The 57671-nt window shown below is 61.7% G+C and carries 45 protein-coding genes (1 of these 45 running past the window's edge); 19 read left to right on the top strand and 26 right to left on the bottom strand.

Annotation, left to right across the window (positions count from 1 at the left end; translation table 11 throughout):
* The 6 genes from purF to Q0K00_RS01760 all read right to left on the bottom strand — a co-directional run.
* Positions 1-1183, bottom strand: partial view of an amidophosphoribosyltransferase gene (purF, locus tag Q0K00_RS01785; protein WP_297226913.1) — the 5' portion only. Its footprint begins 224 nt before the window's first position; only the first 1183 of its 1407 coding nucleotides appear in the window; its start codon is at positions 1181-1183; its stop codon lies beyond the left edge, outside the window.
* A 72-nt stretch (positions 1184-1255) separates the two neighbouring features.
* Positions 1256-2137, bottom strand: coding sequence for a tetratricopeptide repeat protein (locus Q0K00_RS01780; RefSeq protein WP_297226911.1), 882 nt, complete (start codon positions 2135-2137; stop codon positions 1256-1258).
* Positions 2137-4716: a DNA gyrase subunit A gene (gene gyrA / locus Q0K00_RS01775; RefSeq protein WP_297226910.1), complete on the bottom strand. Its 2580-nt coding sequence runs from the start codon at positions 4714-4716 to the stop codon at positions 2137-2139. The genes Q0K00_RS01780 and gyrA overlap by 1 nt, the downstream gene beginning before the upstream one ends.
* Before the next feature lie 40 nt (positions 4717-4756).
* Entirely contained in the window at positions 4757-7156 is a 2400-nt protein-coding gene (gyrB, locus tag Q0K00_RS01770) for a DNA topoisomerase (ATP-hydrolyzing) subunit B (RefSeq protein ID WP_297226908.1), read from the bottom strand.
* Positions 7156-8310 (bottom strand): DNA polymerase III subunit beta, encoded by a 1155-nt coding sequence (gene dnaN / locus Q0K00_RS01765; protein ID WP_297226906.1) that lies wholly within the window; start codon positions 8308-8310, stop codon positions 7156-7158. The genes gyrB and dnaN overlap by 1 nt, the downstream gene beginning before the upstream one ends.
* A gap of 148 nt (positions 8311-8458) precedes the next feature.
* The gene (locus tag Q0K00_RS01760) at positions 8459-9817 is read right to left on the bottom strand and encodes a DnaA/Hda family protein (protein WP_297226905.1); all 1359 of its coding nucleotides are present in this window, start codon (positions 9815-9817) and stop codon (positions 8459-8461) included.
* A gap of 224 nt (positions 9818-10041) precedes the next feature.
* Between Q0K00_RS01760 and Q0K00_RS01755 the strand changes: the two genes are divergently transcribed.
* The 3 genes from Q0K00_RS01755 (at position 10042) to Q0K00_RS01745 (ending at position 12615) form a co-directional block, all read left to right on the top strand.
* The gene (locus Q0K00_RS01755) at positions 10042-11535 is read left to right on the top strand and encodes a peptidoglycan DD-metalloendopeptidase family protein (RefSeq protein ID WP_297226902.1); all 1494 of its coding nucleotides are present in this window, start codon (positions 10042-10044) and stop codon (positions 11533-11535) included.
* 73 nt (positions 11536-11608) lie between these two features.
* Positions 11609-11833 carry a hypothetical protein gene (locus Q0K00_RS01750; RefSeq protein ID WP_297226900.1) on the top strand — a complete coding sequence of 75 codons (225 nt, stop codon included), beginning with the start codon at positions 11609-11611 and terminating at the stop codon, positions 11831-11833.
* Between the two features lie 269 nt (positions 11834-12102).
* Positions 12103-12615 carry an AAA family ATPase gene (locus tag Q0K00_RS01745; RefSeq protein ID WP_297226898.1) on the top strand — a complete coding sequence of 171 codons (513 nt, stop codon included), beginning with the start codon at positions 12103-12105 and terminating at the stop codon, positions 12613-12615.
* 1743 nt (positions 12616-14358) lie between these two features.
* Here Q0K00_RS01745 and larB read toward each other — a convergent pair.
* Positions 14359-15180 carry a nickel pincer cofactor biosynthesis protein LarB gene (gene larB, locus Q0K00_RS01740; RefSeq protein WP_297226896.1) on the bottom strand — a complete coding sequence of 274 codons (822 nt, stop codon included), beginning with the start codon at positions 15178-15180 and terminating at the stop codon, positions 14359-14361.
* Positions 15181-15274: 94 nt separating this feature from the next.
* Here larB and Q0K00_RS01735 point away from each other — a divergent pair, with 94 nt between their 5' ends.
* The 5 genes from Q0K00_RS01735 to glmS all read left to right on the top strand — a co-directional run bounded on the left by Q0K00_RS01735 (position 15275) and on the right by glmS (position 23507).
* Positions 15275-16780: a sigma-54 dependent transcriptional regulator gene (locus Q0K00_RS01735; protein ID WP_297226894.1), complete on the top strand. Its 1506-nt coding sequence runs from the start codon at positions 15275-15277 to the stop codon at positions 16778-16780.
* Between the two features lie 422 nt (positions 16781-17202).
* Positions 17203-18240: a class I SAM-dependent methyltransferase gene (locus Q0K00_RS01730; RefSeq protein ID WP_297226892.1), complete on the top strand. Its 1038-nt coding sequence runs from the start codon at positions 17203-17205 to the stop codon at positions 18238-18240.
* A 521-nt stretch (positions 18241-18761) separates the two neighbouring features.
* Positions 18762-19340, top strand: coding sequence for a hypothetical protein (locus tag Q0K00_RS01725; protein ID WP_297226890.1), 579 nt, complete (start codon positions 18762-18764; stop codon positions 19338-19340).
* A gap of 374 nt (positions 19341-19714) precedes the next feature.
* Positions 19715-21610, top strand: coding sequence for a SurA N-terminal domain-containing protein (locus Q0K00_RS01720; protein WP_297226889.1), 1896 nt, complete (start codon positions 19715-19717; stop codon positions 21608-21610).
* 79 nt (positions 21611-21689) lie between these two features.
* Positions 21690-23507, top strand: coding sequence for a glutamine--fructose-6-phosphate transaminase (isomerizing) (gene glmS, locus Q0K00_RS01715; protein ID WP_297226887.1), 1818 nt, complete (start codon positions 21690-21692; stop codon positions 23505-23507).
* A gap of 58 nt (positions 23508-23565) precedes the next feature.
* Here the strand turns inward: glmS and Q0K00_RS01710 are convergent, their stop codons facing one another.
* Together Q0K00_RS01710 and Q0K00_RS01705 are read right to left on the bottom strand one after the other, a co-directional pair.
* Positions 23566-24093: a hypothetical protein gene (locus Q0K00_RS01710; protein ID WP_297226885.1), complete on the bottom strand. Its 528-nt coding sequence runs from the start codon at positions 24091-24093 to the stop codon at positions 23566-23568.
* Positions 24094-24173: 80 nt separating this feature from the next.
* Complete coding sequence (locus Q0K00_RS01705) at positions 24174-24599, bottom strand: hypothetical protein (RefSeq protein ID WP_297226883.1); 426 nt, start codon at positions 24597-24599, stop codon at positions 24174-24176.
* 316 nt (positions 24600-24915) lie between these two features.
* Here Q0K00_RS01705 and Q0K00_RS01700 point away from each other — a divergent pair, with 316 nt between their 5' ends.
* On the top strand, positions 24916-25176 hold the full coding sequence (locus tag Q0K00_RS01700; RefSeq protein ID WP_297226882.1) for a hypothetical protein: 261 nt from the start codon (positions 24916-24918) through the stop codon (positions 25174-25176).
* An 858-nt stretch (positions 25177-26034) separates the two neighbouring features.
* Here Q0K00_RS01700 and Q0K00_RS01695 read toward each other — a convergent pair.
* The 8 genes from Q0K00_RS01695 to Q0K00_RS01660 form a co-directional block, all read right to left on the bottom strand.
* Positions 26035-29388: a UvrD-helicase domain-containing protein gene (locus Q0K00_RS01695; protein WP_297226880.1), complete on the bottom strand. Its 3354-nt coding sequence runs from the start codon at positions 29386-29388 to the stop codon at positions 26035-26037.
* 236 nt (positions 29389-29624) lie between these two features.
* Positions 29625-30044 (bottom strand): DVU_2496 family lipoprotein, encoded by a 420-nt coding sequence (locus Q0K00_RS01690; protein ID WP_297226878.1) that lies wholly within the window; start codon positions 30042-30044, stop codon positions 29625-29627.
* Positions 30045-30071: 27 nt separating this feature from the next.
* A complete protein-coding gene (locus Q0K00_RS01685) occupies positions 30072-30947 on the bottom strand; it encodes a zinc metalloprotease HtpX (protein ID WP_297226877.1) in 876 nt (291 codons plus the stop codon).
* A gap of 157 nt (positions 30948-31104) precedes the next feature.
* On the bottom strand, positions 31105-33003 hold the full coding sequence (gene asnB, locus Q0K00_RS01680) for an asparagine synthase (glutamine-hydrolyzing) (RefSeq protein WP_297226875.1): 1899 nt from the start codon (positions 33001-33003) through the stop codon (positions 31105-31107).
* The gene (locus Q0K00_RS01675) at positions 33003-34298 is read right to left on the bottom strand and encodes a glycosyltransferase family 4 protein (RefSeq protein ID WP_297226873.1); all 1296 of its coding nucleotides are present in this window, start codon (positions 34296-34298) and stop codon (positions 33003-33005) included. The genes asnB and Q0K00_RS01675 overlap by 1 nt, the downstream gene beginning before the upstream one ends.
* Positions 34295-35344, bottom strand: a complete 1050-nt coding sequence (locus tag Q0K00_RS01670) for a glycosyl transferase family 1 (RefSeq protein WP_297226871.1) — start codon at positions 35342-35344, stop codon at positions 34295-34297. Before Q0K00_RS01670 ends, Q0K00_RS01675 begins: the two co-directional genes overlap by 4 nt.
* A 6-nt stretch (positions 35345-35350) precedes the next feature.
* Positions 35351-36688 (bottom strand): glycosyltransferase family 4 protein, encoded by a 1338-nt coding sequence (locus Q0K00_RS01665; protein WP_297226869.1) that lies wholly within the window; start codon positions 36686-36688, stop codon positions 35351-35353.
* A gap of 216 nt (positions 36689-36904) precedes the next feature.
* Positions 36905-38200, bottom strand: coding sequence for an aminotransferase class I/II-fold pyridoxal phosphate-dependent enzyme (locus Q0K00_RS01660; protein ID WP_297226867.1), 1296 nt, complete (start codon positions 38198-38200; stop codon positions 36905-36907).
* Positions 38201-38425: 225 nt separating this feature from the next.
* Between Q0K00_RS01660 and Q0K00_RS01655 the strand changes: the two genes are divergently transcribed.
* The 4 genes from Q0K00_RS01655 to Q0K00_RS01640 all read left to right on the top strand — a co-directional run bounded on the left by Q0K00_RS01655 (position 38426) and on the right by Q0K00_RS01640 (position 45889).
* Entirely contained in the window at positions 38426-42058 is a 3633-nt protein-coding gene (locus Q0K00_RS01655) for an acyltransferase domain-containing protein (protein ID WP_297226865.1), read from the top strand.
* A gap of 78 nt (positions 42059-42136) precedes the next feature.
* Positions 42137-43579, top strand: a complete 1443-nt coding sequence (locus Q0K00_RS01650) for a TolC family protein (protein ID WP_297226863.1) — start codon at positions 42137-42139, stop codon at positions 43577-43579.
* 3 nt (positions 43580-43582) lie between these two features.
* The gene (locus Q0K00_RS01645) at positions 43583-44476 is read left to right on the top strand and encodes an efflux RND transporter periplasmic adaptor subunit (protein WP_297226861.1); all 894 of its coding nucleotides are present in this window, start codon (positions 43583-43585) and stop codon (positions 44474-44476) included.
* A 3-nt stretch (positions 44477-44479) separates the two neighbouring features.
* Positions 44480-45889 carry an oligosaccharide flippase family protein gene (locus Q0K00_RS01640; RefSeq protein WP_297226859.1) on the top strand — a complete coding sequence of 470 codons (1410 nt, stop codon included), beginning with the start codon at positions 44480-44482 and terminating at the stop codon, positions 45887-45889.
* Positions 45890-46511: 622 nt separating this feature from the next.
* On the opposite strand, the gene Q0K00_RS01635 is transcribed toward Q0K00_RS01640, so the two are convergent.
* The 8 genes from Q0K00_RS01635 to Q0K00_RS01600 form a co-directional block, all read right to left on the bottom strand.
* Positions 46512-47105: a nitroreductase family protein gene (locus Q0K00_RS01635; protein WP_297226857.1), complete on the bottom strand. Its 594-nt coding sequence runs from the start codon at positions 47103-47105 to the stop codon at positions 46512-46514.
* Positions 47106-47176: 71 nt separating this feature from the next.
* Positions 47177-47971: an adenosylcobinamide-GDP ribazoletransferase gene (locus Q0K00_RS01630; RefSeq protein WP_297226855.1), complete on the bottom strand. Its 795-nt coding sequence runs from the start codon at positions 47969-47971 to the stop codon at positions 47177-47179.
* Entirely contained in the window at positions 47964-48608 is a 645-nt protein-coding gene (locus Q0K00_RS01625) for a redox-sensing transcriptional repressor Rex (RefSeq protein ID WP_297226853.1), read from the bottom strand. Before Q0K00_RS01625 ends, Q0K00_RS01630 begins: the two co-directional genes overlap by 8 nt.
* Positions 48609-48827: 219 nt before the next feature.
* On the bottom strand, positions 48828-49151 hold the full coding sequence (atpE, locus tag Q0K00_RS01620) for an ATP synthase F0 subunit C (protein ID WP_297226851.1): 324 nt from the start codon (positions 49149-49151) through the stop codon (positions 48828-48830).
* Between the two features lie 63 nt (positions 49152-49214).
* Positions 49215-49919 (bottom strand): F0F1 ATP synthase subunit A, encoded by a 705-nt coding sequence (gene atpB / locus Q0K00_RS01615; RefSeq protein WP_297226849.1) that lies wholly within the window; start codon positions 49917-49919, stop codon positions 49215-49217.
* A 49-nt stretch (positions 49920-49968) separates the two neighbouring features.
* Complete coding sequence (locus tag Q0K00_RS01610; protein WP_297226847.1) at positions 49969-50406, bottom strand: hypothetical protein; 438 nt, start codon at positions 50404-50406, stop codon at positions 49969-49971.
* Positions 50393-50743 (bottom strand): AtpZ/AtpI family protein, encoded by a 351-nt coding sequence (locus Q0K00_RS01605; protein WP_297226845.1) that lies wholly within the window; start codon positions 50741-50743, stop codon positions 50393-50395. The genes Q0K00_RS01610 and Q0K00_RS01605 overlap by 14 nt, the downstream gene beginning before the upstream one ends.
* A 212-nt stretch (positions 50744-50955) precedes the next feature.
* Positions 50956-52500, bottom strand: coding sequence for an RsmD family RNA methyltransferase (locus Q0K00_RS01600; RefSeq protein WP_297226843.1), 1545 nt, complete (start codon positions 52498-52500; stop codon positions 50956-50958).
* A 187-nt stretch (positions 52501-52687) separates the two neighbouring features.
* Between Q0K00_RS01600 and rplU the strand changes: the two genes are divergently transcribed.
* From rplU to proB, 4 genes are all read left to right on the top strand, one after another.
* Entirely contained in the window at positions 52688-52996 is a 309-nt protein-coding gene (rplU, locus tag Q0K00_RS01595) for a 50S ribosomal protein L21 (protein WP_297226841.1), read from the top strand.
* Between the two features lie 32 nt (positions 52997-53028).
* Positions 53029-53301, top strand: coding sequence for a 50S ribosomal protein L27 (gene rpmA, locus Q0K00_RS01590; RefSeq protein WP_297226838.1), 273 nt, complete (start codon positions 53029-53031; stop codon positions 53299-53301).
* A gap of 121 nt (positions 53302-53422) precedes the next feature.
* On the top strand, positions 53423-54523 hold the full coding sequence (gene obgE / locus Q0K00_RS01585) for a GTPase ObgE (protein WP_297226836.1): 1101 nt from the start codon (positions 53423-53425) through the stop codon (positions 54521-54523).
* A gap of 41 nt (positions 54524-54564) precedes the next feature.
* Positions 54565-55764 (top strand): glutamate 5-kinase, encoded by a 1200-nt coding sequence (proB, locus tag Q0K00_RS01580; RefSeq protein ID WP_297226919.1) that lies wholly within the window; start codon positions 54565-54567, stop codon positions 55762-55764.
* A 233-nt stretch (positions 55765-55997) separates the two neighbouring features.
* Here proB and Q0K00_RS01575 read toward each other — a convergent pair whose 3' ends face one another.
* Entirely contained in the window at positions 55998-56402 is a 405-nt protein-coding gene (locus Q0K00_RS01575) for a diacylglycerol kinase (protein ID WP_297226834.1), read from the bottom strand.
* Positions 56403-56506: 104 nt separating this feature from the next.
* On the opposite strand from Q0K00_RS01575, the gene Q0K00_RS01570 reads away from it, so the two are divergent.
* Positions 56507-56740 (top strand): SlyX family protein, encoded by a 234-nt coding sequence (locus Q0K00_RS01570; RefSeq protein WP_297226832.1) that lies wholly within the window; start codon positions 56507-56509, stop codon positions 56738-56740.
* A gap of 253 nt (positions 56741-56993) precedes the next feature.
* Entirely contained in the window at positions 56994-57641 is a 648-nt protein-coding gene (locus tag Q0K00_RS01565; protein ID WP_297226830.1) for a PucR family transcriptional regulator ligand-binding domain-containing protein, read from the top strand.
* The last annotated feature ends 30 nt before the right edge of the window (positions 57642-57671 follow it).

Raw genomic sequence — 57671 nt, 5'->3', positions numbered from 1 at the left:
AGTCGATGCCGTAATAGCAGGGGAATTTCACCGGCGGGCAGCTGATGCGGATATGCACCTCCTTCGCCCCCAGTTCGCGCAATTTTTTCACGCGGGTACGCATGGTCGTGCCGCGCACGATGGAGTCGTCCACGATGCAGATCTTCTTGCCCTCGATCATGGAACGGACCGGATTGATCTTTACCCGCACGCCGAAGTTCCGCATACTCTGGGTAGGCTGGATGAATGTACGGCCCACGTAGTGATTGCGGATCATGGCATGTTCATAGGGAAGCTCGGCGCACTGGGCAAAGCCCACGGCCGAATAGACCCCGGAATCGGGGAACGGCATGATGAAATCCACATCCGGCGTGGACTCATGGGCCAGCTGCCAGCCCATCTGCTTGCGGCACTGGTAGACCTGCTCGCCAAAGACGAAGGAGTCCGGCCGGGCAAAGTACACCAGCTCGAAGATGCACTGGCGCGGCTTGTCCGGCAGCGGGCCGTGCAGCTGTTCGCTGCGTTCGCCCTGCTCGTCCACGATGTACATCTCGCCGGGCGCGATGCTGCGTTCGTATTCGGCTTCCATGAGATCGAAGGCGCAGGTCTCCGAGGCAAAGACCGGACTGTTGTCCAGCCGCCCCAGCGCCAGCGGATGGAAGCCGTGCGGATCGCGCACCGCAACAAGGGTATTGCCGCTCATGACCAGCAGACAGTAGGCGCCGCGCACGCACGAACAGGTGTCGCGCACGGCTTCCACCAGATTCTTGGTGCGCAAGGCGCGCGCCAGCAGATGCATGAACACTTCCGTATCATTGGTCGTGCTGAAGATGGAGCCGTCGCTCTCCAGCTCTTCGCGCAGCTCCGCCGTGTTGACGAGATTGCCGTTATGGGCCACGGCGATGTCCTTCCCGCGGAAGTGGGCCACGAAGGGCTGGGCATTGCGCATATGCGAGCGCCCGGTGGTGGAGTAACGCACATGGCCGATGGCCGTATCCCCCACGAGCGTGCTGAGCGCCTCCTCCGAAAACACGTCGGGAACGAGGCCCATGCCCTTGTATTCGTACATGGTGCCGCCGTCCCAGGTCACAATACCCGCGCTTTCCTGCCCGCGGTGCTGCTGCGCATACAGGCCGAAATACGTCAGCCGCGCCGCGTCTTCATGGCTGTAAATGCCGAAAAGTCCACACTCGTGACGAATCATGCCAAACTCCTCATGCTGTCCGCCCTTCCACTCGCGCCCCGATCCCTGCGGACCGGGGACGCCCGGACGCGCCTATTTCCTTTCCGCCGCCTTCGCCTGACGGCGGGAGGGATTTTTCATCTTTTTTTTCAAATACGCAATGCGATTTTCCACCACATCGGTATTGGGATAACTTTCGCGGCAAAGCTCGAACTGGGCCAGCGCCTCTTCCTGACGATCGAGCTGCTCCAGGGCATCCCCCAGGAGGAACAGCGTCAGGGCGCGCAGGCTGTCACTCGGCTCGCTGTCCAGGATCTGCTGCGACAGATCGGCCGCTTCCTGCCAGCGTTCCCGGGCCGCGCTCTGGTCCGCCAGATCATACATGCAGTTCAGTTTGGCCGTCTCGTTGACCGGCAGGGCCAGACATTGCTGCAAGGCATCTTCCGCGGCCTCATAGCGATGCAGACGGAAATTCATGGCCGCCAGATGGCGGTAGCCTTCCACGCTGTCCTGCGGGCTGAGGCCTTCCAGATCCAGATAGGCGCTCCAGATGTCCACCGCGCGCTCATGCCGACGCTGGCGCTCCACGAGCTGTCCCATGCGCCAGAGGATGTCCTTGCAACGGGCGTCGCTGTCCGCGAACTCCTCCAGCATGGTGTCCAGATAATCCAGCCGCACCCGCGTGGTGACGCCCGTGGCGTTGGCCACGGTCAGCAGGAGCTGCCAGGCCTCCCAACGTTTGTCGGAGTCCCCGGATTCCCGCAGGAAACGCTCCAGCAGGCGTTCGGCCCGCGTCCACTCATGGGCCGCCACGGAACTTCTCGCCTCGCTGAGATCGTCCCCCAGCGGCGAACGTTCGCAGCCCGGCAGACTGAAAAGCAGCAGACAGCAGAGCAGCAGGCCGCCTGCGCGCCTGCCGCCCCGCCGTCCCCATTCGCGGCAAACATCCCGCTCCAGGCGGAAAGCCCAGCGCATTATGCTTCTCCGTTCTCCTCAGGGGACGTTCCCGACGGCGCGCTGTCCGCATCCGGGCTTTCCCCGGTCGTCGTTTCGGCGCTATCCACCCGGGGGGCCTCACCCTCGGCCGTCAGTTCGTCCAGTTCCTCATCATCCAGCTTGCGGCCGCTCTGTCCGCCCTCGTCCACGCGGTCAAAGCCCACCACGCGGGCGCCTTCGTCCAGACGCACCAGCATGACGCCCATGGTGGCCCGGCCCTTGCTGCGCACGTCGTCCACGCCGATGCGCACGATCTTGTTGGCCGAGGTCAGCAGCACGAGACCGTCATTGTCCCGTACGGGCATGGCCCCCACCACCGGACCGGTCTTGCCCGTCACCTTGAAGTTGATGATGCCCTTGCCGCCGCGCGTCTGGAGACGGTAGAGATCCACCCGCGTGCGCTTGCCGAAGCCGTTGGCCGAGATGGACATGATCTCCGTGGTCTGGTCGTATTCCTTGAGGATGACCCCGGCCACCACCACATCCTGTCGCCGCAGGGCGATGCCCTTGACCCCTGTGGCCACGCGGCCCATGGGACGCACGTCCTTGCAGGAGAAGCGGATGGAATAGCCGTCCGCCGTGGCCAGCACGATGTGGGTATCGTCCCGGATGGGGCGCACCACCACGAGCTCGTCGTCCTCGCGCAGGCCCACGGCCATGAGACCGCTCTTGCGGCAACGGGCATAGAGCGAGGCCGAGGAGCGCTTGACCATGCCCCGCCGGGTGACGAAGAGGAAATACTTGTCCTCCGCGAACTCGCGCAGGGCCAGCACCGTGGTCACCCATTCGCCCTCTTCCAGCGGCAGCAGATTGTTGATGTGCACGCCCTTGGCCGTGCGGCTGCCCTCGGGGACCTGATGCACCTTGAGCTGATGCATCCGCCCCTTGTTGGTGAAGAGGCAAAGATACTGGTGATTGGTGGTGGTCAGGAACTCCTGCACATAGTCGTCCTCCGCCGTGTGGAGGGCCGCGATGCCCTTGCCGCCGCGCTTCTGCTGCTGGTAGTTCTCCAGATTGGTGCGCTTCATGTAGCCGCGGCGGGACAAGGTGATGACCACTTCGTCGTCGGGGATGAGATCCTCGATGTCGATGCCGGACAGAGCGTCCGTCACCACTTCCGTGCGGCGGGGCGTGGCGAAGGTCTCCCGGATCTCCGCGATCTCCCGCTTGAGTTCGCCGCGCAGCACTTCGGCATTCTCCAGGATCGAGGTATAGAACTGGATCTTCTGGAGCAGGTCGCGGTATTCGGCCAGCAGTTCCTCGCGCTGCAGGCCGGTCAGGCGCTGCAGGCGCATGTCGAGGATGGCGCGGGCCTGGACTTCCGTCAGCTCGAAACGGGCCATGAGCCCGGTGCGGGCCTCGTCCGGGCTGGCGGACGCCCGGATGAGGGCCACCACCTCGTCGATGTTGTCGATGGCGATACGCAGGCCCTCGAGGATATGGGCGCGGGCTTCCGCCTTGGCCAGATCGTAGCGCGTACGGCGGATGACCACCTCCCGCCGGTGATCCACGAAGCAGGCCAGCGCGGTCTTGAGATTGAGCAGCACGGGCCGGTTGTCCACCACGGCCAGCATGTTGATGCCGAAACTGGTCTCCAGCGGCGTATACTTGTACAGACCGTTGATGACGATGTCCGGGATGGTGCCGCGCTTGAGGTCGATGACGATGCGTATGCCCTTCCGGTCCGACTCGTCCCGCAAGTCCGCAATGCCGTCGATCTTGTGGTCATTGATGAGGGCGGCGATCTTCTCCACCAGAGCGGACTTGTTGAGACCGAAGGGGATCTCCCGGATGACCACGGCCTGCAGGCCCTTCTTCCGCTCTTCCACTTCCAGACGGCCGCGCACCTTCACCGTGCCGCGCCCGGTGTGGTAGGCGTCATACAGGCCCTTGCCCGCATAGACGAAACCGCGCGTGGGGAAGTCCGGTCCCTTGACCACTTCCATAAGGTCGTCCACGCTGGCTTGCGGATTGTCCAGCAGGATCTGCAGAGCGTCGCAGAGCTCTCCCAGATTGTGCGGCGGGATGTTGGTGGCCATGCCCACAGCGATGCCCGAAGAGCCGTTGAGCAGCAGATTGGGCACCTTGGTAGGCAGGACGGACGGTTCCTGCAGGGTATTGTCGTAGTTGGGCCGGAAATCCACGGTCTCCTTGTCCAGGTCGGCAAGGAATTCCCCGGCCAGCCGGGACATGCGTACTTCGGTGTAACGCATGGCGGCGGGCGAGTCCCCGTCGATGGAGCCGAAGTTGCCCTGCCCGTCCACCAGCGGATCCCGCATGGAAAAATCCTGTGCCATGCGCACCAGCGCGTCGTAGACCGCGGAGTCGCCATGCGGATGATATTTACCGATGACGTCACCCACGATGCGCGCGGATTTCTTGTGCGGCCGGTTGTAGGTGTTGGCCAGTTCCGACTGCGCAAAGAGGATGCGCCGGTGCACGGGCTTCAGGCCGTCGCGCGCATCGGGGATGGCGCGGCCGATGATGACCGACAGCGAATATTCCAGATAGGATTTCCGCAGTTCGTGCTCAATACTGATTTTCGGTTGCTCGGACACGTTTGCCTCGTTGCTTGGGTAGCAGGGGGATCCCCGCCAGCTAGATATCCAGATCCTGCACGCTCAGGGCATTGCGCTCGATGAACTCGCGCCGCGGGGCCACACGATCCCCCATGAGTTCCTCGAAGGCGTCGGAGGCCTCGTTGGCATCCTCCACGGAGACCTGAAGAAGGACGCGGTTCTCGGGATTCATGGTCGTCACCCAGAGCTGTTCGGGATTCATTTCCCCAAGACCCTTGTAGCGCTGGATGTTGATGCCGCGCCGGGCTTCTTCCAGCGTCAGGCGCAGCAGGCTGAACACATCGTCCGCCGCCTGCTCGCCGTCCTTGCGGCGCAGGCTGAAGCTGAAGCCGCCGCACTGCTCCCGCAGTTCGTCGAAGAGCTGCCGCGTCTGCCGGTACAGACGGGAGGCGAAGAATTCCATGCCGCGCCGGGTATGATGGCTCCCGGTATTCTCAAAGACCGCAAAGACGCGCTCCTCACCGTCCTCGTCGGCCTCGCGCGAGAGCGTCAGCAGATAGCCGCGTTCGTTGAGCCAGGCCAGCAGGGCTTCGTCCCCGGACTGGATGAGGTCCGCATCCACGAAGTGCGGATAGGTCGTCAGCGCCAGGAAGAGATCACGGGCCATGCCGGTGCTCTCGGCATCCGTCACGCGGCTTTCCAGCTTCTCGATGTGACGCATGAGGTCCAGCAGCTTCGTGCCCGAGTATTCCGTGCCGTTCTCAGCGACGATGGTCACATCCTCGCTGACGCGGTTGAGCAGGAAGTCGTTGAGTTCCGCGTCGTCCTTGATGAACTTCTCGAAACGGGCATTGTGCGCGCGATAGAGCGGCGGCTGGGCGATGTAGACGTAGCCCTTTTCCACCATCTCCTGATACTGCCGGAAAAAGAAGGTCAGCAACAGGGTGCGGATGTGCGCGCCGTCCACATCGGCGTCGGTCATGATGATGATCTTGTGGTACCGCAGCTTGTCGAGGTCCGTATCCCCTTCACCTATGCCCGCGCCCATGGCCGTGATGAGGTTTTTCACCTCCTTGTTGGCCAGCATCTTGTCGAAGCGCGTGCGCTCGGTATTGAGGATCTTGCCGCGCAGGGGCAGGATGGCCTGATTGCGGGGATTGCGTCCCTGCTTGGCCGAGCCGCCTGCCGAATCGCCTTCCACGATGAAAAGCTCGGACTCGGCCGGGTCCTTGCTCTGGCAGTCAGCCAGCTTGCCCGGCAGGGCGTTGTCCGAGAGCGCCCCCTTGCGGCGCACCAGTTCCTTGGCCCGCCGGGCGGCGTCACGCGCCCGCGCGGCGTCCATGGCCTTTTCCACGATGGTGCGGATGTCCTTGGGGTTCTCCTCGAAATATTCGTTGAGCTTGTCGTAGACGACGCCCGCCACGATGCCGGCCACTTCGCTGTTGCCCAGCTTGGTCTTGGTCTGGCCCTCGAACTGCGGCTGCGGCAGCTTGACGCTGATGATGGCCGTGAGGCCTTCGCGCACGTCGTCGCCGGACAGCACGGTGCCCTTGAGCTTCTTGGTCAGATCCGGCTGATTTTTCACATAGCCGTTGATGGCGCGGGTGAGCGCCGTGCGGAAGCCCACCAGATGCGTGCCGCCCTCGGCCGTGCGGATGTTGTTGGCAAAGGTATGGATGTTCTCCTTGTAGGCCGTGGTGTACTGCATGGCAAAATCCACGGTCACATTATCCTGCAGCCCTTCGCAGTCGATGACCGGATGCAGGGGCGTTTCCCCCTCGTTGAGATCGGTCACGAACTGACGGATGCCGCCCTCGGCGTGGAAAATGTGTTCCTGGCCCGTGCGCTCGTCGATGCATTCGATGGTCAGACCGCGATTGAGGTAGGCCAGTTCCTCGAAACGCTTTTTCAGCGTCTCGTAGGAAAATTCCAGCACCTCGAAAATCTCTTCATCCGGCTTGAAGGTGACGGTGGTGCCATGACCGTCCACATTGTCACCGATGACGGTCAGTTCGTCCTGCGGCACGCCGCGCGCATAGTGCTGACGGTAACGCTTGCCGTCGCGCCGCACGGTCACGGTCAGGGACTCGGACAGGGCATTGACGCAGGATACGCCCACCCCGTGCAGACCGCCGGAGACCTTGTAGCTCGTATTGTCGAACTTGCCGCCGGCGTGCAGCTTGGTCATGACCACCTGGACGGCGGGCACGCCTTCCTTGGGGTGGATGTCCACCGGGATGCCGCGACCGTCGTCGCGGACGGTGACGGAATTGTCCGCATGGAGGATGACGGTGATGGACGTGCAATAGCCCGCCATGGCCTCGTCGATGGAGTTGTCCACCACTTCGTAGACGAGGTGATGCAGGCCGCGCACGTCCGTGGAACCGATGTACATGGCCGGACGCTTGCGTACGGCCGAGAGCCCCTCGAGAATGGTGATGGATGCGGCATTGTAGCCGCCGGCATTTTCGGGAGCCATTAGACGTCTTCCTCGCTGTAATAAGTGGTTTCAGAGACCTTCATGGGCATGATGATCACTGTATAGTCCGGATCCTCCTCGCCGCGGATGCCGCAGGCCCCTTCCGCGCCGGTCATGGTCATGGTCACCGAGGACGAGGCGAAATGTCCCAGCACGTCCATGAGATTGCGCGTGGGGAAGGCGATGCGCTCTATGTCCCCTTCGTAACCCACTTCCAGGCTCTCGCTGGCCGAGCCGATCTCCTGGCCCTGCGCATGGAGCACGGCTTCCTGCGCCGAAAGGTCGAGATAGGTGCAGCGGTCGCTCTCGGTATTGAAGATGAGGATACGGCCCAGGGCTTCCATGGCATCCTTGCGGGTCAGGGTCAGACGGCTCGCGCCCTCCCCTTCCAGACGGCTCAGGAAGACATTGTAGTCGGGATACTGATGTCCGGCACGCGGCAGGCTCAGGCTCTCCGCGCCGTCCAGCGTGCGCAGGTAGAGACGCTTGTCCGTGATGTCCAGTTCGATCTCGTCCATGCCCAGCCATTTCTTGAGGTCCTGCAGATACTTTTTCTGGATGAGCACCCCTTCCTGCGGCAGGCGTCCGGCAAGTTCGTCATGCGTGAAGGAAACGAGCGCGAACTGATGGCCGTTGAGGCCGCAGACGTCGATACGTCCGTTGCCCGTGGGCTTCATGTACAGGCAGGCGATGGCGTCCATGGAATCGTCGTCACTGATGCAGAAAACGACCCTGTCCAGCAGGTCCTGCAGGAAATCGCCGGACCAGGTGACGGCATTGCCCTGCGGGAAGGCCGAGAAATTCTGGAACAACTCCTCCCCGTTGACCGGCAATTTGTATGAACGGCGTCCCTGTTCCAGAAGCAGGGTCTTGCCGCCCGCGTCCAGACTGAGACGCAGCGGTCCGTTGGGGAGCTGACGCACCAGATCCACAAAGGAGCGTCCCTGTACGCCTACCAGACCGCTCTGCTGCACGTCCGCTTCATAGCGGCCGGTAAATTCGATGTTGGCATCCGTGGCCATGATGGAGAGATGGCCTTCTTCCGCCCGGAGCCAGATGGAACGCAGATAGGCCGCGCCGGCCTTGGCGGGGATGATGGCTGCCGCCTTGAGCAGACCGTCGATGATGCGTTCTTTGTTTACGGTAAGTTTCATACAAGAAATCCTCGTGATAATAGGCAGTCACTCTTTGTTGCCAACTCATCCAACCTGCCTTGATGTCTTGATTTTTTACTGACACCGACAGGCATCCCCCGGGAACGTCAGGCACGTTTCCCGGCCCCGTGTCCGGGGAGCGTGTTCCTCATGGTGCGCTTTTTTCCAGGGCGGCGACCACGTTCTGCACTTCTTTGTTACTTTCCAGCATTTGTTTAATCTTTTTAACGGCATGGACGACCGTACTATGATCGCGTCCTCCGAACATGCGCCCCAGTTCCGGATAGGAGAGCCCCAGACGGCGACGACAGACGTACATGGCTATCTGCCGGGCCAGCACGAGCTGCGGGCGTCTGCCGTTGCCCAGCACTTCTTCGGGGCGCAGGGCGTAGAGGCGGCAGATCTCTTCCACGATCTCCCGGTGGCCGATGGCCGGTTCCGTCCCGCCGGTACGGGCGATGTTCTCGATATCTTCCCGGCTCAGGCTGCCCTGCCGCATCTCGGCAAAGGCCGCCGCCTTGAGCATCATGCCCTGCAGCAGCCGGAACTGGCGACAGCGCCGGGCCAGAAAAAGCTGCTCCTCGTGGGAAAGGGGCAGCTTGTGCAGGCGGCATGTCTCCTGCAGATATCGCAGGCGGATCTCCAGATCCGGTTCCAGCAGTTCCGTCACCAGTCCGCTTTCCAGACGTCCGGTCAGCCGGCTTTGCAGGCTTTTGAACGTCTGTGCCGTGCCGGTCAGGGCAAAGAGCGCCTGTCGTTGCGGCGGGCAGTGATCCAGCAGGGAGACGAGATGTCCCTGCCATCGTTCCTGTCCGATGATCTCCTGAAGATCGTCCAGCAGCAGCGCATCGACGGTCTGCCAGAAGCGTTCCGGCAGACGTGCCCACCCCTCCGCCTGACGACAGAAGCGTGCCGCCGGCAGCGCCAGGACCCGCAATCCCTGCCGGGCGTAGGCGGATCCCACGGCGGAAAGGAGATGGCTTTTGCCCGTGCCGCTCCCCCCGTACAACAGCAGCGGCTGGAATACGGACCCGGGAGCATGGCCGACGATGCGGCGCATGGCTTCCAGAGGAAAGGCATTCTTGGCATTGCAGAGAAAATCGTCCAGCGTCTTGTGCGTACCGGGCTGGGAAGGCGTATGTCCGTCAGGCAGGATGATGCCGTCCGGGGATCCCGGCTGCCGCTCGTTCGTCCGCCTGTCCGCTGCCGTCGGGAAGACCGTTGCGTCGGGGCCTGTCCGCGGGCGGGGGATGACGTCCGTACGGTAACGGACCTGCGTCCCCGGCGGAAGGCACTGCCGCAGCGCCGTTTCAAAGATCTGCCGGTACGGGGAGAAAAAACGCTCGTACAGGGCGTGAGGGAATATGATCTCCACGGCTCCGTCAGCTTCCAGCACGCCAAGACCGTGCAGCCAGGGACGCGGCTCATGCGGGAGACGTTGCTCCAGCGCCTCGTCCATGCGGCGCAGCAGGTCTGGAGGAGAAAGGGATGTATGCCTGTCGCTCAAGGTGCTTTCCCGGCCGCGCGATTCCGCGCGAAGCAAAGGAAGAATATAGGCGATTTTTCCCGTTGAAACAAGTGTGGAAAAGCCCCCTCCCACGGCCGGTCCCGTGGCCGCCGGGCAGGGGGTGACGGTCCGGCGGAGCGGGAAAGCGGGAGGACGGGAGGATGCTGGACAGAAATATGGCGGCGGGGTATATATTGCATCCGGAGAGCTAACGGAAAAAATATATGAAACGAATCTGGTTCATCCTGATCGTCCTGCTGGTGTTCATCGGTATCGTCAGCGCGGTGCAGCTCGGCATTTCCGGCGGGCAGGCGCAGCGCCCGCCCGCACAGGCCCCTGAACCGCTCCGGCAGGAAGCGGGAAAGTCTCCTTCTTCGGGGATACCCGCCGCACCGGAGGCGGAAAAGGAGGGAGGATCCCCTTCCGCCGGGAAGGAAAGCCTCCCCGCGCCTGAGGATGCGGCGGAAGGCGACGCGGCGAGCGATCCTCTGCAAGCCCCTGATGCCCGCGCGGAAGCCGCCCCGCCCGCCGGGGACGCCGTGAAGCACGGCACCGTGGAGAAGGGGGACACCCTCAGCACAGTGCTGGAAAGCGTCAGCACGGAAGGCTCCTTTGAATACGCCAATGCGGTCAAGCAGGTCTTTTCCCTGCGGGCGTTCCGCGCCGGGCAACCGTATGTGGTGGTGACGGACAACGCCACCGGCCGCGTCAAGCGCTTTGAATACGAGATCGACGGAAACAGCCGCCTCGTGGTGGAAGGCATGGAAGAGCCGGTCGCCCGGGTGGAACGCATCGAATATGTGGTCCTGCTGGAGACCATCAAGGCGGAGATCGAGGACAACCTCTTCCAGGCCGTGGCCGACATGGGGGAAGGTCCGCAGATCGCCATCCTGCTGGCCGAACTCTTTGGGTCGGAGATCAACTTCATCCGCGACCTCCAGCCCGGCGACAGCTTCAGCGTGCTGGTGGAAAAGCGCTATCGGGACGGCGAATACAAGGGCTATGGGCGCATCCTCGCCGCGACCTTCACCAATCAGGGCAAGACCTTTGAAGCCTTCTATTTCAAGGACGGCAAGGAGCGCCCGCAGTACTACAACCGCAAGGGCGAGAACCTGCGCAAGACCCTGCTCCAGGCCCCCCTGTCCTTCACCCGCATAACCTCGCGCTTCAGCCACAACCGCAAGCATCCGGTGCTGGGCTACAGCCGTCCGCACCTCGGCGTGGACTATGGCGCGCCCACGGGGACGCCCGTCAAGGCCGTGGGGGACGGCGTGGTCATCAAGCGCGGCTGGGCCGGCGGCTACGGCAATCAGATCATCCTCAAGCACGAGGCGGGCCTGGAATCGTGGTATGCGCATCTTTCCGGCTATGCGCGCGGTCTGAAGAAAGGCCAGCGCGTCCGGCAGGGGCAGGTCATCGGCTTCGTGGGCAGCACGGGCCTTTCCACCGGTCCGCATCTGGATTTCCGTCTCAAGCAGAACGGCAAGTTCGTCAATCCGGTGAAGGCCATCAACCCGCGCGGCAAGCCCGTATCCAAGGAGAGCATGGCGCGTTTCAGCGAGATCATGAAGCTGGAAAGCGCCTATCTGAATGGGGAGAAGAGCCTGTCCGACTATACGGTGGACAGCATCGTCAGTCTTGCGCCGTCGACTTCTCCCGGTGTCCGGGACGAAAAGGAAGAAGAGGACGGCAAGGGCAAACGCCGCCGGCAGCGCTGACGGCCATCTGTCCGCGTGGCGTGTCCGCCCCGGTGCGGGTGTGACGCTCCGCGGCTTTTTTCGGGAGGGAACCATGTTGCTGGTGGATCCAGTCAAGCAGTTGAGCGGCGTTTGGCAGCGTGTGGTCGGAGGGCAGATACTGGTGGTCAGCGGCGATCCTGAACGGGAATCGGATCCCGTGACCGCAAGTTCCCCATTGGCCGTACGGACCTCCAGCTCCTTCTTCCTCGGGCCTGACTGGCTGGCCATCGCGGCCAGCATGGAAGGTTCCGGTTCGGTCATCAACGTGGTGCTCTGAGCCGGGACGAGGACCGATCCAGGGCTTGTCGACACTAATTTTACACATAATTTCAATAGATAAGCCTATCGTCCGTACACGCTCAGCTTGCTATGGGGGCGGGGTAGCCTCGTGTCCCTGACTCCCCCAAACAAACTGCAAATAGTGTTGACAGGACCTAATGCGAGGACCGTTTTGCCGGACGGCCCCGACCATGCGTCCTGTCCGTCAGGCGGACGCGCCATGCGGCGGTTTTCCCTTGAATGACGTTACGGGCGGGAGAAGGCGCAATGGTCATCATCATTACAGGCGCTACCCATACGGGCAAGACCCTGCTGGCGCAAAGGCTCCTCGAACGCCATCACTATCCGTGTCTTTCCATCGATCTTTTGAAGATGGGCCTGATACGGAGCGGCAACACCTCGCTGACTCCCTATGACGATGCGCGACTTGAGTCCTATCTGTGGCCCATAGTTCGCGAGATGATAAAGACTGCCGTGGAAAACCGACAGTCTCTCATCGTTGAAGGCGGCTACATCCCCCATGACTGGAAAGAAAGTTTCGAGGAGAAGTATCTCAGGGAGATACGATATATTTGTCTCGTGATGAGCAAGGACTATATCCTGCGTCACTTCGCACAGATACAAAAATATGCGGATGTCGTTGAGAAACGCATTTCCGATGACGGCTGTACGATCCCGTATCTCATCAAGGAGAACGCGCGATATCAGCATTTCTGCGAACTGCATGGATACCGGTATCTTTTTATCGACAAGGGATATCATCTTGATGTCGATCTGTGACCGTACATGAGGAGAGAACGTTCCTCTTGCACGGACACGCCAAAGAGAAATGTTTTTTGCCGTTCGTGGCTCTCCAAAAAAATGTAACCGACTTGCCGATGACGCGCGGTACGACCCCTGCCGCGTAGACGGGCACGGGCGCGCTTTGCCGGACCGGGGCGTGTGGTCCGTCCAGACAGAGAGCGTTTTCCGCTTGAAACGTTTCGTGTTTCAAACCATACGGCCTGTCGTTTCGTGGGAAAAGCGCTGTCATTCCGCTTGCTTTTTGCCTGGCGGCGCCGTGCTGTCGCTTCGCGTCTTGCCTTTTTCAAGGTAAAACGCTCTCCCCCCGATCCATTGAGGAAGAGAGGAAACCCCTCTCTTCCTTTTTTTGTTCCCATAGAGCGGATTCGCATTGAAATCGTGTCCAATCTCAATGCTAACGCTGCCCTCACACTACGGAAAAAGTGTGGTTTTTCCGTGTGTTCGGTTGCGGGTAGTCGCTCTCGCGACTACCAGAGCAATCCACATTTTCAATGTGGAATTGCTCTAGGCAGGAGTCGCCTCTGCGGAATGGATGTGCTTTTTCCACGGATGCCTTGGGATATGTGGCGGGCGTTACAGGGAATACATGTGGTCCATGTGCGGAATATTTTTATCTAGTTGGAATCAATATATAATTCGTTTCAAAAAGTCCGGATAACAGTTTTTTCGGCAGGCATCTGCGGACATTTTTTCCGCATGTGGCGTGCCTCTTTGCCCTTCTGACGGCTTCACATCTTGGTTTGGGGAGTTAGGTCTTGTGTTCTTTATGTTCCTATTAAGAGGGTAGCAAAAGGATATTTTTGTGAAATAGGAACTAATCCACTGTTTTTCTTTCTATTTTTTGGGCTCAACATATTGTTACTCCGCAAATGAGCATTTTGTTTCCTTTGTGGAAAAATGTCTGTCATCTTTGGTAAGAAAATGAATATCTCATCGAATTTTCAAGCTTTTTATGTATCGCTGAAAAGCGTTCATAACTTTGCCGTATCTTCTTCCTCGCGAACGTGCAGCAAGGGACGGAAGCTGGGGGAGGCAGTAGGAGGGGCATGTGCGTAATGGGCTGTTTCATATTGTGCATAATAAATAAAATATACTGATTTTATTGAATAAAAATAGAAAATGTATTGTTCGCCTGGCTTTGTGCTTGCGGATGGAGGATGAGGATCGAACAGTCATGCGCTACGGCAGGCAGCGAATGTCCGGGAGCGATATACAGGGATGTCGCGACACACGTCATCCTGAAGCGGCATCTGTGATCGTATATATTGTTCGTAATAACTATATCATGTTGAAATAATAATATTTATTTGAAACGATTCTCTGCGCGCAACATGTTTCCTCACGGTGCGTAACGCAGATGGGGGGAAGGAAAGGCGGCGTTTGGGACGATGCTGCTGCCGCACGCCGTCCTTGCCGAAATGGCACGGCATGAGCGTGGGACGGCAGGCGAAGGCGGGATGGTATTTTGCTCGCAAGGGCGGCATCATTGGAGTGTGCTGTGTGCCGTACGCGAACGAAATGCCCCGTCGGCCGGAGGGCTGACAGGGCATGTTGGAGCGTTTTGCCTTTGAAGAGGGAAAGATGCGAAGTGGCGGCTTAGCGCTGCCCGGCCCAACGGGGCGGAAAGACCGCGTTCTTTCCTCGAAACGATGGGCCGTATGGTTTGGGACGCAAAACGTCTCAAACGGAAAATATTTTGAGACGAAAGGAAGTGGCGTGTTATTTGGCGGACGGTCCGTCGCTGGCGGGAGTCGCCGGAGGGATCATCTTGGCGGCAAAGGCGGCCGCGCCGAAACCGTTGTCGATGTTCACCACCGCCACGCCGGGGACACAGGAGCAGAGCATGGTGGAAAGCGCCGCTTTGCCCCCGGCGCCGATCCCGTAGCCTACCGAGGTGGGCACAGCCAGCAGGGGACAGCGCAGCAGTCCGGCCAGCACGGAGGGCAGCGCCCCCTCCATGCCCGCCACGGCGATGACGCAGCGGGCGGCGCGCAGGGCCGGGAGATGGGGGGCAAGGCGATGCAGACCGGCCACGCCCACATCCGTGATCAGACCGCAGTCCCGCCCCCAGAAACGAAGCGCGCCGTAGGCTTCGGCGGCCACAGGGATATCGGCCGCTCCGGCCGTGACCACCAGGATGTCCCCCTGTTGCGGCCAGGGGGGGCCAAGTTCCAGCGGGCTGGCGCTGCTGCCGTCCGGCAGCCGCTGGGGCAGGAGGAAAAGACGGGTCATGGGCCAGTAGCGGCCCTGCGGGAAAGCGCCGGTCAAGAGATCCCCCTGTTCCGGGCTGACGCGGGTGGCAAGGACAGGGCTGCCGTCCTGATGCAGGCCGGAAACCGCGCCAAGCAGCGCCTCATCGCTTTTGCTCTGGGCAAAGACCACTTCGCCCAGACCGGTGCGCATGGCTCGCTGCGTATCGAGGGTGAGTCCGCTCAGACTGTCCTCAAGGGTGGACTGGGCAAGTTGACGGGCAGCCAGGGCAGGACTGATCTCTCCCTGCGCCACGGCTGAGAGGATTTGTTCAAGATGCTGTTGTTCCATACGGATTTTTGTACGGAAAACCTCCCGGAATGTCACCCCCGGACAGTTCTGCCGTGTTGCAAAGTATGACGCAACGGGTTACATACCCTTGGTTATGTCAACGCGGCGTTTGCTGTTCCTTGCTCCAGCGCAGGCCATAACGGCCATTTTCCCACCCTTGCGTGATGCCGGTTTTGAACTGGGCATTGCGGAAAATCTCAAGGGCGCCTCGGTCTTTATCCGTAAGTCAGGGCCGGACATCATTTTTGCTCGTCCGAGCCTGCCGGGTTTCAAGGTCGAGGATCTGCTGGCCGTAGGAGCGGACGATCCGCATTTTCCCCCGGTCATCGTCATCACCGACAAGGGCAGCCCGCAGGAAGCCGAACGCCTCATGCACCTTGGGGCCCGTGATTATTGGCTGGAGCCGCTCGATGTGGAACGCATCCAGGCGGTGGCCCGTACGCCGCAGCGCTCCGCACCGGTCCCGGCCAGCAGCACGCTGGGCGGCCACAAGCCGCAGTATGGCGAACAGGGGAGCGGGCCGCGCATCGTGGGGCATAATCCCGCCATCGCGCGCGTGCTCAAGCTGGCGCGACAGGTCGCCACTTCGCGGGCGACGGTGCTCATCTCCGGCGAATCCGGTACCGGTAAGGAAATGTTCGCCCGCTATCTGCACGCCATGAGCAAGCGTCGTGGACCATTCGTGGCGGTCAACTGTGCGGCTCTGCCGGAACATCTGCTGGAAAGTGAACTGTTCGGCCATGAAAAGGGCGCTTTCACCGGAGCCATTTCCCGCAAGCTGGGCAAGTTCGAGCTGGCGGACGGCGGGACCATCCTGCTGGATGAAATCTCCGAGATGGATCTGGCCCTGCAGGCCAAGCTCCTGCGCGTGCTGCAGGAAAGCGAGGTCGACCGAGTGGGCGGCACGGAGACCGTCCATGTGGATGTGCGCGTCCTCGCGACCACCAACAGAAATCTTGAAGACTGGGTCAAACAGGGGAAATTCCGGCAGGACCTCTATTTTCGTCTGAACGTCATCCCTCTGCGACTGCCGTCGCTGCGGGAGCGCGGCGACGACGTGCTGGAGCTGGCCCGTTTCTTCATGGACATGTATGTGCGGGAGTATCAGCTGCCGCCCAGCTCCCTTTCCGAGGCGGCCATAGACTGGCTGTCCACCTACGATTTTCCCGGCAATGTGCGTGAATTGCAAAACCTCATGGAACGCGCCGTGCTGCTGGCCAACGGACGCCCCATAGAGCCCTGCCACTTCCTGCTGGAAGAGGACAGCTGGCCGCTTTTCGAGGAAGCGGGGGAAGACGGCGGCCAGTCGGAAAAACCGGTCGTTACGCCTGTCGCTGGCGAAACGTCTCAGGATGCGGCGGAATCCGCCCCGCTTCCGACAGCGGCCGCCACGCCCGCCGCGGGCGGACAGGCGCAGGATACAGGCTCTTTTGCCGGTGCCGTCATCCCGCTCCACGAGATGGAGCGCCTCATGATCATCAAGGGACTGGAAGCCACGGCAGGCAACCGTACGCAGGCTGCCGAACTGCTGGGCATCTCCGTCCGCACCCTCCGCAACAAGCTCAACGAATACCGGGCGGCCGGTCATCCTATCGACTAAAGCTTGTTGCGCAAAGTCTATGATTTCCTTCAATCGAAGGATTGAAAACCATGCATGGTCTCCGTGCTTTTTTATACTCTTCGTAGACACAGTCGTCTTTCTCAATAAGATTGTGTGGTCGGGGAAGAGAATGCACGAACGCCAGCCACAAAGCCGTGACTATTAAATAACAAAGGATTCTTACGGCTATGAGGCAGTTCTCCTTTCTGCGTCAGCCCAGGGTTTTTGTTCCCCAAAATGACTTCGCACAGTGTTGACAGCCCCTAGGAACCATTCTATGTTGATACAACATAAATGGAGGTTATGATGGAAGAGAGATATAGCGAATTGTATAGTAAGGATGACTTTTTAAACTTCGAGATTGGAAAAAAACATTGGCAATTGCTAGATGAGCAGTAGAAGATGGGAGACCGTATTGTGAGATGTCTGCATTTGACAATGCATTTCTTTTTGGTCTTCTTGAAGAAAAAAAGCCAAAGAAAATATTGGAAATAGGTGTTGCAGCTGGAGCTACAACATTGATGCTCCTTTCATATATGCAAGAAAATTTGCCAGAATCAAAATTATATTCTATTGATTATTTGGTTGATTATTATAGAGATCAAACTAAAAAAAGTGGTTTTTTAGCTTCCAAAAGTTTTTCTGAATCCCCGCAGTGGAAACTGTTTCTAGGAACAACATTTCCTTTGGTGGCGGATGAAATAGGAGGGGATGTCGATTTTTGCATTCTTGATACCGTACATTGTTTGCCTGGAGAGCTGCTCGATTTTATAGCAATGTTGCCATATATGAAAGATGGCTCTATTGTTGTTCTGCACGACGTACAGCTCCCTCTAAATATACCAGATGGTCCTTATGATGATCGTACTCTTTTTGCTTACGCCACAAAAATAGTACTAGATGTGGCAAAAGGTAAGAAAATTATTTGTAGGCTCCCAGATGTTCATCATGGCCTTGCCAATATATCAGCAATAGTTATAGATAAAGAAACACGTGCGTCTATAAAGGATTTGTTCTCTGCATTATCTTTGATTTGGTACTATATTCCGCCAAAGAAAGATACGAAAGTATATGCTGATTTTTATGAAAGGCATTATACAGCTGAATATGCAAACTATTTTAGAAGAGTAGTTTCTGCACAGACGGAAACTGCTCCGAAGTTGCAACACTTATTTGACAAGATAAGACATCGAGAATTACTTCTTACTGAAGTGGAAGAATGTAGAAAAGCGGCTGAAAATTTTAAGAGAGATTCTGAAAAATACAGACTGTCAGCAGAAGAATATTCTGCTAAGGCTGAGAAATATAGAATACTTTCTGAAGAAAGCAAGGAAATTGCTGAAAAATATAGAATAATTGCTGAAGAATATATTGGTATCAAAGAATACCTAAAATCGATATTGCCAAGATTTGCAGTACAGGGTATGAAAAAATTGATTTCCCGAATTATAAAAAAATAGTATGTGCTATATCTTGCTTACGTGTGTAGTTATTGATGAAATAACTGGCAGAGCGTAAGCTCGCTAAGAATAATCAGCCAAGGGGTATGTGCTTCTTGGCTGATTAACGTTTTATGTTTATTACAGATATGTCTTTAGCCAAAGTTATCTATAACATATCGTGTTAAAAAGTTCGGAAGGTAGCACTACGTCCAGGGAAACAACACTAAAAGCTTCTACTAATTTATAGAATCATTGATAGATCTACTTATTTAGAATAAGGATTTTGAACACTCATCTTTAATATTTGCAACTACTAATCAAGACGATGTATACGATTTTGGATATTATAGAAAAATTTTTGGGGATTGAATGGGGATGAGAGTGAGAGTTGAATTCATGGAAAAAAATTGACTCATATTTCGAAGCTAAATGACTTTGATTGCGAAAGAATTATTTATTATTGAAAAAAAATTCTATAATATAATTTAAAATAACGTAAATATATAAAATTTTAAAATATTGTTAGTATATTTTCCAATATGATCATCAGTGATAACATTATGATTTATTATTTAAATTTGTATATGTCTAAAAAAGTATTTTTCCTGGCATGTTACAGGCTATGCTGGAAGGTGATACAAAATTTGGATATGGAAAGAAAAATGCACATAAAAATAAAGAGCGTATTATTGATAATCCTATTGTTGGCATTAGTAGAGTCTATACAGTATATCTACCACGCATATCAGACGAAAATGTATAGAACAAAAGAACCTTTGCTTATTTCATATAGAGAAATTGAGGGAAACCCTTTTTATGTGTTACCGCCTGGTACAGTGCTGTATCTTGATGAAGTTATGCCAGAAGGTTTTTGTAGATTTATGATTTATGCCAATTTTAAAGGAATACCTAATTCAGAAGAAATTCCCATGAAGCTAGAGTGGGGTGGGAATTATATAGCGCCAGTCTGGCTGGATAAAATCACCAAAGACGAACTCAAGGAGATGATGCAACACTTTCCCTTATCAAAAGGTGATGTGCTAGAAATAATAAAATCAAATGAACTTACACGGGATGACTTGGAAGATATCATACAGCAGCTGCCTGAAAATCAATAAGTTACGATTTTATTTATAATTTCAAAGCGGCTGCTGACGCGTAGTGCAAAAGAGGATGGTTCGAGAGCGTTTTGGCTCTCAAAAAGGCAAGACGCGAGGCGGCGGCACAGCGCCGTCCAGCCCAAAGCAAGCGGAATGATTGTGTTTTTTTCGCGAAACGACAGGCCGTATGGTTTGGAACGCGAAGCGTTTCAATCTGAACATGCTCCATTGCAGACACCATAAAAAGCCCTGGGTCAGTCATTCAGGCAGGTGGCTCCGAGTCCTCTCCCCCGCTCCTCTGCGGCCCGCCGCGCTTGAGTTTCCGGGCCGATGCGGCTAAACTGCAATTTTACGGCGCGCTATCGGCGTCAGGACGTCATTTCGGAGTAGCCATGCTGGACTTTATACGTACCAATGCCCAATCCATGGGCGTCAAATTGATTTTTGGCCTGATCATCCTTGTCTTCATCTTCTGGGGCGTTGGCAGCATCACGGATACGAGCGGCGGCAGTGTGGTGGCCGTGGTCAATGGCGACGGCATTTCCGCGGGGGCCTTCCAGCGGGCGTACCAGCAGCAGGTGGAGGCCATCCAGCGCAGCAATCCCGGCTTCACCCGCGAGCAGATCGTGCAACAGAAGATCGGTGAGCGGGTACTTTCCGCCCTGATCATGCAGAAACTGCTGGAACAGGAGGCCGAACGCGCGGGCATCAGCGTGACCGCGCAGGAGATGCGGCAGGCTGTGGAAGCGGTGGATGTGTTCAAGAACAAGGACGGAGCGTTTGATGCCGAGATCTTCCGCCGCATGGCGGAAAACAGTTACGGCAGCGTGGGCGCCTTCGAGCAGAAGCTGCGCGAAGATCTGCTGGCGGGCAAGATGGACGATCTTGTCCGGGCGGGCATCTGGAGCAACAGCGACGAATCCCGCGCCTTTTTCCAGTATCTGCGCCAGAAGCGCGCCATATCCTATGCCTTTGTGCCCGCTTCCCGTTTTGTGGCTGAGGTGAAGCTCACGAACACGCGGATCTCGAACTACTACGCGGAGCACAAGGACGAGTTTGCCGTTCCGGCCAAGGTGGTGGCGGAATACGTCAGGGTGTCCCCCATGTTGCTGGTGAAGCCGGAAAGCGTCAGCGCGGCGGATGTCGAGGCGGAATACACGAAAAATGTCTCCCGCTACGCGACGCCGGAAATGGTCAAGGCGTCCCACATCCTTGTGCCGCTGGAAGAAAAGGCCACGCCCGAAGAGGTGAAGAAGGCCGAGGAAAGCATGGCCGCCATCCGCAAGGAGCTGGCGGACGGCAAGCCTTTCGCTCAGGTGGCCGATGCCCACAACGGCCCCAATGCCGCCGGGCCTGGCGGCGAACTTGGCTGGATCCAGCATGGACAGACGGTGCAGCCCTTCGAGGAAGCGGTCTTCGCCTTGGAGCCCGGCAAGCTTTCCGAGAACGTCCGTTCGCCCTTCGGCCTGCATCTGATCCTTGTCAGCGAAAAGAAGGCCGCCGGGACGCGGCCGCTCAATGAGGTGGAAGGCGAGATCCGGGCCGAACTGGCGCGGCAGCGCGGTGTGGAAAAGCTCAATGACGCGCTGGACGGACTGGTCGAGGACAATATCCTCAAGAAGCCTCTTGGCGAAAGCGCGGCCCGTTTCGGTCTGAAGGCGGAAAAGACGGAGCTGCTGTCTGCTGCGGAACTGGAAAAGACCCTCGGTCTTTCCGCGGAAAATGCGACCCTCGTCATGAATGCGGGCAGCGGCAATCCCGTGGACACGGCTCTGGAAGCCGGAGACAGCTATCTGGTGCTGCGCGTGGACAAGGCCGAACCGGCGCACACGCCTGAGCTGGAGGCCGTACGCGAGGAGATCGAGAAACGCCTCACAGCGAAGATCTCGCTCATATCCGCATTGAAGGCGGCGACTGATGAGCTGAAGCGGGCGCAGGACGGCAAGGAGGTGAAGCTCGACACGGCTTCCGTGGAACGTGACGGGGTCCTGCCCGGCTTTGTGGCGAATACCGAATTGTCGCAGGCTGTCTTTTCCACGCCGCTTCAGAAGTGGCTGCCGCAGGCTTTCCGCGTTGAAAGCGAAAAGGAAGGCCCCGGCGCGTTCATCTGTCGGGTGGACAGCGTGCAAGAAGCCGATCCCGCCGAATGGGAGGCCATGAAGGAGAGCTTTGACGGTCTGCTGCGCAATCGGCGCGGCGAGGAGCTTTTCCTGCTCTTCATGGAAGGACTGCAGAGCAAGGCGGAGATCAAACAGAATCCCGAACTGATCAAGCAGATCCTGAACTAACCGTCCCTCGCATCACCCACAACACATCCCCCTGCCCTCATCTTCGGATGGGGACAGGGTTTTTTACAGGAGCAAGAGCATGTGCGGCATTATTGGTTATACCGGGCATAGGCCGGGCGTTCCCGTCGTGGTGGAAGGGCTGCGCCGTCTGGAATACCGCGGCTATGATTCCGCCGGAGTGGCCTTCGTCCTCAAGGGGGAGCTGGAGGTCATCCGGGCCAAGGGCAAGCTGGCGGCGCTGGAAGAGAAGCTCGCCCACGAACCCGTGACTTTCGCCACCACGGCGATGGGACATACCCGCTGGGCGACGCACGGCGAACCGGCCGAACGCAATGCGCATCCGCATCGCAGCAATGACGGCAGACTTGCCATCGTGCATAACGGCATCATCGAGAATTTCCAGGAGATCAAGGCGGACCTGCTCGGCAAGGGCTACGTTTTCCACTCGGAGACGGATACCGAAGTGCTGGTCAATCTCATTGCCGAATGCCGCAAGAGCGAGCCGGATCTGCTCAAGGCCTTTGCCGCCGCCCTGCGGCAGGCGCACGGCGCGTATGCCGTCTGCCTCATGGATCGGGACGATCCCGATACCCTGCTGGCGGCCCGCATGTCCGCGCCGCTCATCTTCGGCATCGGCACCGGCGAGCATTTCGTGGCTTCGGACATCCCGGCCTTCTTGCCCTATACGCGACAGGTCATCTTCCTGGAGGACGGCGACATCGTGCGTTGTACCGCGAGCGACTACGCCATCATGCGGCTGGAGGACCTTGCCCCGGTGCACCATCCCGTGCAAACCATCACCTGGGACATGCAGGCCGCGCAAAAGGGCGGCTACCGGCATTTCATGCTCAAGGAGATATTCGAGCAGCCCCGCGTCATCACCGACGGTCTGAGCGGTCGCGTGCAGGACGGCAAGGTCAGCCTGCCGGAGCTGGGCGCCCTGCCCGTGCCGGATCGTCTGCACATCGTCGCCTGCGGCACCTCCTACCATTCCGGCCTGTGGGGGCGGCATCTGCTGGAAAACTGGGCGCGGATCCCGGTACAGGTGGAGATCGCCTCGGAATTCCGCTACCGCGACAGTCTGCTGCTGGGCAAGGGGGACATGGTGCTCGTCATCAGCCAGAGCGGCGAAACGGCGGATACGCTGGCCGCTCTGCGCATAGCTAAAGAAAAGGGCGTGCCGGTACTGGGGCTGTGCAATGTGGTAGGCTCTTCCATAGCCCGCGAGGCCTCGGCTGTCATCCTGACCCAGGCCGGGCCGGAGATCAGCGTGGCCTCCACCAAGGCCATGTGCAGCCAGATGCTCATGCTGGCCCTCATGGCGCTGTACTGGGGACAGCGCAATCACGGGGACCCGGCAGACCGGGCCCGCTGTCTCTCCCTGCTCGAACGCCTGCCGGTGCTGCTGGGCGAGGCTCTGCCCTCCATGCACGAGCGCGCCCGTGAACTTTCGCGCAAATATGCGCAGGCCCGCAACTTCTTCTATCTGGGACGCGGGCACTGCTTCCCGCTGGCGCTGGAAGGCGCGCTCAAGCTCAAGGAGCTTTCCTATATCCATGCCGAAGGCTATGCCGCGGGCGAGATGAAGCACGGTCCCATTGCCCTGATCGACCCGGCATTCCCCTCATTGGTGCTGGCGCTGGACGATGAGCTTTATCCCAAGGTCGTTTCCAACATGGTGGAAGTGAAGGCTCGTCAGGGCAAGGTCATCGCCCTGTGCAACGACGGACGCGAACCCGATGCCGACGACATCTGGCGCATACCCGCCCTGCCCGCGCCGCTGGCCGGTTTCATGGCTCTGCCCGCCCTCCAGCTCTTCAGCTATGAGATGGCCGATTATCTGGGCAAGGATGTGGATCAGCCGCGCAATCTGGCCAAGAGCGTCACCGTGGAATAGGCTTGTGTCATCGCAGGCAACACAAGACCGCCCTTCCTGTCGGGCGGTCTTTTTGTTTTCAGGGAGTGGCTGGCCCGTCGTCCTTACGCAGGACAAGCGAATCCATGAGCATATCCAGACATTCTGGATAGCGCTGGCGGGGATCGCTGACGGTCAGCAGCAGGTACTGGTGGGCGTCATGGAGGAAAAGGGCCGTATTTCGCACGCCGTTGCGTACGAACGTGAAGGTATGGGCGTTCTCATTGCGCTGTTGCGGTTCACTGCCTGAAAAATACCGGACGTAGCCTTCGAGCATGTCTCTGGCCGGGCGTTCGTCAGGCAGTGGGGCGCAGATGATGACGGCGGCGGCATCCCCGTCGGGGGAGCGGAGGATAAGCAGCTCTTGCGGACGTTCCGTCACTTCCCAGCCGTCAGGGATGAGGGCGCTGAAACGGCGGAAGTCCTGTGCGCCGGGCGCGACGGTCAGGAGCAGGAGCAGTGGGACCGACAGCAGCGCCGACCTGCGGAAGAGTCGGGAACGCGCGCCATGGGCCGGGAGGCTGCCGCCGGGTGTTCCTGACTGGCGTATCCGCTGGCGTCTGATCATGCGTATCTCCGGCAGGCCGTCGTCCGTTGGTCTGTTATGCTTGTACTGTCGTCTTTCCGGCGGGGAAGACTGGCCCGAAGCTATTTTTCCGTGAGGCTCCGCAACATGGCGTCGATGGTCTGCTGATGCTTGCCCGTGTCGTCGGAAACGGTGATCAGCATGAAGCGTTCTTTCCGGGCACGGAAGAAGGCGCGGTTCTCGACGCCGTTACGGGTGAAGTGAAAGGCATACTCGTCGTCAGCCGTTTTTTGCGGTTCGCTGCCGCCGAGCTCTTTGGCAAAGACCCGCACGCCTTCCTCGGGGCTGAGGCCTTCCAGTTTTTCCATGGCGATGGTGACGGCGGCTTCATTCTTCGGCGCGATGACGGCGACGGCGCCGCCTTCCCCGACAGAGGCGATCCATCCCTGAGGCACGTCCATGCTGAAGGTGCCGAAATCCTGCGCGGCAGCGGAGCCGTGCACGGCAAGGAACAGGGCAAGGGCGAGGGAACAGAGGCGCAAGTTCACGAGGACCTCCAGAGGCAAGGCGTTGCGGAAAAGCTTTCCCTTACCTACATGAAAAAAAAGGCGCTTGGCAATCCCCCGCCCCCACAGACGCACAGGCGGAAAAGTTCGACGTCCAGCGGACAATGGCGCATTTTTTCTTGCGTGGCGCAGGCGGCCCGCGTATCATACGCTCGCATTGTCATTGGGATCGCTGTCTGTCTTGGTGTGCAGCCGTAAGGCCCGACAGTCCGCGACGTATGACGGAACAGTATGTCTGTGACGGCCTGTCCTTTCCGGCCGGGCCGGGATAGTTGCAAGCAAGGTTTCAGAGAAGCAGATGAGCAAGGAACAGATCACGGTCAGAGGCTATGTGACCGCCGTACCGCGCGGGACGGATGCACGTCAGGCGCGGGTGGCCATCGTACAGGATGATGTGGAATACCGTATCATCCCGCGTGGGGCCGGGGTGGACCTGGATGATGAGGTGAGCGTGCCGGTGGAAGTCACGGGCCTGCTGGAAGTGGCCGATGAGGTTTCGTATCTGATGGTACGCGGCTATACCGTGCTGGAAGACGACTCATGGCTTGAAGAACAGTAATCGTTTCGCGGCCGTACGCGGGTCGCGTCGAGATCAGGGGAAAGGGTCGCCCTTTTCGCAAAATGCTCCGGCGGATGTCTTTCGACATTCGGCAGGGGCATTTTTCATTTGTTGCCGGGCCGCGTCGAGGGCGTTCCCGGTTCAGGGCCTGTCAGCGTTATTCTTTTCCTGTTTTGGGGAGGGAAGTTCTCGCTCTGCTGTCGATGCCCGTAGCTTCCTGCGTCGCAACGGGCACAGCCCTTCGGGCTGCCTTTCGGTCGCGCTCTGCTGTCGATGCCCGTAAGGCTCCTGCGCTGCCTAACGGACACGGCCTGCGGCCGCCTTTTGGTCGTCGCAGCGCGGGAGCGGGTTCTCCTTCTTCCCAAGCGCGCTTCTGCCGAGAGAAGAGGCAAAAATACGCGGCTCCGCTCCCCTCCCCCAAAGCAAGCGGAGCGTGTACTGTGTTTTTGTCTTAGAGCGGATTCGCATTGAAATTGTGTCCAATTTCCATGCTGACGCTGCCCTCACACTATGGAAAAAGCGTGGTTTTTCCGTGTGTTCAGTTGCTGGTAGTCGCTCTCGCGACTACCAGCGCGATCCACATTTTCAATGTGGAATTGGTCTAGAGCGGATTCGCATTGAAATTGTGTCCAATTTCAATGCTGACGCTGCCCTCACACTACGGAAAAAGCGTGGTTTTTCCGTGTGTTCGGTTGCGGGTAGTCGCTCTCGCGACTACCAGAGCAATCCACATTTTCAATGTGGAATTGCTCTAATGGCCTGTCGTTTCGCGGAAAAATGCGCTCATTCCGCCTGGTTTAGGCCGGGTGGCGCTGTGTCGCCGCCTTGCGACATGCCATTTTTCAATGACGAAACGCGCTATCCCAGCAGGGAGAGGTGTTCCTGCGTCTGCCGGGTACGCGCCTTGAGGGTGGACTGATGGAAGGCGTCCTCCACCAGACTGAGGAAGGGCGAGGCTGGCAGATGCAGTGAACGTCCGAACAGGGGGCGCTGTGCGCAGCGGCTGGCATAAACGCCCTGGGCGGCACGAGTGAGCGCCACATAGAGCAGACGGCGTTCATCTTCCAGCTCCTCTTGCGGCACGGCGTCATTCGTGGGCTGTCCCGTAAGGATCTCCCGGCGCAGGGGCAGTAGACCGTCCTCCAGACCGGGGAGGAATACGGCGCGGAATTCCAGCCCCTTGGAGGCATGGATGGTCATGATCTGCACCTGTTCCGCACGAGCGCGCAGGGCCTCGGCCTCATCTTCCCAGACCAGACGGCGCAACAATTCCGCCCAGTTGCCGGTCCGCTGCCAGAGGCGGCAGAGCTGTCGCCAGGTCGGCTGCCGCAGCAAGAGACCGCTGCGGGTGCTGTCCAGCTCCAGAAGGCGGCAAAGCCTCTCACCCGCCGCGTCGGGCGGCAGGGCCTTCCCGTCGGGTGCGGACAGGGCCCGCACAAGTTCTTCCCGCGACAGGTCGCGTGCTTGTCCGGTCAGACGGTCGGCGGCTTCGTTCCATGAAGTCGGGACGCATCCCGCCATGTCCTCGCTCCGGGCGGCGGCAAGGAGGATGGTCCGGCAAAAGTCGTCGCGGGTGCAACTTTCCTCGGCGGGTGCGCTGCAGGGGATGCCCGCGGCCTCGATGGCCTCCCGGATGGGCGGGATCTGGGCCCTGATGCGCACGAGGACAGCGATGTCTCCGGGGGAAAGGCTGCCGTCCAGCACATGTCCTGTGGCCTCGCCTTCCTTGTGCAGTGTGAGCGACGACCCGCCGAGCAGGCGTCCCACATGTCCGGCGATCCAGCGGGCTTCCGCCTGCGGCGTGGGAGCGGCAAAAAGATGCAGGCTGCTGGCCAGAGGACGGGCGGCGTGCAGAGCGCCGCACTGTCCGCGTTCGCGCAGGATGCGGCGAGCGGCATCCAGGACGCCCTGTCCCGCCCGGTAGCTGCGGGCAAGATGGAAGACGCGCAACGCGGGCCAGACGGCGCGGATGCTTTCCTCATCCTGTCCGTGCGCGCCGCGAAATCCGTAAATGGCCTGGTCGGGATCCCCGATGCCGAAGAAACCGCAGCCGTCTTCCGGCAGCAGGGCGCGTACGATGGCGATCTGTTTGGGGGAAAGGTCCTGTATCTCATCCACCAGCACCTGCTGTCGGGCAGGCACATCGCCGCGTTTGGCGGCCAGCAGGAAGTCGTCCAGCAGATCGGCATAATCATACAGACGCGGCGTATGGGTCCGCTTGGCGGCGGCATAGGCGCAGGCCGCCGTATGCCACGGCTGGGAGGGGGCTCCCAGCAGCGGCAGCTCCCCGGCATCGGGGGGCAGATGCCTGCCATGCTGCTCCTGTTCCCGCCAGAGGGAATAGGCATCGAAATGGCGGCGGGCCGTCGCGCTGTCCAGCGCCGGGCTGGCCTGCCGGAAGAGATCGCGCGCCGCTTCCTCTGAAAGCAGGACGGCGTGCGGGTCCTGTTGCTGCAGATGTGCCCAGGCCAGCGCGTGCAGGGTATCGCAGGCAGGCAGGGAGGTCTCCGGCCCGGTCTCGTCCGCTGCCAGCCGTTCCCGCATCTCCGATGCGGCGCGCCGGGTGAAGGTGATGGCCAGCACGTCTTGCGGCGCGATGCCCTGACGCAGCAGATGGCGCAAACGGCCTACCAGCACGCGCGTTTTGCCCGCTCCCGGCCCGGCAAGGACCAGGACAGGTTCCGGCCCGGCCGTGAGGGCGACCAGCTGTTCGTCGGAAAAGTCAGGGGCACGAGTTTCATCGACAGGGGGCGCGGCCTGTGCGTCCAGATCCTGCCGGAAGCGGCGGATATCGTCCTCCGGGGCCGTGGAGGCCTGCGGTTCCGTCCGGGAGCCGCCCTCCAGCAGGGGCAGCGCGGACGCGGAAGCAGGCGCGGCCTTGCGTCCGGAGGTCGCGCGTCGAGCGCGTCGTCCATGCAGCTCCGCGGCTTCTTCGGGCGAGAAGACACGGACCACGCCGTACTCCCCGTCATAACCGCCCTCCCTGTGCACCTCGCCGCGCCGCATACGTCCCACGGCCTCGGCCAGCGGTCCCCAGCAGGCGGCGATGTCCGACAGCGGCAAGTGGCAGAGGATGTCCATATCCGAGCCGAGCGTGCGCAGGAGCTGGGCATAGCGTTGCTGTACCTTGCGGGAACCCGCGCCCGCGCCCAGCACTTCCCCGACCAGCTCCGGCAGCGGGATGAGCGGATGCACATCCGGTTCATGCGCGAGGCGGGCGGGCTCTTCCCTGTCCGCCAGCTCCCAGACGCGATGCAGCACGCCGATGGTGAGCGGCTTGCCGCAGACCGGGCAGATATTGTTGCAGGCCAGGGCCTCGCGCGGGGTCATGACGACCTGACAGGCGCGATGTCCGTCCAGATGATATTTCCCTTCTTCGGGATAGAATTCCAGCGTGCCGAGGAAACGGCAATCCTGTCCGTCCTGCGCTTCACGGCGGGCCGCGCGGCGCAGGGCCGCGAACAGGCCGTCATAGCTGGGGTCGCCCGCAAAGAGGTTGGCTTCCCGACCGAGGTTGGCTCCGGAGTGCGCATCCGAATTGGAAATGAGCGCGTAGCCGTCCAGAGAACTGACCAGACGGTTCATGGCCGGGTCGGACGAGAGGCCCGTCTCCAGCGCGAAGATGTGCGAGGAAAGATCCCCGAAACAGTCCTCCAGCCGGTCGAATCCCGATTTGGAGCCAAAAAGGGCAAACCACGGCGTCCAGACATGGGCGGGCACGAGGACCGATCCCGGACAGGTCTCCAGACAGATCTCCAGCAGATCGCGGGAATCCAGCCCCAGGATGGGCCGGCCGTCCGAAGCGAGATTGCCGATGCCCTCCAGACGGCGGGAAAGTTTGTCGGCATCTTCCAGCGTGGGCACGAAGACCAGATTATGCACCTTGCGCACCTTGCCGTGCCGCTTGTAGATGGAACTGATCTCCGTCTGCAGGATGAAGCGCGGTTCGGCATCGTGCAGCAGGCCGCCGTCCCCCTCCAGAAAGTCGGGCGTTTCCGCCATACCCTGTCGCAGGCGGTACAGTCCGCTGTCCGCATCCTCCACGAGCTGTGCACGCAGCTCTTCCCGCCACTGGGGATGGGTGAAGTCGCCTGTCCCCAGCAGGTCGATGCCCTTGCAGCGGGCCCAGGCCGCCAGATGGGCGGGGGTAAGCTGCTTGCTGGTGGCGCGGGAAAAGCGCGAGTGGATGTGCAGATCGGCAATGAAGGACATGTTGATGCTCCTGGAGGCAGGGGATGACCGGGGCCAGTCCGCCGGTGCGAGGCTCTGCGCTCACTGTGCCCGGATACGCGCCGCATGTCACCTGTTTTCGGACGAGGACCGCGAAAGGTCGCGAAAAAAAGAAAAACGGCGGAGGGGGATGTCCCTCTCCGCCGTATCCTTTTCAGCTATTTTTCGTCCGGTCCACGAGCGGGGCGCTCCGTGGGGAAAGGACGGGAACGCGGGCCTTACGGCTCCACATAGCGCAGGTTGCCCACCGGCATCTCCGACACCCAGTCCACCAGCGGGGCCATGCGCTTGAGCACGAAGGTGCCGTTGCCCGCGGGCTGGGCCAGTTCGTTGAAATTGCCGCCGACCACATAGACGCGCCAGTCCCCGCGCGGCAGGCGGTGACTGCTGATCTCTTCCAGAACGTAGTCTCTGGCCTGATCCGCCGAGCAGAACAGGTGGAAGTCGTGCACCAGAGGATCCAGCACCACTTCCGAACCGCCGGCGATCTCTATGATGTAGTTGCCCGGTGCAAAGGTATAGGTCTTTTCGCAATTTTCAGGAAAGAGCGTGTCCGCCTGCTTCTGCCGCGCGGTGCAGGCCGCAAGCGCAAGACAGCAAAGACAGAGGAGGACAGGGAGGCAGCTCGGACGAATCATGGTGGCTCCTTTGCGGCGTACGGTCCGCTAACGGTACTGGCCTGTGCGGCTCATGTCGACAAGACGCTGGATGCGTTCCTCGATGGGCGGATGCGTGCTGAAAAGATTGTTCATGCTGCCGCCGAAACCAAAGACCGGCTTGACGATGAACATCTGTTCCGTGCAGGCATTGCCGCTGTGCAGCGGCAGGGCGCCGGCGGCGCCGCTGAGCTTGTGCAAGGCCCCGGCCAGCGCCAGAGGCTGCCCGCAGAGACTGGCGCCGGTCTCGTCGGCAAGGTACTCCCGCGAGCGGGAGATGGCCATCTGGATCAGGCTGGCGGCGATGGGGGCGAGGATGGCCATAAAGATGGCCGCCAGCGGGCTGGTACCGCCTCCTTCGTTGTCATTGCCGCGGCTGCCGCCGAAGAAGGCGGTGAACTGCATCATGTTGGCCAGCATGACGATCACTGACCCCATGACGCCGGCGATGGTCTGGATGAGGATGTCACGGTTGGCGATATGGGCCATCTCATGCGCGATGACGCCCCGCAGCTCTTCCGGCGAAAGGATACGCATGATGCCGTCGGTCACGGCGATGACGCCGTGTTCCGGGTTGCGACCGGTGGCGAAGGCATTGGGGGCTTCTTCAGGGATGCTGCAGATGCGCGGTTTGGGGATCCCGGCCCGTTGGGCGAGGCTCTCCACGATCTGGTGCAGCCAGGGGGCTTCCGAGCGACTCAGTTCCCGCGCGCCGTACATGCGCAGGACGATGGAATCGGAAAACCAGTAGCTTCCGATATTCATGACAAGAGCCAGGCCGCAAGCGATGACAAGGCCGGTGCGTCCGCCGACAAGACCGCCCATGCCGATGATGACGGCGGAGAGCAGGCCGAGCAGCAGGATCGTTTTCAATTGACTGGTCATGCAGGCTCCTTGGGGATGGTTACGCCGCAAGGGCGTTTCCCTTTCAGTATAAACACTGCCGATAAGGCCCGCAAGCCCCGCCTGCGCCCCAATTTGTTACAGTCGGCAACAAGAAGGAGGCTTTCGCGTCGCGCCGGGGCCTGTCGCGACGCGGCTTTTAGCGGCGGCGGGCGTCCAGCCAGAGTTGCAGCACGAGCAGGGTCCAGAGCTGCTTGCGCATGTCGGCCCGTCCGCTGAAATGGGCTTCCATGAGGGCGCGGACAGCCTGCGGGGCAAAGATCCCCTGCTGCCGGAGCCGGGATTCTCCGAGCATCTCCTCGAGCAGCGGCCGCATCCGGCCGCGCAACCAGTCCGCGACGGGGATCTGGAAACCGCGTTTGTTGCGGCGCAGGATCTCCGGGGGGAGGACATCGGCAAAGGCGCGCTTGAGCAGATATTTCCGCTTGAAGCCGTGCAATTTGTGACGGATGGGCAGACGCGCCACGAATTCCGCGGCTTCTCTGTCCAGGAAGGGGGCCCGCACTTCCAGAGAGTGGAGCATGGAGCAGCGGTCCACCTTGACCAGGATGTCGTCCAGCAGATACTGCCGGGCGTAGACATGGAAAGCGCGGGCCAGCGGTCCGGGCCCGCTCGGCCAGTGCTCGAAATGTTCACGGGTCGGCGCAAAGAGGCGTGCATCCGTCAGGAAAGCCGTATCCGGCCGGGCCAGCAGTTCGCGCTGCGCCGCGGGATCGAGGGCCGTCAGCAGGGTCTGCACCCGCAGCCAGTCCGGCGCGTGCGCGCCGCGCAGGAAGGTCTGTACCGCAAGACGCGGATTGATGTAGCCGGAAGAGGACGGCAACAGGCGGCAGAGCGGTTCGATGATCCCGCGCCGCAGGCTGGTCGGCAGAGCGTTGTACCAGGTAGCGACCTTGTAGCCGATATAGTGTTCATAGCCTGCCCAGAGCTCATCCGCGCCGTCGCCGCCCAGGGCCACGGTGACTTTTTCGCGAGTGACGCCGGAAAGCAGCCAGGTCGGGGCCGCCGAGGCATCCGCCAGCGGCACGTCCATGCGGCTGATGATCTGCGGCAGGTGTTCGGCGCATTCCTCGGCGGAAAGGATGCGCTCATGGTGATCGGTGTTCCAGCGCCGGGCAACGATGCGGGCATAGCGGCTCTCGTCGTAGCTGGCCTCCTGAAAACCGATGGAGAAGGTCTTGATGGGCGTGGAGGACTGCCCGGCCATGAGACCGGCCACGATGGAGGAATCGATGCCGCCGGAAAGGAGTACCCCCAGCGGCACGTCGCTGATCATGCGGCGGCGGACGGCGCGGGCCAGCAGTTCATGATAGGTCGCGCAGATCTCTTCCTCGCTGCGGGCATCCCCCTCATCGGGAAAGGGCAGATCCCAGTAGCGTTCCACCCGCAGCTTGCCCTCGTGGAGCTCCAGCCAGTGAGAGGGCGGCAGGGACGAGGCCTCGGCATACATGGTCTGCGGCGTCGGCACATACTCGTAGGCCAGATAGCGCATGAGGGCTTCGGGCGAGAGCGTGAACGTCAGTTCCGACAAGTCGGTGAGCGCGGTCAGTTCGGAGGCGAAGTACAGGCGGCCGTGCTGGAGCGTGTAAAAGAAGGGCTTCTTGCCGAAACGGTCCCTGGCGCAGAAGAGGCGCTTCTCCTGGGCATCCCAGAGGGCAAAGGCGAACATGCCGTCGAAGTGACGCAGACAGTCACTGCCCCAGACCTGCCAGCCCGCAAGGATGATCTCCGTATCCGAAGTGGTGCGGAACCGCATCCCCTGCGCTTCCAGCTCCTTGCGCAGTTCCGGGAAATTGTAGATCTCGCCGTTGAAGGTCACATGATAACGGTCATCGGCGCTGTGCATGGGCTGCGCGCCGCCCGCAAGGTCGATGATGGACAGGCGGCGGTGCCCCAGACAGACGCCGTCGCCGCTCCAGACGCCCTGTCCGTCCGGCCCGCGATGCCGCATGGCGCGGCACATGGCGTCCACCTGCGCGGCGGCGTTTTCCGGCAGGCCCGCGCCGTCACAGAGGCAAATGCCCGCTATGCCGCACATCAGGCCGTCCTCCGGGCATAGTGCGCGGAGAAGATTTCCGCCAGGCTGCGGCTGTTGGTCTCGGGATCGAACATCTTCCTGACGAGTTTCTGTCCCTGCCTGCCCATTCGACGGGCTTCATCCGGATGCTCCATGCACCATTGGATGGCGTCGGCAAGGGCTTCCGGGTCATTGGGCGGGACCGTCAGACCGGTCTCTCCGTTGCGGACCACTTCGGGCAGGGCATGGATGTTGCTGCTGACCACCGGCATACCGCAGGAAAGGGCCTCGATGACCGTATTGGGGATGCCGTCCCGCCTGCCGGACGGATGGATGACGCAGGGGGCCACGAAGATGTCGTGCGCCTTGATCAGGTGGGGCAGCTCATTGTGGCTGACCAGACCGGGGAACTGGACGCGGTTCTCCAGACCGAGCTGCGAGCGCAGGGTCTGCAGGCGCTTCTCTTCCTTGCCGAGGCCGAAGAGGTGTCCGCCGCCGCCCGCCAGCGTCAGGGTGAACTGCTTCTGTCGCTGCGCCAGGATGTCGCAGGCCCGAAGCAGCACGTCGAAGCCCTTGGTCACGTCAAAGCGTCCCAGCGCCAGCAGACGTACAGGCATCTGCAGACGGGCCGGGCATGTCTCTTCACCGGGCAGGGTCAGGCAGTTGTAGACGAGATGCGTCTTGCCCCGCGCTTCTCCGTTGGCGAAGGCTTCCGTGCGTTCCTTGTCCGCGGCGTTGTTGACGCGCACGGCGAGCGCCTCCCGCAGCTTGTCGGCCAGATCGGGGTCGGCCGGGGCCAGATTGTCGCCGCGTACGGCGATGACGTAGGGGATGCCCGCCAGCTGCGCGGCCACGCGCGCGGCGGTGGCTGTCCCGCGCGGCCACGGCGCATAGATCATGTCCATGCCGTCCTCCCGGAAACGCCGCGCCAGATAGAGCCCGGCAAAGAAGGCCCAGCAGTTTTCGCCCAGCGCTTCCCAGGACGGCCAGCGGTGGAAGAGCGCCTGCCGGAACAACCGTCCGAAACGGAGCGGATGCGTGCAAAGCTGCACGGCCAGTTCACGGACGAGCTGCGGCAGGGCACGAATGCCCAGCGTGCGGGTGGCGGAGGCCGAGGCGCGCATCTCTCCGGAGCAGCAGCGCTGATTATGGTCGTACAGGCTGTAGACCGTCAGCGGCAGGTGGCGGCGCAGGTGCTCCACCTCGCGGAAAATGAAGGGCTGGGTAAACAGCGGATACCACAGAAGGATGACCGCCACATGCGGCAGACCGGCAGGCAGGGGAGCCTTCTCATCGGCAGGGAGCGTCGTGTTCATGCAACCTCCAGGGCACACGGGGGAGAATCGGAGAATGTTTCTCCGGGAAGGACGCTCCAGTCCGCTCCTGCCGGAGGCAGGGGCGCGGCACAGGGGCGCAGGTCCCGGCAAATATCCTGCATGGTGACGTGGCGCAGGTCGCCTATCGTTGGTAACCAGTCAAGATATCTTTCTATTTTTTCAAGAAATCGCGTGACGTGCGTATCGTCGGGCATATGGGGCGCGCCGCCGGGCATCATCTCCGAGGAGTGCCAGGTCAGACTGAGGATACGCCCTCCGGCGGCCACGAAGCGCCGCGTCATATACTGCATGACCCGGAGCGGATGCTCCACGGGCAGCAGGGCCAGAGCTCCCCAGTGGGAAAAGCTCCCCACAGCGGACCGGCGCAGGACGGCGGGGAGCCGTTCCAGCAGGGACGGCAGCCCCGGCAGCAGCGGCGTCACCGAGAGCGGGACTTCCACGATGTCGCCACTGGCGGTACGGACGACATAAGGCGTGCGCGGCGCTGAAAAATGATCCGGGCGCAGGCGCAGCCCGTGGGCATCGGCGGCAGGCCCGTGCAGCGGCCGCACCGAGGCGTCGCAGGTAAGGCCCAGTTCCGCCAGTACCGGCCAGTGATGGCGGTGCAGATCCCAGCGCCCCATTCGGAAAGACCGCAGATCCTCCCCCTGGAAGGTCCTCCCCGCGGCCAGCAGGCTCCGCAGCTTGGCCCGGAAAGCGTCCTGTCCCAGCGCTACGGCGGGCACACGGGGCAGCACGTCCGGGCCGTCAGCCAGCGGGGGCGTGTTCCAGAAATGGAGATGCGCGGCGATCTCCGCTCCGTGTCGGTCCCGCAGGCGGGCAAGCTGGGCTTGCGTAGCCGTGTCCGTCAGCGCGCAGTGCGTACAGAAAAGCGTGGGCCGCAGACCGCGCTCCAGCAGGGGGGCCAGCCGGCTCAGGAAGGCCGTATTGCGCACGGAGGGCGCACGACAGACATAGCGTCCGCCGAAAAGCCCTTCTTCTTCCACATCAAGGCTGGCAGCCAGCCACAGCAGCGGTCGGCCCATGTCGTCCTAATCGTCCTGCGGCAGGCTGCGGGTAAAAAGCCAGACATCGGGGCGCGAGGCCCGCCACTCGGCATATTGCTCGGCATAGAGTCCCGCCAGCTCCCGGATGTTGGTCTCGCTGTCGAACATGCGCAATACCCGTTGACGCCCCGCTTCGGCCATGCGTTGCGCCGCTTCCCTGTCGGAAAGCATCCTGCGCACGGCATCGGCCAGCGCGGCGGGGTCGCGCTGGGGGACCAGCAGACCGGTCACGCCGTCCTCCACCACTTCCCGTATGCCGCAGACGTCGGTGGCCACCACCGGCATACGGCAGGAAAGCGCTTCCATGATGACGTTGGGGATGCCGTCCCGGTCGCCGTTGGTATGCACCACGCTGGGCACCACGAGCATGTCGTGGCTGCGCATATACTCCCGGATGCGGTCGTTGGGCACGAAGCCCGGCATATCCACCACGCCTTCCAGATCCAGACGGCGGCGCATGGCCTGCAGCTTGCGCCGCCAGCCGCCGTCACCGACCAGCGTGAGATGCACAGGAACGCCCTCGCGGCGCAGGCGGGCCATCATGGTCAGCAGTTCGGGGAAGCCCTTGGTGCGGCAAAAGCGCCCCACCGCCAGCAGGCGATAGGGAGGCGTGAACGGCATCTCGCATTCCGTGCGCTGGGCAAGGGTCAGTCCATTGTAGACGGCGTGCACCTTGTCCTGTTCGTCGTCCGGGCAGAAACTTTGCAGCCACGGCACATTGGCCAGATTGTTGGTGCGGATGAACAGGGCATCACGGCATTTTTCGCGCAGGATGCCGTCCTGTGGGTAGATGTCGCCCGCCCGTCCGGTAAAGGCGAAGGGGATGCCCGATACCCGCGAGGCCACCCACACGGCCGTGGCGCAACCATTGCCCCAAGCCGAATGCAGCAATTCCACCTGATCGCGCCGCGCCTGCTCCGCCAGCAGGAAACCGGCCAGGAAGCACCAGACGTTTTCTCCCAGCGCCTCAAGGTTGCGCATACGCCGGAAAAGCCCCTCGCGCATGAGCTGCCAGACAGCGCCGGGATTGCGGCCCAGCGCGCGGAAGAACGCGCCGAGGATACGGAAGGTGTTCCGCATCCCCAGCCGCATGGTCGGCAGTGGGCATTGCCGCATCTCTTCGCTGCTGCCCTTGAGACGCTTGCCGTACATGGTGTAGACGCGCAAGGACATGCCCAGCGCGGCAAGACGCTGTACTTCCCGGAAGATGAATGTTTCGGAAGAAAGCGGGAACCAGAGCAGCACATAGGCCGTCCGCGGCAACCGTCTCGACAGGTCGGAGTCCGGGGAGGCAGGGGAAGGCGTGGCGGAATCCGTGGACATGGCGACTCCTGAACGGCGCAACGGCCGGAAAAAGAGGAAGGGCCGGAGCGGCGACGCCCGGCCCCGACAGCTAGAGCATTTTCAGTTTGAAACGCTTCGCGTCCCAAACCATACGGCCTGTCGTTTCGCGGAAAAAATACGGTTTTCCCGTTCACGTTGGGCAGGGCGGCGCTGTGCCGCCGCTACGCATTTTGCCTTTTTCAACGCCAAAAGGCCCTAGTCGTCCGCGGGATCCTCGATATGTTCCCGCTTGTAGTTGGCGATGATTTCCCGTGCCTTGGGCAGCTCTTCCGCCACGGCGTCCAGCGCCTGCCGTATCTGTTCTTCGGAATGGGCGGCGGAGAGGAAGAAGCGCAGGCGGGCCTCCCCTTCCTTGACGGCCGGGAAGGTGATGGGCATGACATACAGCCCGCGCTTGAAGAGCAGGTTGGCCAGAAAGCCCGCGGCCATGGAGTCTCCCACCATGACGGGCACGATGGCGTATCCCTGGGCCGCGCCGGTATCCAGCCCCTTGCTCTGGGCATATTCAAGGAAATACTGGCTGATGCGCTGCAGCTTGTGGACACGTTCCGGCTCGCGCAGCATGAGTTCCAGCGCCTTGTTGCAGGCTGCGGCCACGATGGGCGGCATACCGACGCTGAACACGAATCCCGGCGAACCGTAGCGGAGGAACTCCACGATCTCGCTGCTGCCCGCGATGAAGCCGCCGCAGCCGCACATGCTCTTGCTGAGGGTGCTCATCCACATGTCCACTTCATTGGCGTCGATGCCGAAATATTCGTGGGCGCCGCGACCGGTCGCGCCGAGTACGCCGAAGGAATGCGCCTCGTCCACGAGCAACATGCAATCGTACTGTTTCTTGAGCCGGATGAGCCGGGGCAGGTCCGGGATGTTCCCGTCCATGCTGAACAGCCCTTCGGTCACGATGACGGCGCGCTTGTGCTTGTCGCGGTGGGCCTTGAGCAGGCTTTCCAGCGCATCGCAATCATTGTGGGTATAGGAGTAGCGCTCCGCCCCGGAAAGACGCGCCCCCTGCATGAGGGAATTGTGAGCCAGACCGTCATAAAAGATGGCGTCGCGCGGCCCGAACATGAAGCCCAGCGTGGAGACGTTGGTGGCATGGCCGCTCACATAGGCGATGCAGTCCTCCACGCCGTAAAGGCGAGCAACGGCCTGCTCAAGCTGCCGGTGCGGGGGACGCTCCCCGCCCACGAGGCGGCTGGCCCCGGCGGAGGAGCCGAAGAGGCGCGCGGCTTCGGTGACGGCTTCGGTGATCTCCGGGTGCGTGTTGAGATCCAGATAATCATATGTGGAAAAATTGAGATATTCCTTGCCGTCTATCTGGGCCGTCGCCTTGGCGGCACGGTCATGGCAGAGAAAGAGGGGGTTGTCCAGGCCCATCTTGGCGCCCATTTCCACAAGACGGGCAAATGAAAGTTTGGAGCGCATACGGTTGAAGCCGGATGCGACGCTTTCAGATGCGGCGGCCTGGGAGGTTTGCGGGTCTTTCATGCTGTCATATCCTTAAAAAATAGATATGGGAGGGTAAGCGAGAGCGGCTCCCCGTCCCTTGCTGCAAATTTGTATCAATTCAGCGTAACTTATGTGACGGCATATGGCAAGTGAATTGCCGGGATGCCCGTCTGGCCGGAAATTTTCCCGCAGTCGCCTCTCTGGACTAAGGGGACTCTTCTTGGCATACTGGAGGAAGAACCCTCTTTTCTCCAGCAAATCAGCATGAATCAGATCGCCTCCCTGCCTGTGTCACTTGTTCTGGTGGCAGTTCGTCCCCTGCCGCTCGCGGAGGGGGAGCTGTCGTCCTGTCTTTCCGCCCTGCTCGACGAGGTCCGCGCCTTTCGCGAAGGTCTCGCGCATCGGGATATCTGGTGGTGCGCGGCATCCGCGACCGACGAGGCCGGGCAGCTCCAGGCCGCGCTGGCCGAGGCCTGCGAGGCCGCCGGACTGCCGCGGCCGCAAGTGCGGCCGCTCTCTTCCGACAGCCGAGACTGCGCGGCGCTCTTGCGCGAGCTGGCCGACGCACTGGCCGAAAGTCTGGCCGGATGCGTCTTTTTCCATCATGAGGAGGACGGGCGGCGCGCCCTCTGGCTGCTGGGCAGAGGATCGGACACGCAACGTGCCCGTGCTCTGGCCGCCGTGACGCCGCTGACGCTGGAGGGCATCTCCTGTGCGGAGATCACGGAAGCGGGCAAGACATACCGTGTGGGGGCGAGCCGCTCCGACTGGCGGGAGGCGCTGCTCGCCGTGGGACGTGCCCCCTTTGCCGCCGAGGAGCAGGTGCGGGAGGCGGCGCTGCGCGATCTTGGACAGCGGGGCGTCTGGCTGGGGGACGGACAGGCCGAGCCGTTGGCGGTCATGTGTTGTGGACAGGGGAGCGTCTGGCCGGGCATGGGGCGCGAACTGTACGATCAGTTCCCGGCTGCCCGCGCGGCCATGGACCGCCTGGCCGCCGTGGCCGACTGGGACGTGCTCTCCCTGCTCGACGAGCGGGACGAGGAAAAGATCGGCCTGACGCGCTGGCAGCAGCCCTACCTTTTCCTGCTGGAATACGCGCAGTGGAGCCATTTGGCCTCGCTGGGCCTGAAGCCGTCTCTGCTTTGCGGCCACAGCCTCGGTGAACTCATCGCCCTTTGCCTCGCGGGGGTCTATGCCCCGGAGACGGCCTGGTACATCCTGGATACCCGCGCGCAACACATGTCGGAGCTCGAGGCTCGCGCCACGAGGGAGACGGGCATGATGGCCGTGCACGCCGAGGCGCAACTCATCGAGGAAGCGCGCCGCCTCTGGCCTGCCCTTTACGTCTCCAACTACAATACGCCGAAGCAGTATATCGTCAGCGGGCCGCGCGACATGCTCATGGAAGCCCGCAAGCACTTCCGCAAGCAGCGTCTGCCCGCCATCATGCTCAACGTCAGTCTGGCTTTCCACCATCCGGCCATGCGCGTTTTGCGGGACATGTCCCTGCGGCGGCTCAACGCGCTGGCCATGCAGTCTCCGCAACTTCCCTTGCTGAGTTGCGTCACCACGGGTTTCTATCCGCAACAGCAGCGGGAGATCTGCGAATACATAGCCGATCTTGATGAAAATGCCGTGCGCTGGGTGGAGTGCGTCCGGCAGATGTGGACGCGGGATGGCATACGGCATTTCGTGGAGCTTGGCCCGCAGGATACCCTGTGCGGCCTTGTGACGGACATCGAGCCGCGCAGCCTGTGCCTTTCGGCCTCCCGCAAGGGACATGAGGCCGAGGGGCTGCGCCGGACCTGCGCCCAGCTCTATGCGCTGGGGCATCTCCCCGCCGTCGGTCTGAAGGCTCATGCGGCCCGCTGGGAAGGCGCGGCCGTTCCGGCCGCCGGGCCTGTCTCTCCCGCTTCGCGGCCGGTGACCGATATGCCCCCGCTGGGGCCGCTGGCGCGTCGGATCGTTGCCCTGCTTGAGGAAACGGCGGGACTGCCCGCCGGCAGCGTGACGCCGCAATGGGACCTGCGCTATGACCTTTCCCTGCGTTCCAGCCGTTTCCCGCTGCTGGTGCAGCAACTGGAAACGGTGCTGGGCCGCAGCGTCTCCTTCGAGGCGCTCATGGGAGTGATGACGGTGGGCGATCTGCTGGCCGCCGTGGGGCTTTCCTCCGTTCCGGCGGGGACGGCCGCGACGGATGCGGAGGCCGTGGACCGGGCTGGTCCGGCGGACGCGCTGGACCGGCGGCCCTTCCTGCGGTATGCCGCCGACGCGGATGGACACTGGCGTCCGGCGGCCTGGGATCCCGTATCGCACGGTCCGGGCGTGCGGCCCGACGGCGCTGTGCTGGTCTGGAGCGATGACGGAGAGCGCGCCGCCCGGCTGCTGGAAGGATTGGCCGCGCTGGGACAGACGCTGATCATCCCGCCTGCCTGCGAGACGGCTTGCCGACGGTTGGAGCGGCTGGGTTGCTCGGTGCGCTGTCTTGATCCGGCGACGGGAGCCGGGGAAGGAGCGTCCGCGGCGGATTTCTTGCGGGTCGGGCTGGCTTTCCTGCGTGAGGAGTGCATGGCGCTTTCCGGCTGTTTGCTGGACGGTCCGTGCGACACGGAGGCTGAGGGCGAGGCGTTGCGCGTGCTGCGGGAGCGGGACGACACGGAAGCGCTCTGGCTCCGGCGTATCCGCGTGCTCCTTCCTGAAGAGCTGGAAGCTTTCACTACCGCCGTCCAGTCGCCGGACGCTCCGGCCGTGATAGGCATCCTGGAGGATGGCCTGCCGCCTCTGGCCCAGGAGTGGGGGGACATGTTCGCGCGGGAGATCCTCCTGGCCTGCGAGTCGCCCGTCCTCTGGGCGCGGGCGGAATGTCTCGGCGGCCTCCTGCCCCAGGCGGTGGGGGAAGCCGGGCTACGCCTGCAGCCCTGGCGGGAACGGCCGGAAGTCTTTCCGGGACTGTTTGCCCGGCAGGAGCCGCCGCGTACGGCATCGGGACGGGATTTCCTGCTGAGTGGAGAGTTTTCGCGCTATGCCCGGCCGTGGCTGGCCGACTGCGGTGGCGGGTCGGAGACGGATCTGCCCTGCCTGCCGCCGAGCCAGGCCCTGCGTTCCCTGCTCGACGGCGCGCGCATCGCTTATCCGTGGCTGTATCCCAACGGCTTGTGCGACGTGCGTCTGGGCGAACCGTTGCCCTTGCCGCCGGGGATCACGCGGGAGACCCGTCTGGACATCCGCGCCCGAAGCTGGCTGCGGCAGGACGGCGTCATGACCCGCATGTGCCATTGCCGCCTGGAAGCTCGCGGCCTGACCGACAACGGACGCCATACGGATCGCTGGCTGTCCGTCATGGAAGGTATGGCCCTGCTGGGACGTACGGCAGCCGGACTGCCCGCGCTCTGGGAGAGCGGGAGCGACGCGGATACGGAGGGGACATGGGCGGATGGGGACGGCGGGCTTGCCGGTTTCTATGGACGCCGCGCCATCGGGGCCGCTTCTCGTCTGCTTGGCGAGGTCCTGCCGGATGGACAGATGTTCAAGGCTGGCGGCGACCGGGGAGAAGCGTGGCCGACCGTGCGTTTCGCTCTGGACGGCAAGGCCGTTGCCCCGGAAGGCGTTTCTGGATATACAAGCCTCCTGCGGCTGGTCGATGCCGTGGAACAGGGCGCATGGCTGGCGCAGGAAAAATGGTTCGATGACGGCACGGCGGCATGGCGCATGACGGGCATCGGCTTTATCCGTTTCGCCGGCCCTGACGATAGGCAGGCGGCTGTGCTGGAACTGCGCTGCGGCTGGCGAACTGGGCAGCTAAGGCGTTTTGACGCCCAGATCTGCGATGCCTGCGGGAGAGCGTTGCTGACGCTCAATCAGATGGAATTTGAACGAAGCTTGCCGGTGCAGGCGTGAGTGCGCCGGATAGTTGCGCGCGATGAGCCGAAAAAGAGGAGATGGATGTCGCTTTTTCGGGGTCAAGGAGTGGGGAAGATGAAAAGAACAAGTCGCCTGTTGGCTGTTGCCCTGTTGTGTCTGGGAGCCGGGCTGACGGCCTGCGCTTCCAGCAAGGCGGGCATGGATGCGCCGGAGCTGCCCGCGCGGCACTGGCTGGAAGAAACGCCCGGCGTTCCGGTGGAGAAAAAAGGCAAGCTCGACGCCGTGGTGACCAACCTCTATGACCCGGCCAAGAAATTCACCTTTGAAGACTGCGTCTATCTGACCATCCAGCAGTCTCCCCTCCTGGTCAACAGCGCGGTGAATCTGGAGATCAAGCGCGTGGCTCTGACGGATGCCGTCTGGAAATATCTGCCCGAACCGCGCATGAGTCTGGCCATCACCAACAACCTCACCGCTTACAACAAGAACGAGCCCGACATCCCCGGCGACTACGCGCGCACCAAGCTGCGCGTGGGATTTTCCGCGGCTTTCCCCAATCCGGTAGCCACCTATTTTGAACATCAGGTGCAGAGGCTCATGGTCAACCTGGCCATCTCCACGCACCGCAAGGCCGTGGGCGAAGCCATCTACAAGATCGCGAGCGCCTACATGCGCCTGCACGCCCAGCGCCTCATCCTTGCCGAGCAGGAAAAGCTCCTGCCCGTGGCCAAGGAACTCACCGCCTACTGGAAACAGCTTGAGAGCGTGGACGGCCGTCAGGGGGTCTCCCTCAACCTGGCCACGCAGCATGAGCGGGAACTGGAGCTGCGCCTGGAAAAAGCCAAGATGCAGGAAGTCATCCAGCTGACCGAATTGAAGATCCTGGCCGGGGTGGATCCGCAGCAGAAGCTGAACGTGGATACCCAATCCGCGGAATCCATCCTCAAGGGCTTTGACGGGCGCAAGCTCAAGTGGGAAGACCGCTGGAGCAAGGGCGAGGACGATCTCCTGCTGCGCAGCCAGATCAAGCTGGCGGACTACAACATCATGGTCGCCTGGGCCGCCTATGTGCCGGACATGCGTATCGACATCAACAACACCCCGCCGGCCGGTCAGGCTCAGCCCGTCGGCGGCACGGACGATACCTTCCTGCACCTGACCTTTGAATTCCCGCTCATCGACTGGGGACGGCGCTACCGCGGCGTGCAGACGGCCCGTATGCAGAAGGCGCAGGCTTTCAACCAGCAGGCCCGCAAGCGGACGGACTATTCCAATACCTGGCTGCAGGCCGAGCAGCGTGTTTCCCTGGCCGAGACCAATCTGCGCCTGGCCCGTCTCAATCAGGAGACCGCCAAGATGCAGTTCACGGAGGCGAGAGTCTCCTTTGAGCAGGGTCTGACCGAGCTGCCGGAAGTGACGCGGCAGCAGGAGGCTCTGATCCAGTCGCAGATCGCGCGTATCGAGGCGGAACTGGAATACCGCCTTGCGAACCTTGAATGGATGTACGTGGCAAGCCTGTTGCAAGAAAGCTTCCTGGGCCTGCCCGGTGGAGAATAGATCATGCGTCGTACGCTATGTTCCGGCCTGTTGGCCGTATGCCTTGCCCTGAGTTGCGTCCATGCCGTCCCGGCGGCCGAGGTCCGGCTGACCGGCAAAGTGGTCACGACGGTGACCCGCGCCGCGCCCATGCCGTTCAACGGCATCGTGGACGAGGTGCTTGTCCGGCCCGGCGATGCCGTTGAACAGGGGGCCCCCCTGTTGCGTTATCATCTCCAGGAGGAAGCGGCCCGCGTACTGCAGCGCGAGCTGATCACCGGGGCGGGCACCGAGGAGGAACGCGGCCAGATCCTGAGCCTGCGTCAGCAGCAGACCGAGATCGAGGCCCAGCGCAACAAGGCCCGGCAACTGGCGGCCTCCGGTCTGGGGTCGCGTCAGGCGTCTTCCCGCCTCGAAGCCAGTTATGAAAGCATCCAGCGCCGCATCGACCTGCTCGAACTCGCCATCGAAAAGCGGGAAAAGACCTTCGCCGCCCGACTGGAGGAGCTGGAAGGCTATTTCGGGCAGAAGCTCGATCCCCGCGGCGAGTTGCCGGAGACCCTGACCCTCACGTCGCCCATCAAGGGCTACGTCCTCGCCGTGACGGCTGAAACCAGTCCCGGCGCTCTGCTCGGTCAGGGCAGCACGCCCGTCAGCGTGGGGCAGCTCAACCCGGTGCTCATCCGGGTGCCCGTGTATGAGGCGGACGTGAACAGCATCGCCGTGGACGACGTGGCCACCGTGCAGATACCTTCCCTGCGGGACAAGGAATTCATGGCCACGGTGAGCGAGATATCCTGGGCGTCCACGGACATGAGCGTCGGCAATCCCTCCTACTACACGGTGGAGCTCACGGTCCCCAATCCGACGCTGGAGCTTAAGCCCGGCTTCAAGGCCATCGTCCTGTTCAACAAGTAGGGCATGAAGCTTACCCGAATCACCCGGCAACTGGGCTATATCCTTGGCGCGCAGTGGACGCGGGATCTCTCGTGGACCATCTTCACCATCCTGCTGGCGCGCTACAGCAAGGACATGATGGGCCAGCTCGCCACGGCGCTGGCGGCGGGCTATCTGGTCAAGACCGCCGCCGACGTGGGGCTCAACGACTTCCTGCTCTCGTCCTTTGCCCGTCGGGACGGGCGGCCCCGCGTGCTGCTGGGGCAGGTGACCTGGCTCAAGTGCTTCTTTTTGTTCATTGCGCTTGCGGTCACCTGGGTGCTCGTCCTGCCCTTCCCGCTGGAGCAGCGCCTCGTGATGCTGCTCATTGCGGCGGGCTTTGGTCTGGACGGCGTCACGGATTCCTTTTTCGCGCTCTGTCAGGCGCGCGGGCGGCAGGACGTGGAGATGCGTATCCGCATCCCCTCGGCCCTCTTCGGCATCGGCTACGGGATCGTTTGCGTCGTGTGCCAGTTCCCCATGCTGGCCATCGCGCTGTACAAACCCATCGAATCCGTCTGCTGTGCCGGTATGGCCGTCTGTGCGCTTGGCCATAATCCTTTGCGGCGGCTGACGCTGGCCGGGCTCAAGGATCTGGCGGTCAAGATGCGCAGCGGCGTCATCTTCACGCTCATGGCCGCCTGCACCATGTGCTACAACAAGATCAACGTCTTTTTCCTCAATCAGAATTCCACCACGGCGGTGGGGGCCTACAGCGTGGCCTGGGAGACAGTGGAGGGGCTATCCGTGCTGGTGTCCAGCGCCCTGCTCGGCAAGGTCATCTTCCCCCTGCTGGCTCGCTACTGGCGGGAGAACCGCGAGGCCTTCCGACAGCTTGCCGGTCAGACGGCCCGCTCGCTCTGGGCGGCCGCCCTGCCGGTGATCTTTCTCATCTGTGTGGAGAGCGACCGCTTCCTCCCTCTTATCTATGGGCCGGAATATGCGGATGCCGCCACGGCGCAACGCCTGCTCACGCCCTGTCTGGCTACGGCCTTCTTGCATAATCTGGCGGCCTATGCCATGATCGGTATGCGCAAGCACAGATTGCTGTTGTGCTTTTACTGGAGCGGCCTCCTCGTCAATATCTGTTGCTGCATGGTGCTCATTTCGTGGCAGCCGCTGGAGGGTGCGGCCCTTACGCTCACCATCACCAAGGTCTGGGTGGCCATCCTGACGGTAGGCTATTTCCAATGGGTGGCCCGCCCCATGAGCTTGCGGCAGTGGGGGCTCATGTTGCTGGCCATCGGGGCGTGTCTCGCGCTCTGGTACGGGCTCTCGCTCGTCACCTGGCGGGAAGTGGCCGAACTTGCCGGGCTGGTCCCCTTGCTCCTGCTGTTCTGGCGCTGGCGGCCGCCACCGCCCTTTGAACGGGAGCAGGCACAGGCGCGAGCTTGACCGCAAAAGAAAAGCTGCCGGGAAAAGAGGACACGTCCTTCTTTCCCGGCAGCTTCTTTTTCACGGGGCTTGCTATGCCGCCCGGCCAAAAATGAGCGGAAAAGCGCGTTTTTTCCGCGAAATGACCGTGTGGGTGGAAACGCGAAGCGCTTCAAACTGAATATGTTCTGGAGTCTGTTGATGCTGTGCGGTGTTTTGGGGGATGTCGATGCCCGCATGTCTCCGCGTCATCTAGAGCGGATTCGCATTGAAATTGCGTCCAATTTCAATGCTGACGCTGCCCTCACACTACGGAAAAAGCGTGGTTTTTCCGTGTGTTCGGTTGCGGGTAGTCGCTCTCGCGACTACCAGAGCAATCCACATTTTCAATGTGGAATTGCTCTAACGGGCACGGCCTGCGGCCGTCTTTGGTCGCCGTCGGCGCAGGACGACCCAGCCATTTCGCAGGAAATGAAAATGCCGCTCTTGTCATCCTTCCCGTCAAACCTCCTATCCTTTCCCCAGATCGCTGACAGGGAAAGGATAGGCACACGGCCAAGACTCGCCACAGCAAGCGAGATGTACAGGTAGAGTCGACTTGTCTTGGGCGTTAAGCGATTTGTGAAATTTTCGTCAATACAGCCTAATCCCCGTCCTCATCGCGGAAGCGACCGACGATGCAGTCGTCCAGATCACGCTTGGGCACATAGTGGACGCCTTCCGCATCCCGCCAGTAGCTGACGGAACCGTCCTCCGGCAGGGGGACGACGCGCCGTTCTTCCTTGGCCACGCCCAGTCCGAGCATGAGTTCGATCTTGTAGCCTGCGGGGATGTCGAGCAGCTCCTGCAGACGGTTCTTCTGGAAGCTGGCGATGATGCAGCAGCCCCAGCCGCGCGAGGTGGCCGCGAGCTGTATGGTCTGCGCGGCGATGCCCGCATCTATGAAGGTCAGTTCGCGTGCTTCCTCAGGGACAAGCAGAGCCATGAAGCCGGTGGGGCGCTCGCCGGGATGCGGGCCGCCCCAGTCCTTGAGCGCACCCGCCCAGACCGTCAGCGGCAGGATGTCGGAGACCATTCGCCCGGCGATCAGCACATAGCGCAGGACCTGCGCGTTACGGGCGGACGGCGTGAGGCGGGCGCAGTCCGCCAACCATTCCAGATCGCTCATATGCAGGGGGGTGTCCTCCTCAAAGCGGCGGCAGGTGCGTGCCGCGGTGACCAGAGCCTTGAAATCCATGCGGGCCTCCTTGCGGTGGTAATCGTGAACAGCGTTGGTTGCGGCAAAACGCCGACCCGCGCGAGCGACAGTTATAACAGCGCCAGCAGGAACCAGAGCTGCGCCAGTTCGATAGTCGCTCCCAGAAAATCCCCGGAAAGGCCACCGTGGGCAAGGGCGGTCCGGCGCAGTTTGTTCTGCAGCAGCCACTGGCCCGCCAGCAGGAGCAGCATTTGCGGGACGGGGACGCCGGTCAGCCAGACCAGCAGGACTATGGCCGCCAGCCAGATCCGTTGTTGGCGCACAAGACGCGGCGTCATGGCGGAACAGACCAGCTTGCCGAGACTGCCGCCCCCCTGGGGGGGCGCGGAGGCCGCGAGCAGGAGCGAGCAGGAGCGTCCCCAGGCGGGAGCCAGCGCAAGCAGGGCCCAATTGCCCTGCTCAAGATGTGCGGCAGCGAGCAGGAGGCAACCGGCCAAACCCGAACAGACGGCCAATGCGCCGAAGGCCCCCAGGCGGCTGTCGCGCATGATCTGCCAGAAGCGTTCTCCTGTGGTCCCGCTACCGCAGGCGTCGGCCAGATCCGCCACGCCGTCCCAGTGCAGGGCGCGCGTGGTCCAGAGCAGGGCCAGCATCCAGATCCACCCTGCCACAAAGGGGCAAAGCGCGGCGGAGACGCCGGCGGCGACGGCAAAGCACAACGCCGCAAGGGCGAGAGCGGTCCACAGCAGACCCAGCGTCAGACCGGCGGGCGCAAAGGCCGGGAGACAGTCCTGAAAACGCCGTTCCGTCTGGCCGGGACGTGTGACGAGGCGGCTGAGGAAGGACAGGGCGTCCAGATAGCGTTCCGTCAGGCTGCCGATCTGACGGCGACAGACATCAGGCATGTTCCTGATGGTGCTTGAAAGCCAGCGAATAGAGGTGGTGAAAAAAGTCCACATATTCGACGGTGACGTGTTCGGGGACCTTGATACGGGCGGGCGCGAAGTTGAGTATGCTGGTGAGCCCGGCATCCATGAGATGCTGCGCCGCCCGCTGGGCCCGTTCCGGCGGCGTGGTGATGATGCCGATCTCGATATGCTGCTCGGTCACGATGCTCCGCAGATCCTTGGTGCAATGCACTTCCAGACCATGCACGATCTCCCCGATCTTGAAGGGATCGCAATCGAAGATGCCGACGATGTTGAAGCCGCGGGCGCGGAACTCGCCGTGGTTGAGGATGGCCTTGCCCAGATTGCCCACACCGACCAGCGCCATGCGCCATTCACGGTCGACCCCCAGCGCCGAGGTGATGGAGGCGATGAGGGAGGTCACATGATAGCCCACGCCGCGTATGCCGAATTCCCCGAAGTAGGCAAGATCCTTGCGGACTTGTGAGCCGTTGACGCCGCAAGCCTCGGCCAGAGGATTGGACGAAATGACCTCTACCCCGTCGCGGGAAAGGTTTTCCAGCACCTGCACATAGGTGGCAAGGCGCTGGATGGTGGCGCGGGGGATATGTTTGCTCTTGGGCTGGTTGACCATGAAAGTGTCCTGTGGGAGAGCCGCCTGCTCTGTTGTGAAATAAAGTTTTTGCAAACGTACTGCAATTTTTTTCACCACGCAAGGGAAGAGCTGGGACCAAATATGAAAAAGGTTTTCATTGCGATACCTTCCCGCAGGACAGGACACGAGATGCTCGCGCGGCGGGCATAAAAAAAAGGGGGGCCGAAGCCCCCCTGGACATGTCGTGATGCCCGGAGACTACGCGTAGGGGTTGGCGTACAGCAGGATGAAGCTGATGACCAGCGCGTAAATGGCCAGCGATTCGATGAAGGCGAAGGCCAGGATCATGGTACCGGTCACTTTGCCGCTGGCGTCGGGATTGCGGGAGATGCCTTCGGTGGCGCCCTTGAGGCCGAGGCCCATGCCGATGGCGCAGCCGAAAGCGGCGATGCCGATGCCCAGAGCGGCGGCCAGGCAGGCCGTACCGAGGGAGGCGGAATCAAGCTGGTTGGCGGCGAAGGCCATGCTGGCCATGCCGAGCAGAGCCACCGTATTCAGCAGGGTGAGAAGAAGTTTGCGCATCGTGAACTCCTAGAACGGTTTATTGTTGGGTCGCAAGCGACCATTCCCCACAGATGGACGGGTCTAATGTTCCGGGGCTTCCAGCGCGCCCTTGATGTAGACCATCGTCAGGATGAAGAAGACGAAGGCCTGCATGGTCTTGCCGAGCAGGAAGAGGGCGTAGATCGGGATGGTCCCCAGGATAGGCGCCATGACGAAGAAGAGGATCATGACGATCTCTTCGCCGCGGATATTGCCGAAAAGACGGAGAGAAAGCGAGACCGGGCGCGAGAGGTGCGACACGATCTCCAGCGGGAACATGAGCGGCACGAGGAACTTGGAGGGGCCGGTGAAATGATGGACGTAATGCGCCTTCCACTTCCACAGACCGACGGCATTGTAAAAGACGAGCACGAAGAGGGCCATGCAGACCGTGGTGTTCAGGTTGGCCGTAGGCGCGTCGAGGCCCGGGATCAGGCCCATGATGTTCATGGAGAAGATATAGATGAAGATGCCCGCCAGCAGGGGGACGAACTTGCGTCCCGCCTCGCCCATGCTGCCGCAGACGAAATTCTCTATGGTATCGACGATGGCCTCAAAGACATTCTGCAGGCGTCCCGGCACCAGCGTGAGGCGGCGGCGAACGATGAAAGCCAGAATGAAGAGGACGGCCATGCAGACCCAGGAGTAAAAGACATGCTTGAATTCCACCGCCTGACCATTGATGATGACTTCATCCATGTCCAGAAAGGTGGAAAGCAGTACCGGATGCGGCAAACCACCAGCCATAGGAGCCTCCTCGTATGCGTCGTCCCTGCCGGACGACGCCGGTATGGGTTCAGCGCCTTCCGGCGCGAACGTAACTGACAAGGGCAATGATCTCGGCAAGCACCAGCCCGGCCACGAAGGCCATCGGGGAGGCCCTGCCCACGATGAGGACCAGATAGACCACACCGGCCCCGACGATCAGGCGCAGCCCCCAGCGCAACAGCAGCAGGGGCAGCACCGCCATGCCGTCATCATTCAGGGAACGGCGAAGAAAAAAACGCGCCAGCTCCCAGAAAATCCATGTCATCAGCGTGCAGCCCGTCCCGGCCCAGAGCACGGACGGACCAAGCCCCAGCGTGACGATCAGGCCGCCCGCCAGCAACAACAGCGCGGAAGCCAGCAGAAGGTTCCGCAGCAGGGGCAGTATCTGCATATGACGGATGCCCCGCCGCCACAGCCAGCCGTCCAGTCGGGCCGATATGGCGCTAAGGGTCTCAGGGGCGTTCATGCCTCTGCTCTCCGCCAGTCACGGGCGGCTGTCCCTGCGGCGCGCCGTCCTCCGTGGCTTGCGCGTCGTCCCGTGTTCCCTTGCGTCGCGCATCCTCACGCGCCATGCGGTCCAGCAAACGGCGGCTGTCCCGATACACATTGAGGAAACCCGCGCCGATGCCCACGAGCAGGAAGACCAGCTTGCACCAGGGGCCGGTCCCCAGCCAGGCGTCCAGACCATATCCAATGGCGACGCCCACCAGCGGCCCGCTGACCATATGCAGCCCAATGACCCCGACATTCCCCATGAATTCGAGGCCGCGCTGCTGTTGCTGCAAAATTTCCCTGAAGGACATGCGACCCCCGCGTCTGTCGTCCGGCGGACCATGCCGCACCTGCCAATGGTCGCCTGATACCGTACCAGCGGCAGCCAAAATCGTCAATGTACAATGCTCGGCGTGCCTTGGGAGCTGGTAACGCCATGCGCAGTTTATTGTTGTAACGGACATCGACAGCAGAGCGAGGGGGCCGCCTTCCCCCAAACAAGAAAGGATAATATTAACAGGACCTAACGGCGTCGCCAGAGGCTGACGGACTCCAGATGCGGCGTGTGCGGGAAAAGATCCACGGGCCGGATGGCCAGTGGTTCGTAGTCCTGCGCCATGCAGGCGGCGTCTCGCGCCAGCGTGGCGGGATTGCAGGAAACGAGCAGGATATGCGGCGGCCGCAGACGCAACAGGTGTTCGCGTACCACGGCATCCATCCCGGCCCGCGGTGGATCCACCAGGGCGGCGTCAAAGCTGCCGGGCGCATCCGCCCTCTCGCTCAGGAGCTTCCCGGCATCCCCGGCTTGCCAGACGCCCCGGCAGCCGAGGGCCGCGGCGTTGCGACGGGCCAGGCGGACGGCGCGCGCATCATATTCGAGTCCGCAGGTCTCGGAGACGTGGCGCGCCGCGAGCAGCCCCGGCGCCCCCACGCCGCAATAGAGATCCAGCAGGCGGCCCGATGCTGGGAGGTCCCGCGCATCCGCCGCCCTTCCGCACAGAGCGGGCAGCAGCTGGTCCAGCACTTCGCGGGCAAGCAGCTGCGCCGCATCCGTATTGACCTGAAAAAAAGATGCCGCATCCAGCGTGAACCACTGGCCTCCCAGCGGTAGACGAAACAGTCCGGCCTCCTCCCCTTCCCCACCGTCCGCACCCAGACGAAAGACGCGCCGCTCGCCCTGGGCCAGGGCATCGTCCCGCTGGCGTTCTTCGTGGAGGAATCCGGCAAGATGCGGATGGCGCGCGAGCAGGCGTTCACCCAGCGTGCGCACGACGCGGCGCTGCCGGGCATCGCCGGGACTGGTCAGACAGACGGCCCAGATCCGCCAGTCCTCCGGCCTGTCGAGGGCTTCCTGAGGCGTCAGCCCGCACTGTGGCGCAAGCCCGCGCCGCAGGGTGAGGAAGCGCCAGAAGCCCTTGCCCCTGTCCCGCCCCGCTCTGCCCTGTCCGCCCCGATGCGGGCGAGGAGCGGGCGTATGGGCGGTCAGACGGGGATCCCCGGCCGAGAGCTCTCTCGCCAGCTCTTCCGCCGAGCGGACGACAGTCAGCGTTTCCGGCGGCAAAAGGCGGCATCCCGGCACGGGGACGACCGCAAGGCCGCCGCGCTGCCGCAGGCCGAGACAGAGGCGCGCGCCGTCCTGTCGGTCAGTCGTACCGGAGTCCGAAGCCATGCCGAAGGCGAATTCCATCTTGTTGCGGAAATGCGTTTCCTGAGGATCGGCAAGGATGGGGAGCAGCGGAGGGGCCGTCAGCCTGCCGATACGTTGCAGGGCGTCCCGCAGAAGCTGCTCCTTCCAGCGGAGCTGGGCGGGGCGGGCAAGACATTGCCAGGGGCAGCCGCCGCACTGCGCCTGATGCGGGCAGAGCGGAGCGCGGTCGTCGGGGCCAGCCTGCACGAGCTCCACCCGGCAGGCTTCGGCAAAGTTGGCCTTGCGCCGCAGCAGACGGGTCCTGACCGTCTGTCCGGGAAGGCAGTCGGACACGAAGACGACGCCGTCCGGCGTGCGGGCGATGCCGCGCCCATCGTGGGCGAGCGCCTCGATGACAAGGAGAGGGGTATCTGCGGTCATGCCCCTTTGTACGGATTTCGCGGCGGGGCCGCAAGCGGCGGAGCGGAGAAAATGAGGGAAGGACGCGGCTTTCGCTTGCCATGTCGCGCAAATCGTGCTAAGAGCCAGCGGCGGCAAAACGGAAAAGCCGCATTGACATTCAGTGAATAATGAGGCAAAAAAGCCTTTCTCTTTTCGGAGGTCGAGCATGTACGCTATTATTGAAACCGGCGGTAAGCAGTACCGCGTGGAAGAAGGTTCCAAAGTGGTTGTGGAAAAGCTGTCCGCGCAGGCCGGCAGCGAGATCACGCTGGACAAGGTGCTGATGATCGGCGGCGGTCAGTGCAAGGTGGGCGCTCCCTACGTTGCCAATGCCGCTGTTACCGCCGAAGTGGTGGAACACGGTCGCGGCGCCAAGGTGATGGTCTTCAAGCGCTGGCGTCGCAATGACTCGCGCAAGCTGCGCGGTCACCGTCAGGACTACACCACCATTCGCGTCAAGAGCATCAACGGCTAGCCGCGCCCCGGCGCGCAAGCAAGGAGTAAATCATGGCTCATAAAAAAGCAGGCGGCTCTTCGCGCAACGGCCGCGACAGTGCGGGCCAAAGACGCGGCGTCAAGCGTTTTGGCGGGCAGCAGGTGCTGGCGGGCAACATCCTCGTGCGTCAGCTTGGGACCCGGATCTATCCCGGTGAAAACGTGGGCATGGGCAGGGATTACACCCTGTTCGCCAAGGTGGACGGCGTGGTGCGTTACGAAAAGTACACCCGCAAGCGTCGTGTGCTGACTCGCGTCCACGTGGAAGTTCCCGCCGCCAACTAATCCGGTCGCGGCAGGGGCAATTTTTCGGGGAAGAGGCCGCAGGGCTTCTTCCCTTTTGCTGTTTGCGCGCTGTGCGCAAGAACCTTTTTACCGCCGTTGCCCGCAACGGTACGGAGCCCGCATGAGATTTGTGGACGAAGCCCGCATCCAGGTACGCGCCGGCAAGGGGGGACACGGCTGCGTGTCCTTCCGCCGTGAAAAGTTTGTGCCGCGCGGCGGCCCCAATGGCGGCAACGGCGGCAATGGCGGTTCGGTCATCCTGAGGGCCGAACCCCGCCTGCTCTCTCTGTATGATTTCCGGCTCAAGCGCCTGTACGAGGCCCGCAACGGCCAGCCCGGCATGGGCAGCCAGTGCGACGGCAAGAACGGCGAGGATCTTGTGCTCGATCTGCCGGTGGGTACGCTGGCCTATGCCGTGGATGAGGACGGCGAACGACTGCTGGCCGACCTGAGCGAAGCCGGGCAGGAAGTGCTGGTGGCGCAGGGCGGCCGGGGCGGCAAGGGCAATGAACATTTCAAGACCTCTACCATGCGCGCGCCGCGTTTCGCCCAGCCCGGCGAGCCCGGCGAGGTGGTGGATCTGCGCCTTGAACTCAAGATCCTGGCGGATGCCGGTCTGCTGGGCCTGCCCAATGCCGGCAAGTCCACCTTCATCTCGCAGGTCTCGGCCGCTCGTCCCAAGATCGCGGCGTACCCCTTCACCACGCTGACGCCCAATCTTGGGGTCATGATCGACGAATATGATCCCGACCGCCGCATGGTCATCGCTGACATCCCCGGCCTCATCGAAGGGGCGCACGAGGGGCAGGGCCTGGGGCATCGCTTCCTCAAACATGTGGAGCGGACGCGTTTTCTCGTGCACATCCTGAGCATCGAGGATGTGAACGATGATGACCCCTGGGCCGGTTTTGAACTGATCAACGAGGAGTTGCGGCGTTTCAGCGAAGAGCTCGGTCAGCGACGGCAGATCGAGGTGGTGAACAAGATCGACCTCGTGACGTCCGAACGGCTGGAAGCTCTGCGGGAGCGGGCCGCCGCCGACGGGCGGCAGGTCTTTTTCATCTCCGCGCGCGAGGGTGAGGGACTGGAGCCGCTGGTGGCCGAACTCTGGCGTATGCGTGACAGTCTGGAGACGCACGACCCGCTGCATCGCGCCTGGGATGCTCCCGAGGCGGAAGAGGACGATTTCGAGGATATCGAAGTCGTCTACACCAGAGAATGATCGACCGGGCCCCGACCGGAGGACATATGAAGACCCGTCCTGTGGACTGGCGAGAGGAAAAGCGCGCGGCGCTGGCACATGCCCGCCTCGTGATCATCAAGATAGGCAGCGCCGTGCTGACGGATCCGTCCGGCCTCTGCGCGGCGGTGCTGGAAAATATCGCGACCCAGATGGCGGCCCTGCGCGGCGGGCTCGGTATGCCGGATGCCCCTTGCGGCGACGGCCCGGCCCGGCGTCTCATCCTTGTCTCTTCGGCCGCCGTGGCGGCGGGGCGTGCCACCCTTGCCCGGCATGAGCGCCATTTTGACGTGGTGGGCCTTGCGGCCCGGCAGGCCGCCGCGGCCGTCGGACAGGGCCAGCTCATGCGGGCCTGGGACAGGGCCTTTGCTCCCCACGGCCTGCCCACGGCGCAGGTGCTGCTCACCCGCGACGACCTGCGCGCGCGGCAGCGCTTCCTCAATGCGCGCAATACCTTTGCCGAACTGCTGCAATGGGATGTCCTGCCCATCGTCAACGAGAACGATACCGTTTCCGTGGCGGAACTGAAATTCGGGGACAATGACTGTCTTTCCAGCCTGCTGGTCAATCTGACCGGCGCGGATCTCTTCATCAACCTGACCTCCGCTCCCGGCGTGCTGGCGGGCAATCCGCAGGAAGATCCCACCGTCGGCGTCATGCCCTGCGTGGAGAACGTGGGCGAACTGGATCTGGGCAAGCTGTGCGGCGGCAAGACCACCGTCGGCACCGGCGGCATGTATTCCAAGCTCACCGCGGCCCGTCGCGCCGCCCAGCTCGGCGTGCCTACGCTCATCCTGCCCGGCCGACAGCCGAACATCATGTGCCGGGCCTTTGCCGGGGAAGATGTGGGCACATGGGTACGCCCGGCCGAGCACGCCATCTCCCGCCGGAAGTTCTGGCTTGCCTACCAGTCCGACCCCACGGGCACGGTCTTTGTGGACACGGGCGCGGCGGAGGCCCTGCAAAACCGGGGCGGCAGCCTGCTGCCCGGCGGCGTGCGGCAGGTGGAGGGCAACTTCCAGCAGGGGGCGCTGGTGCGTATCGCCCGTCTCAATGCGGACGGCGGGAGCGCCACCCTCGGCGTGGGCCTGAGCAACTACAGCGCCCCGGACCTGCGCAAGATCATGGGGCTCAAACGTATCGAAGTGGCGGCCATCCTGGGTGACGCCCACTATCCCGAAGTCATCCACCGGGACAATATGCTGCTGGAGGCCGCCGTTTAGAGCATTTTGCCTTTGAAAAAGGCAAAATGCGAGGCGGCAGCACAGCGCCGCCCGGCCAAAAGTGAGCGGAAAAACCGCGTTTTTTCCGCGAAACGACAGGCCGTATGGTTTGGAACGCGAAGCGTTTCAAACTGAAAATGCTCTAGGCCCGTTAACACTATCCTGGTTGATTTGGAGGGAAGGGTTTGCCCTTCCCTCAATTGCTTTTCTCAGAAAAAAACACGGCGCGGCCTTCAGGCGCAGATGCGGACGAGCAGGTAACTGCCCCAGACAAGCGCAATAAGGAGCTGCGCGGTCAGTTGCGCGGCGCTGCCCATGTCCTTGGCTTTTTTGGCCAGCGGGTGCCACTCAGGAGAAATGCGATCCACCACATTTTCGATGGCGCTGTTGCACAGCTCCACCACGACGGCAAAAAGCAGCGGCAGCACAAGCAGGATGCCTTCCGCCCAGGTGCGGCAGAACAGCACCGCCAGCACAAGACCCGGCACGCACAGGCCGATGATCTGGCGAAAGGCCTGCTCGTCCTTCCACGCGGCGCGGTAGCCGTCAAGGGAGTAACGCAGGGCGTTGCGCAGACGGACAAGGCCGGTACGGCCCTTGAGGGGATTGCGGAACGGGGCGGTGGGCTCGTCGGACATGGGCGTATGGGAAATGGTTGCGTGAGTGGCCGGGGTCGTACAGCGAGCTGGATACGCTCGGAAACCATCATGCTGTAGCACAGGCAGTTTCGGGGGACAAGAGAATGGCGGATCACGAAGAGCGGCTGACGCGGCTGGAAGAAGGGATGTATTTTCAGGAGCAGCGCCTGGAGGCCCTGCACGAAGCGCTCGTGCAGCAGCAACGTCAGCTTGACGATATGGAGCGTCGGCTTGCGGAAGCCTGCCAGCTGCTGCGTTTGCTGCGGGAACAGATGAGCAAACAGGGGAATGGACCGGCAAACGAACTGCCGCCGCATTATATGCCGGAGCGGTATTAGGGATGCTTTATCCCGCTTCGGCATCGAAAACGCTTCGTGCATATGCTCCCATCTTCATTCTTGCGTTTGGGGAACGACGATGCGGAGTATGATTTTCTCCTGTTATTTATCATGATTGGCTCAAGGCTTGCAGGATTTTCACGAGCCGGATAAGTATGTTTTACTCCGATATGATCCGTTTTTCTGGCTGGACGCTCAGCAAGCCGGTTTTTTTTAGACGATTTTTGTACCTTACCTGCCATATGGAGCAACAATGACGGTAACGTGCAATGACATCCTCAAGTTGAAAAGTTTTTCCAGCATCAGGCTGCTTGCGGGGGAAAAGGGTCTGGAGCGCGCCATCACCTGGCCCCACATCGGTCAGACGGTGGAGATCTCTCCTTGGGTACACGGCGGAGAGCTGTTGTTCATCACGGGCATTGAACATGGTCAAGCCATGTTGCCCGGAGTCCTTGATGAATGTATCCGCAACAATCTTGCGGGATTGGTCATCCTTGTCGGCAGCGAGTATCTGGAGGATGTCCCGCGGGAGCTGGTGGAACAGGCCGAGGCGGCGGGTTTCCCTCTGTTCGCCATGCCGTTTCAACTCAAGCTCGTTGATGTGATGAAGGAGATTGCCGACCTCATCGTCCGGGACAAGTTGGAACGCAAAAAAGCCGAAGACATCCTTGACAGGTTGCTGTTTTCGCCGGATGCGGATGTGCAGGAGCTTGTGCGAAGCCTGCTTCCAGAGGGGCGATTTCAGGAACTCCACTGTTTTGTCTGCATATTGGGCCTGTCTCCAAAGTCAAAAGATCGGGCAGATGCCGCTGAGCATCTGCAGTACCATCTCCTTTCACTTTGCGCAGTCAAAAACCTAGGGTCAGGACTCATTATTTCCATACGCTTCAAAAAAGAGTAGGTATGGAGACGGAGGTTACCATGTCTACTC

The sequence above is a fragment of the uncultured Desulfovibrio sp. genome (genome assembly GCF_944327235.1).
In the GTDB taxonomy this organism is placed as follows: domain Bacteria; phylum Desulfobacterota; class Desulfovibrionia; order Desulfovibrionales; family Desulfovibrionaceae; genus Desulfovibrio.
Note: the sequence above shows the minus strand (reverse complement) of the source record. Positions and strands in the feature narration are given on the sequence as shown.

Coding starts and splice junctions, on each gene's coding strand:
- Q0K00_RS01780 (WP_297226911.1), bottom strand. CDS start 2,137: ATGCGCTGGGCTTTCCGCCTGGAGCGGGATGTTTGCCGCGAATGGGGA.
- gyrB (WP_297226908.1), bottom strand. CDS start 7,156: ATGGCTCCCGAAAATGCCGGCGGCTACAATGCCGCATCCATCACCATT.
- dnaN (WP_297226906.1), bottom strand. CDS start 8,310: ATGAAACTTACCGTAAACAAAGAACGCATCATCGACGGTCTGCTCAAG.
- Q0K00_RS01755 (WP_297226902.1), top strand. CDS start 10,042: ATGAAACGAATCTGGTTCATCCTGATCGTCCTGCTGGTGTTCATCGGT.
- Q0K00_RS01750 (WP_297226900.1), top strand. CDS start 11,609: ATGTTGCTGGTGGATCCAGTCAAGCAGTTGAGCGGCGTTTGGCAGCGT.
- Q0K00_RS01745 (WP_297226898.1), top strand. CDS start 12,103: ATGGTCATCATCATTACAGGCGCTACCCATACGGGCAAGACCCTGCTG.
- larB (WP_297226896.1), bottom strand. CDS start 15,180: ATGGAACAACAGCATCTTGAACAAATCCTCTCAGCCGTGGCGCAGGGA.
- Q0K00_RS01735 (WP_297226894.1), top strand. CDS start 15,275: ATGTCAACGCGGCGTTTGCTGTTCCTTGCTCCAGCGCAGGCCATAACG.
- Q0K00_RS01730 (WP_297226892.1), top strand. CDS start 17,203: ATGTCTGCATTTGACAATGCATTTCTTTTTGGTCTTCTTGAAGAAAAA.
- Q0K00_RS01725 (WP_297226890.1), top strand. CDS start 18,762: ATGATCATCAGTGATAACATTATGATTTATTATTTAAATTTGTATATG.
- Q0K00_RS01720 (WP_297226889.1), top strand. CDS start 19,715: ATGCTGGACTTTATACGTACCAATGCCCAATCCATGGGCGTCAAATTG.
- glmS (WP_297226887.1), top strand. CDS start 21,690: ATGTGCGGCATTATTGGTTATACCGGGCATAGGCCGGGCGTTCCCGTC.
- Q0K00_RS01710 (WP_297226885.1), bottom strand. CDS start 24,093: ATGATCAGACGCCAGCGGATACGCCAGTCAGGAACACCCGGCGGCAGC.
- Q0K00_RS01700 (WP_297226882.1), top strand. CDS start 24,916: ATGAGCAAGGAACAGATCACGGTCAGAGGCTATGTGACCGCCGTACCG.
- Q0K00_RS01695 (WP_297226880.1), bottom strand. CDS start 29,388: ATGTCCTTCATTGCCGATCTGCACATCCACTCGCGCTTTTCCCGCGCC.
- Q0K00_RS01690 (WP_297226878.1), bottom strand. CDS start 30,044: ATGATTCGTCCGAGCTGCCTCCCTGTCCTCCTCTGTCTTTGCTGTCTT.
- Q0K00_RS01685 (WP_297226877.1), bottom strand. CDS start 30,947: ATGACCAGTCAATTGAAAACGATCCTGCTGCTCGGCCTGCTCTCCGCC.
- asnB (WP_297226875.1), bottom strand. CDS start 33,003: ATGTGCGGCATAGCGGGCATTTGCCTCTGTGACGGCGCGGGCCTGCCG.
- Q0K00_RS01675 (WP_297226873.1), bottom strand. CDS start 34,298: ATGAACACGACGCTCCCTGCCGATGAGAAGGCTCCCCTGCCTGCCGGT.
- Q0K00_RS01670 (WP_297226871.1), bottom strand. CDS start 35,344: ATGGGCCGACCGCTGCTGTGGCTGGCTGCCAGCCTTGATGTGGAAGAA.
- Q0K00_RS01665 (WP_297226869.1), bottom strand. CDS start 36,688: ATGTCCACGGATTCCGCCACGCCTTCCCCTGCCTCCCCGGACTCCGAC.
- Q0K00_RS01660 (WP_297226867.1), bottom strand. CDS start 38,200: ATGAAAGACCCGCAAACCTCCCAGGCCGCCGCATCTGAAAGCGTCGCA.
- Q0K00_RS01655 (WP_297226865.1), top strand. CDS start 38,426: ATGAATCAGATCGCCTCCCTGCCTGTGTCACTTGTTCTGGTGGCAGTT.
- Q0K00_RS01650 (WP_297226863.1), top strand. CDS start 42,137: ATGAAAAGAACAAGTCGCCTGTTGGCTGTTGCCCTGTTGTGTCTGGGA.
- Q0K00_RS01645 (WP_297226861.1), top strand. CDS start 43,583: ATGCGTCGTACGCTATGTTCCGGCCTGTTGGCCGTATGCCTTGCCCTG.
- Q0K00_RS01640 (WP_297226859.1), top strand. CDS start 44,480: ATGAAGCTTACCCGAATCACCCGGCAACTGGGCTATATCCTTGGCGCG.
- Q0K00_RS01635 (WP_297226857.1), bottom strand. CDS start 47,105: ATGGATTTCAAGGCTCTGGTCACCGCGGCACGCACCTGCCGCCGCTTT.
- Q0K00_RS01630 (WP_297226855.1), bottom strand. CDS start 47,971: ATGCCTGATGTCTGTCGCCGTCAGATCGGCAGCCTGACGGAACGCTAT.
- Q0K00_RS01625 (WP_297226853.1), bottom strand. CDS start 48,608: ATGGTCAACCAGCCCAAGAGCAAACATATCCCCCGCGCCACCATCCAG.
- atpE (WP_297226851.1), bottom strand. CDS start 49,151: ATGCGCAAACTTCTTCTCACCCTGCTGAATACGGTGGCTCTGCTCGGC.
- atpB (WP_297226849.1), bottom strand. CDS start 49,919: ATGGCTGGTGGTTTGCCGCATCCGGTACTGCTTTCCACCTTTCTGGAC.
- Q0K00_RS01610 (WP_297226847.1), bottom strand. CDS start 50,406: ATGAACGCCCCTGAGACCCTTAGCGCCATATCGGCCCGACTGGACGGC.
- Q0K00_RS01605 (WP_297226845.1), bottom strand. CDS start 50,743: ATGTCCTTCAGGGAAATTTTGCAGCAACAGCAGCGCGGCCTCGAATTC.
- Q0K00_RS01600 (WP_297226843.1), bottom strand. CDS start 52,500: ATGACCGCAGATACCCCTCTCCTTGTCATCGAGGCGCTCGCCCACGAT.
- rplU (WP_297226841.1), top strand. CDS start 52,688: ATGTACGCTATTATTGAAACCGGCGGTAAGCAGTACCGCGTGGAAGAA.
- rpmA (WP_297226838.1), top strand. CDS start 53,029: ATGGCTCATAAAAAAGCAGGCGGCTCTTCGCGCAACGGCCGCGACAGT.
- obgE (WP_297226836.1), top strand. CDS start 53,423: ATGAGATTTGTGGACGAAGCCCGCATCCAGGTACGCGCCGGCAAGGGG.
- Q0K00_RS01575 (WP_297226834.1), bottom strand. CDS start 56,402: ATGTCCGACGAGCCCACCGCCCCGTTCCGCAATCCCCTCAAGGGCCGT.
- Q0K00_RS01570 (WP_297226832.1), top strand. CDS start 56,507: ATGGCGGATCACGAAGAGCGGCTGACGCGGCTGGAAGAAGGGATGTAT.
- Q0K00_RS01565 (WP_297226830.1), top strand. CDS start 56,994: ATGACGGTAACGTGCAATGACATCCTCAAGTTGAAAAGTTTTTCCAGC.